The following is a 56,498-nucleotide window of genomic DNA, read 5'->3' on the forward strand; positions in this document are numbered from 1 at the left end:
GCGGAGCCGCGGTCGCTGTACCGGCGGCGGGTCATGGCACCTGCAATGCCTGTTCCACGATGCCCTCGATGAGCGAGCGCACGGCACCGGACCTCATCACGGCGACGAGGACGCCCGCGATCGCGACGGCGGCCATCGTCACGATCGCGTACTCGGCGGTCGATGCCCCCTCTTCATTGGTCCAGAGGTCTCTCATTCGGTCTTCCCTTCTTCTCAGTGGGTTCGTCGGGTCATCCGGCGAACGTGGGCAGCGGCGTCGCGGCGACGACGCTGAGCAGCATCGGCGCGACGCCGAGCAGCAGGAAGGCGGGCAAGCTGCACAGCCCCATCGGGAGCAGCAGCCGCGAGCCGAGCCGCGCGCCCGCTAGCCGCCCCGCCGTGCGCGCACGGTGTCGCGCATGGGCGGCCGCCGCGCGGAGCAGCTCCACGGCAGGCACGCCCGAGGCCCGGGACAGGGCGAGGACCCTGTCGACCTCCGCCGTGTCCGTGCCGATCGAATCGGACCATTCCTCGCAGGCCGTGAGCACCTCGTCTGCTCGCGCCGCCGAGACCCCACCGGACAGCGCGGAGGCAAGAAGGTCCTCGTGCATTCCCGGCGTGCCGTCGGGTGGCTGCGCGCGTCGCACGAGCCGTGACGTCCATACGCGAGCGGCGGCGACCAGCAGGATCCCGCCCACGAGGCAGATGATGCCGGCGGTCGTGCCGAAGAGCACGGAGAAGGTGTCGAGGCCGAGCCCGGCGCTCACGATGACGCCGAGCAGCGGCAGCCAGAGCATCAGCCGCGCCGACGCCGCAGGCTCCGCGAGCGCGACGCGGATGTCGTCTCGCACTTCGACGGCGTCCCGCAGCGCATCGGCGACCGACCGCAGGGTCTCTGCGAGCGGGGCCCCGACGGTGGCGGCCACCTCCCAGGCCGCGGCGACGTCGCCCCACGCCGCGTCGTCCGTGCGTTCGGCGGCGATTGCCGACACGATCGGCATCCCCTCATCGAAGCGCGCCACGATGCGCTCGGCGACGGCGTCGCCGCTGTCTGCCAGGTGCCGCCACGAGGAGGAGGGCCCTCCGCCCGCCGTGAGCAACACCGCGAGCGACCGAAGCGTCCCGGCGGCGTCCCCCGTCGTCCGCACGGTCACTCCCATGGCGTCACACCTTCGATCTCCAGACGATCCCCACTCAGGCGAAACGTGCCGGCGGCGTCCAGACGCCGCGCCCCCGAGGCATCACGCGCCAGGTGCAGCACGACATCGAACGCGCTTGATGCCTGGCGCGCCACCGCATGTGCGTCCCAGCCGCCGAGCGCGCCGAGGGCCTCGAGTCGTGCCGGGACGTCCGCGATCCCGTTGGCGTGGAGAGTGCCCGCTCCCCCGTCGTGCCCCGTATTGAGCGCGGTGAGCAGGTCTCGGATCTCGTCGCCGCGACACTCCCCGACGACGATCCGGTCCGGACGCATTCGGAGACTTTCGCGAACGAGCCGGGAAAGTCCGATCTGCCCGGCCCCCTCGCGGTTCGCCTGCCGGGCCTCGAGCGCGACGTGGTGCGGGTGCGGAAGTCTCAGCTCGGCGACATCCTCGATCGTGACGATGCGCTCGTGCGGGGGCGCGGCGCCGAGGAGCGCGGCAAGCAGCGTCGTCTTCCCGCACCCGGCGCCGCCGGTGATCAGTAGGTTCGCGCGGTCGGCGACGAGGCGCGCGAGCCAGTCGCGCGCCGCGCCGGAGAAGGTTCCCCCCGCGGCGAGACCCGCGAGGTCGATGCGGCCGAGACGCGGCACGCGGATCGAGATCGCCGTTCCGGACGTCGCGATCGGCGAGAGCGCGACGTGCACGCGCGCGCCGCCCGGCATGCGGACATCCACGAGGGGCGCCGAATCATCGACGTGGCGCCCACCGTATCCGACGAGGTCCGTGGCGAGGTCGTGCACTTCGCGCTCGGACGCCCGCCACGCCTCGACGCGCTCCGGTCCGGATCCCCTGTCGACGAAGAGCCCCGCGGCTCCGTTCACGAACACGTCCGTCACCCGCTCGTCCGCGACGAAGGGGGCGAGCGGACCGTATGCGTCGAGTTCCCGCGCGCTGAACGCCGCATCATCGCCGCGATGCACGGCCGCGTGACCCGCCGTCCGGCGCTCGGCGATGAAGGGATTCGACATGACGGCGAGGTTAGGACGGTGGCGTTCCGTCTGCGTTCGTCGCCCCGTGGTTCCTCAGATAACGCATGCTTCCGACCCGCTGTGGACGAGGCGATCGCGCTCGACGACACGCCCACCCCACTTTCGGTGGTAGTCGCGGATGCGTCGAAGGTCGTAGCGTCTTACTCAGGGATCCTCGCCGCGTGCGCGAGAACCCCGGATCAGCACGTCGCAAAGGAGCAGACCATGTCTCAGCAGATCGACCACCTTCTGAACGAGGACCGCCGATTCGCACCGTCGCCCGAGTTCGCGAAGAACGCGATCGTCGGTCCGGAGATCTACGACGACGCGAACTCCGACCGCGTGCGGTTCTGGGGCGAGCAGGCGCGAGATCTCCTCCACTGGCATAAGCCGTTCTCCGACGTGCTCGACTGGAGCAACCCGCCGTTCGCCAAATGGTTCGGCGACGGCGAGCTCAACGTCGCCTACAACTGCCTCGACCGTCACGTCGAGGCAGGCCGCGGTGACCGCGTCGCGTATCACTTCGAGGGCGAGCCCGGCGACACCCGCACGATCACCTACGCGCAGCTCACCGACGAGGTCAAGCGTCTGGCCAATGTGCTCACCGAGCTCGGCGTGGGTCAGGGCGACCGCGTCGCCGTGTACCTGCCGATGATCCCCGAAGCGATCGCTTCGCTCCTCGCCATCGCTCGGCTCGGCGCCGTGCACTCGGTGGTCTTCGGCGGATTCAGCGCCGACAGCCTTCGCGCGCGCATCGACGATGCGGGTGCGAAGGTCGTGATCACCGCCGACGGCGGGTATCGCAAGGGCCGTCCCTCGGCTCTGAAGGTGAACGTCGACGAGGCGCTGAGCGACCGCGGCGAGGGCGTGCAGGCGACGGTCGAGAAGGTGCTCGTCGTGCGCCGCACCGAGCAGGACGTCGAGTGGACCGACGGGCGCGACCTCTGGTGGCACGACGCCGTTCCGGCTGCGTCGGCGGACCACGAGGCGCAGCCGTTCCCGAGCGAGAACCCGCTGTTCATCCTCTACACGTCAGGAACGACGGGGCGCCCGAAGGGCATCCTCCACACATCGGGCGGGTATCTCACGCAGGCGGCGTTCACGCACAAGACCGTGTTCGATCTGCACGCCGAGACCGACGTGTTCTGGTGCACGGCCGACATCGGCTGGGTGACCGGGCACACCTACGCGACATACGCGCCACTCGCGAACGGCGCGACCCAGGTGCTGTACGAGGGCACGCCGGAGTTCCCGGAGCCCGGCCGCTGGTGGGATCTCATCGAAAAGTACGGCGTGACGATCTTCTACACGGCGCCCACTGCCGTGCGCAGCTTCATGAAGCAGGGACGCGAGATCCCGCAGAAGCGCGACCTGTCCTCGATCCGGCTGCTCGGATCCGTCGGCGAGCCGATCAACCCCGAGGCCTGGATGTGGTTCCGCGACGTCATCGGCGCGGGCGCCACGCCCGTCGTCGACACATGGTGGCAGACCGAGACCGGCGCGATCATGATCTCGGCGCTGCCCGGCGTCACCGAGACGAAGCCGGGATCCGCACAGGTCCCCGTGCCCGGTGTCGCGATCGACGTCGTGGATGAGAAGGGCGACCATGTCGGCAACGACGCGGGCGGACTGCTCGTCGCGACCGAGCCGTGGCCGGCAATGCTGCGCGGGATCTGGGGCGACCCCGACCGCTTCGTCGACACGTACTGGCGGATGTTCTCCGACAAGGGCTACTACTTCGCCGGCGATGGCGCGCGACGAGACGCCGACGGCGACGTCTGGCTGCTCGGCCGCGTCGACGACGTCATGAACGTCTCCGGTCACCGTCTCTCGACCGCAGAGATCGAGTCTGCCCTGGTGGCGCACGAGGCCACGGCCGAGGCGGCCGTGGTCGGCGGGAGCGACGAGACGACCGGGCAGGCGGTGGTGGCCTTCGTGATCCTTAAGGAGAGCTTCCTGAAGACGAACACCGCGGAGGGCCTGGCAGAAGAGCTGCGCGCCTGGGTGGGAACGCAGATCGGCGCGATCGCGCGGCCTCGCGACGTCTACATCGTCGACGAGCTGCCGAAGACCCGGTCGGGCAAGATCATGCGGCGTCTGCTGCGCGACGTCGCGGAGGGTCGCGAGGTCGGCGACACGCAGACCCTGGCCGATACGTCGGTGATGTCGGTCATCACGAAGCAGGTGCGCTGACCCGCACCGGCTCTATATGACGCGAATGCACCCAAGATCTGGATCTTGGGTGCATTCGCGTCATGTAAAGCGTCAGGCGGTGGTGAAGACGACCTCGACCTCGACGGGGGCGTCGAGCGGCAGGACCGCGACGCCGACGGCGGCACGGCTGTGCGCGCCAGCATCACCGAAGATCTCACCCAGGATCGCGCTGGCGCCGTTGATGACGCCCGGCTGCCCCGTGAACGCCGGATCCGACGCCACGAAGCCGGTCACCTTCAGGACGCCGGTGATCCGGTCGACGCCGCCCGCGACGTCCGCAGCTGCAGCGAGGGCGTTGAGGGCGCACGTGCGGGCGGCGTCCTGCGCGACGGCCGGATCCACGCCCACTCCGACCTTGCCCGTCTCCCGCAGCTGTCCATCGACGAACGGCAGCTGACCCGACGTCCAGACGAGGTCGCCATGTGCCTTCGCCGGAATGTAGCTCGCGACCGGCGCGGAGACCGCCGGCAGATCGATGCCGAGCTCCGCGAGGCGGGAGGCGACGCTCACTGCTCGCCCTCGAACTGCTTCGCCGCCTCCGCCGCGTGCGCGAGCCCGGCGTTGTGGTCCCCCGCGCCGGACGGACGCTTCAGATAGGCGACGAGCCCGCCCTCCGCGTTCGGGACGACCTGCACGAGCTCCCAGCCCTGCTTGCCCCAGTTGTTGAGAATCGCCGCCGTGTTGTGAATTATCAGCGGGGTTGTCAGGTACTCCCAGGTGGTCACGCCATCTCCTGTCCGTGCGGGCGAATGAACACTGCGATTCTCGGCGAAGACCGATGCGCGTGTGCGCGGCATCACAGCGTTCTCCTTTACGATCAAGCCTATGCCTCATGCGAAAAGGACGTTCGGCGGCGTGCTCGGCGGATTTCTCGGACTCGTCGGCCTGAGCGCCATCGCGGGGATCCTCGTGACAGCCACCGTGACCCCCGCGATCGCGATCTCGGGCTACGCGGCCTCCAGTGGAATTTCACTGTTCGACAGTCTCCCCGGCAACCTCGAAGTCGACCGGCCGATGGAACCGACGACGATCTACGCCCCCACCGGTGAGGGAGACGACTACTACGAGCTCGCGTCGTTCTACGACCAGAACCGCGAACCCATCGAGTACGACGAGGTCTCGCACTACGTCTACGACGCCCTCCTGTCCACCGAGGATCCGCGCTACTACGAGCACGGCGGCGTCGACCTCATCGGAACCGCCCGCGCGCTCCTCAACAACGCGCTCACCGAGACGACCCAGGGCGGATCCTCGATCAGCCAGCAGTACGTCAAGGGCGTGCAGGTGCAGACCTGCGAGCGCACCGCGGAGGACATGGAGACCCTCGCCGAGTGTGCAAACGAGGCCGTGACAGCCTCCGGCACGGAGGGGTACCAGCGCAAGCTGCAGGAGATGCGGTACGCGATCACGATCGAGCAGGAGTACTCCAAGGAGCAGATCCTGATCGGCTACCTGAACCTCGTGAACTTCGGTGGCGTCACCTACGGCATCGAAGCGGCCGCGCAGCAGTACTACTCGAAGTCGGCCAAGGATCTGAACCTCAACGAGTCCGCGACGCTCGCGGGCATCGTGAACTATCCAGCGACGCTGCGTCTGGATCAGCCGGAGAACGCGGAGAACGGCGAGGAGAACGGGTACGCCCGTACAAAGGACCGGCGCGACTCCGTCCTGTGGCGCATGCTGAAAGAGGGAACGATCACGCAGGAGCAGTACGACTCCACCGTCGAGCAGCCGGTCGAGCCGAACCTGTCGAACCGCCAGCGTGGGTGTGCGGCGGCACAGGGCACCGCGTACTTCTGCCAGTACGTGAAGAACACGATCCTCAACGATTCGCGCTACGACGAGGCGTTCGGCAGCGAAGCCGGATCCCCGGAACGTGCCGACATGCTGACCCGCGGCGGGCTCGAGGTCTACACGACGCTCGACAACAACCTCCAGTACACGGCCCAGGAGACGATGGCCGCGAGTACCCCCGCGAGCGTGGACTACATGAAGTTCGGTGCCACGAGTGTGCAGATCGAACCGAAGTCCGGCAACGTGCTGTCGATGGCGCAGAACACGCGCTTCGACGAGAGCCGCGACACGGACCCCGGGGACTCGGCCCAGATCTATGCGGTCGACGAGAAGTACGGCGCTGCGCCCGGCTTCTCGGTCGGATCGACGTACAAGTTGTTCACGCTGGTCGCATGGCTCGAGCAGGGCCGCAGCGTCAACGAACACGTCGATGGCAACGTGCGTCCGTATTCGGGCACGTGCGAAGGCCGGACGTTGAACGCCGAAGGCAGCGTCATCAACAACTTCCGGAATCAGGGGGGCAAGATCGGTACGCCTCGCGATTTCACGGCTCAGTCGCTGAACACCGGATTCCTTGCGATGGCGGCGCAGCTCGACGATGTGTGCAGCATCCACGAGGTCGCCGGACGGATGGGCGTCCACCTCGGAACGGGCGAGGAGATCGTTCCGTTCGAGACGTGGGATCCCGGCATGTTCGACGTGCTCGGTTCCATGAATATCTCCCCCCTCACGCTCGCCTCGGCGTACGCGACTGTCGCCAACAAGGGCGTCCACTGCGAACCCACCGTGCTCACGCGCGTCGTCGACGCGAACGGTCAGGAGTTGGAGCTTCCCGAGACGGAATGCGAGCAGGCGATCGACGAAGGTGTCGCTGCCACCGCGGCACACGCCCTCGCCGGAGTGATGAGCGCCACCGGCTCGAGCGCGAACCCGAACGATGGTGTGCCCGTGGTCGGCAAGACCGGAACGCATGAGAATTACCAGACGTGGATGGTCGAGACGTCGACGAACGTGACGACCGCGGCCTGGGTAGGGAACTACGACTCGATGAGAGACGAGCGCGACCCGGACAACCCCGATGACGACACGTTCTACGAGGTGGATCTCTACAGCAGCTTCACGCCAAACGGACGACAGATGTCCGAGCTCCGGTACGACATCGCGAGAGCGAATCAAGCGGCCGCGAACGCCAGATACGGCGGCGACGAGTTTCCAACGCCCGACCCCAACCTGACGAAGGTGGTCAAGGTCGATGTACCGAACGTGGCCGGAATGTCGGTCGACGAGGCGACGGACGTCCTCGAGGGTGAAGGATTCTCCGTGACGGTGGGTGACACCGTCTCGGGAGATCAGAAGGAAGGACGCGTCGAGAAGACGAATCCGGAGGGCAGTGCACCCCGAGGCAGCATCATCACCCTGCTGATCTCGGACGGAGAGGGCGGCACGAAGGTTCCGGACGTCACCGGCCTCAGCACGACGCAGGCCTACAAACGACTCTTCGACGAGGGGCTCCGCGCAAGTATCGGCGACTGCACCGTCAGCGCCTCGGCTCCTGCCAACGGGCGCGTCGTCCGCACGGATCCGTCAGCCGGCACGCAGGTGAAGGACCGCACCGAGGTGACGATCTACTCCGAGGCTCGCGTCTGCCGAGGGAACAACAACTGATGGTCGACCCGTCCGGCGGCCGCCGCGCGCTGGCGGCCGCCGCCGGCGTCGCCGCAGCGGCCGCCGTGTGGGGGGTCGGCATCGAGCGCCACTGGTTCGCCGTGCGCCACCGGACGGTGCGTGTGCTGCCCGCCGGCTCGACGCCGATCCGTGTCCTGCACCTCAGCGACATGCACCTCGCCCCGTGGCAGCGGCGCAAGCGCGACTGGGTCGCGCGCCTCGCGGCACTGCGACCCGACCTTGTCGTCGACACGGGCGACAACCTCGGCCATCCGCTCGCGCTGCCGGCCGTGCGTCGCGCGCTGTCTCCGTTCGCGGGCACACCCGGCGTGCACGTGCACGGATCCAACGACGTCTGGGCGCCGAAGCCGCGCAACCCCTTCCGATACTTCACGGGCCCGTCGCTGATCGCGCCCGACGTGTCGCGTCTCGACACCGACCGGCTCGATGCGCTGCTCGAGGGAGACCTCGGCTGGTTCGGGCTCAACAACGACTCGGTCGCCTTCGACGTCCGCGGGCACCGGATCCGGTTCATCGGCACGAACGACCCGCATCTCGAGTACGACGACTTCGACGAGCTCGACACGACGATGAGCGACCTGCCGGAACCCGACATCACGATCGGCGTGACGCACGCGCCGTATCGGCGGGTGCTCGACGGCTTCATGCAGCGCGGCGCCGACGTCATCTTCGCGGGTCACACGCACGGCGGTCAGGTGCGGGTCCCCGGCATCGGCGCGCTCGTGGCGAACTGCGACCTGCCGCTGCGGCAGACGCGCGGCCTCTCGACGTGGACGCACCGTGGGCGGCAGGCTGCGCTCAATGTGAGCGCCGGCCTCGGCCATTCGATCTACGCTCCGGTGCGCTTCGCGTGCCGCCCGGAGGTCTCGCTCATCACGCTCGCCCCGCGCCTGTCCTCGCCGCTTTCCTGACGCCGCTCACGCGTCGCAGGTACCTCAGCGGTCGCGCAGTTCTCGCCGGATGTCGTCCAGGTTCCGGTCGGCTTGTTCAAGCAGCGCCGCCGTCAGCGCGAAGCGGCGGTTGATCTCGGCGCTCGGCGGCTCAGTCTGCGGCTTGTAGCGGAAATCGTGCTCGACCTCGGCCCAGACGTGTTCGAGCATCGTGCGGATCTGCACCTCGATGGGTAGCCCGGCTTCGAACTGCTCGAACATGTCGTTTCCGCGGGTTCGGCCGACGAACTGCACGCTGCGGTACCCGAAGCTCTGGTCGCCGAGCAGCCCGCCCTTGTCGATGTAGGAGTCCTCGGCGACGTCGAACATTCGCCTCATCATCCTCTCGATCTGGACGAGGTCGCCGCGGAAGAACGCCATGATGCGCACGCCGACCATGTCGAGCACGGGCCGGTCCGGATCCCTCCGCACCTTCGCTTCAAAGGAGCCGCGCTTCTTCACGCGAGCCTCCACACGGAAGTAGGGCACGCCCCACTGCCGCAAGTGCAGGGGGATCTCCTGTTCGAGCGACTCCTTCAATGCGCGGTACTCGACCAGCGAGCGGTCGTAGGCACGCAGCGCGTCCTTGACCTCGGTCTCGATGTCCATGCGTCCAGCGTATGCGCGCGGCGCCGAGAACCGAGGATAGGCGGCACCGTCGGCCCGGTGTCCCACCGCGACCCACGCGGACGGCCATCCGCGGCGTCGTCAAGGCCTTGACAGGCTGCGTTCGATAAGTGAATGCTCGATAGCCCACGGAGAAGAGGAGGGACCATGAGCACGAAGCGAGACATTGAGAAGGGCATCGAAGAGGCGGCTGGTTGGAACCCGATGCGCACGTTGTCGGGGTTCGGCGTACGGAGTAATCACCTCTACATCGCCGGCCTCGCGGCGATCGGGTTCTCGGTCGTGACGTGGCTGTTCTCTCGCGGAAAGAACGACTCGAGGAGCCAATCGGACCGCTGGGGCCTGTTCGTCGGCGAGTGGGCACCGACGTTGTTCGCCGTCGGGGTCGGGCTCAAGCTCGAGGAAGACAAGAAGTAGCGCGAGCGCACACGTGTCCGTCCGCGCGAGCGGGCACGCTCGTACTCCGCGACGTCGGCGATCCGATTCCTGTCGTCGAGGCGCACGCTCCCACAGCCACGAAAGGAGAAGGCCCGGTGAGATTTACCGTCTCACCGGGCCTTCTCTTTCGTTATCACGTCGGGATGACAGGATTTGAACCTGCGACCTCCTCGTCCCGAACGAGGCGCGCTACCAAGCTGCGCCACATCCCGTGGCAACTACGAAAGTCTATCCGATGCGACCACAGCCGTCGAACCGGCGCGACCCGCGCGCGTCGCCACTGGGGCGTCAGCGGGCCGAGCCCACCGGCACGAGACGCGTGAGCTGCGTCACATGGCGTGGCTCCAGCTCCTCGATCGAACTGACACCCAGAAGCGCCATCGTGCGGCGGATCTCCGCGGAGAGGATCTCGATCATGCGGTCGACGCCCTCCCGGCCGCCCGCCATGAGGCCATACAGGTATGCGCGTCCGACCAGCGTGAACTTCGCTCCCAGCGCCATCGACGCGACGATGTCTTGGCCGTTCATGATGCCGGTGTCGACCATGATCGTGGCGTCCGCTCCGACCTCCTTGACCACCTGCGGCAGCAGGCGGAACGGGATCGGCGCCCGGTCGAGCTGGCGCCCACCGTGGTTCGACAGGATGATGCCGTCGACGCCGTGTTCGATGAGCTTCACCGCGTCGGGAACGTTCTGCACACCCTTGATGACGATCTTTCCGGGCCACAGTTCTCGGATCGTCTTGAGGTCGTCGTAGCTGATGGTCGGATCCATCGCCGAGTTGAGCAGGTCGCCCACCGTGCCGCCCGTTGACGACAGCGATGCGAACTCGAGCTTCGGGGTCGTGAGGAAGTCGATCCACCACCACGGCCGTGGCAGCGCGTTCGCGATCGTGCCGAGCGACAGCTGCGGCGGAATCGAGAACCCATTGCGGCCGTCACGCAGGCGGTTGCCGGCGATCGGTGTGTCAACCGTGAACTGCAGGGTGTCGAAGCCGGCCTTCGCCGCGCGCTCCACGAGGCCGTACGAGATCTCGCGGTCGCGCATGACGTACAGCTGGAACCAGTTGCGCCCGTGGGGGTTCGCCGCTTTGACGCCCTCGATCGAGGTCGTGCCGAGGGTCGACAGCGTGAACGGGATCCCGGCTGCGCCCGCGGCGCCCGCTCCGGCCGTCTCACCCTCGGTCTGCATCAGGCGTGTGAATCCCGTCGGCGCGATGCCGAACGGCATCGCCGACGGTCCGCCGAGGATCTGCGTCTCCGTGGAGACCTCGGGAGCGGGCGCCAGAACGTCCGGGTGGAACTCGATGTCCTCGAACGCCTGACGGGCGCGCGTCATCGACAGTTCCTGGTCAGCCGCACCGTCGGTGTAGTCGAACGCCGCGGCTGGCGTGCGGCGCTGCGCGATCTTCCGCAGGTCGGCAACCGTGTACGCCTTCCGCAACCGCGCTTCCTTGCCGAATTCCGGAAGCTTGATCTTCAGGAACTCCATCACCTCGGCGGGCTTGGGAAACTGTCGCTGAACCATTCTCGTCCTCACTGTCGTTGTTGCTCGTCACGGATGCGCGTCGCCGCGTAATACCCGCCGATGTGGTCGTGGATCCGCTGGCGTGCGTCGTCGGCGTCGCCCGCCCGCACTGCCTCCAGAACGCCACGATGCTCGTGCTGCAGGCGGTCTCGCGCAGCCGACCAGTCGCCGATGGCGTGGGCGCGCGATTGCACGTAGGTCTCGATCGCGGCGCGCAGGCCCGTCATCACGGTGGCGAAGACGGCGTTTCCCGTCGCCTCCGCGAGCAGCCCGTGGAATCGCGCGTCGAGAGACAGGAATTCGTCCGAGGTGAGGGCGTCGTCATCCATGGCGTCCAGCACCTCGCGCGCCGCGCTCAGCTCCGGGGTCGTCGCCGCGAGTGCCTCGACGACCGCGGCCTCGAGCACGAGGCGTGCGTCGACGACGTCGCCGAACTCGAACGCCTGCGCGGCCGCCTGCAGCCCCAGCACCTGTGCGACACCCGAACTGGCCGATGTCGTAATCACTGCCCCGGACCGTGGTCCGGATCCCGTCGCCGTGTGAAGGACTCCCATGACCTCGAGCACGCGCAGCGCCTCGCGGACACTGGATCGGCCGACCCCCAGCTGCGTCGCGAGCTCGCGCTCGCCCGGCAGCCGATCCCCCGGGCCCAGGGATCCGTCACGGAGGCGTTTCTCGACGTGATCGAGCACGACGCGCCACGCCTTGGTCTCGGCCATGGAACCTCCGTCGCGCCTGTGGTCTGACCACAGTACCGCGCCCGCTGCCCTGCGCCAAACAGCCGCTGGGCGACATGTGTCGTCGTGTTGCGCACGTTTTGCGAGCAGGCTCCCGTGCGACGCATTCTGATGAGCATGTCCGAGACCCTCCATGCCCGCACAACCGCGCCTGCCGGCGCCGTGCGCATCGACGGCGTGGAGCGCACCTTCCCGACCAAGACCGGACCGCGCACCGTGCTGCGTGATGTCGACGTCGCGCTCGCCCCCGGCGAGATCGCCGCCGTCGTCGGCCCGTCCGGCTGCGGCAAGTCCACCCTGCTGCGTCTCATCGGCGGACTCGACGAGCCGACCCGCGGATCCATCACCCTCGACGGCGGGACCGCCCGCGCGCACGATGAATCCACGGCGATCGCGTTCCAGGAACCGCGCCTACTGCCGTGGCGCACGATCGCTCAGAACATCGCCCTGGGACTCCCCCGAGGCACGAAGCCGAAGCGGGCGAAGGAGCGCGTCGCGGAGCTGCTCGACCTCGTCGGCCTCACCCACGCGGCCGGCCAGCGTCCCCGCGAGGTCTCCGGCGGCATGGCGCAACGCGCATCACTCGCCCGCGCCCTCGCCCGCAGCCCGCGCGTGCTGCTTCTCGACGAGCCGTTCGGCGCGCTCGATGCGCTGACGCGGCTCAAGATGCACGATCTCCTGCTCGACATCCACCGCGCTCAGCCCACGACCGTCCTGATGGTCACCCACGACGTCGAAGAGGCGCTGTACCTCGCCGATCGGGTGCTGTTGCTGCGCAACCTGCACGCGACGACCGCACAGCCCGAGCGACCCCGCGCGAAGGTCGTGGCACTGGGATCCACCTCGGGCATCGGCGCGCTCGGCGGATCCGGCTCGCACGGATCCGCCCCCCAGATCGCGGACGATGCCCCGGCGCGCGACGGATCGGTCGCGCGCGTCGTCACCGTCCCTGGGTCTCGCCCGCGCGACCGCGGGGCCCGCTCCCTCACCGACCTGCGCGCGAGTCTGCTCGACGGGCTCGGCGTCACTCACCACACCACAACACCGCTCACCGCCAAGGAGAACTCATGAGCATCATCACCCGCCGTATCATTCCCGCGACCGCCGTCGCCGGAGTGATGGCGCTCATGACGACGGGCTGCCTCGCGGGCGAGGGCGGCGGAGCGGAAGCCGCGACGGACGGCGGCGAATGGTCGAGTTCGACGCTCTCCGTCGACTGGGCGACGTACAACCCGCTCAGCCTCATCATCAAAGAGCAGGGCCTCATCGAGGAGACGCTCGGTGACGACGTCGAGGTCGAATGGCTGCAGTCCGCTGGCAGCAACAAGGCCAATGAGCTGCTGCGGTCCGGATCGGTCGACGTCGGTTCGACCGCCGGATCCGCAGCGCTGTTCGCGCGTGCGAACGGCTCACCGATCAAGGTGATCGACATCTACTCGCAGCCCGAGTGGTCGGCGATCGTCGTGCGTCCCGACAGCGACATCGCTGACCTCGCGGACCTCGAGGGACGCACGGTCGCCGCGACGAAGGGCACCGACCCGTACTTCTTCCTGCTGCAGGCGCTCGAGGAGGGTGGTCTCACGCTCGACGACGTCGAGGTGCTGAACGTCCAGCACGCCGACGGACGTTCGCTGCTCGACGGCGGCTCGGCCGACGCGTGGGCGGGCCTCGACCCGATCATGGCCGCTGCGGAAGTCGAGTCCGACGACCAGCTGATCTACCGCAACGTCGATTTCAACACCTACGGCTTCCTCAACGCGACCGAGGATTTCATCGAGAACCACGCCGATCTCGCGCAGGTCGTCGTCGACGCCTACGAGGAGGCGCGCGTCTGGGCGATCGAGAACCCGGACGAAACCGCGCAGCTGCTCGCCGATGCCGCCTCGATCGACCTCGACGTGGCGAAGACCGTGATCGCCGAGCGCTCGAACCTCGACGTGTCGGGCGTTCCGGGCGACGCACAGCTGGCGGTGCTCGAGGCGATCGCGCCGATCCTGGCCGAGTCGGGCGACGTGCAGGGCGGACAGGACTCCCTCGACGAGGCGCTCGGCACGATCGTGCACGACGACTTCGCCGTCGCGGCCACGGAATGACCGGCGACACCGCACAGGCGACCGGGACCCAGCGCCCGATCGTCGCGCTCTGGGCGCGTCCGTGGGTGAGAACGGCTGCAGGCTTCGTCGTTCCGATCGTCGTCCTCGCAGCGTGGCAGTACGTCACCGCGAGCGGCATCGTTCCCGTCTACCGTCTCCCGCAGCCCTGGGCCGTCGTCGAAGCGGGCGTAGAGCTGTACGAGCGCGGCGAGCTCTGGGGGGAGATCGGGATCTCGGTGCAGCGCGTCGTTCTCGGCTTCCTGTTCGGATCCCTCATCGCGCTCGCATTCGCCGCGATCGTCGGACTATCGAAGCCGGGCCGAGCGCTGTTCGCCCCGACGCTCGTCGCACTGCGCGCCGTTCCATCGCTGGCCTGGGTGCCGCTGCTGATCCTGTGGATGCAGGTCGGTGAGGAGTCGAAGGTCACGCTCGTCGCGATCGGCGCGTTCTTCCCCGTCTACACCACCGTCGCCGACGCGTTGGGCCACGTGAGCCCGCAACTCGTCGAGGCAGGGCGCTCCTTCGGTCTGCGCGGCTGGTCGCTGTTCCGAACCGTGCAGCTGCCAGCGGTGATCCCGTCCGTCATGTCAGGACTGCGTCTCGGCCTCGCGCAGGCGTGGCTGTTCCTCGTCGCCGCCGAACTCATCGGCGCGACGATGGGACTCGGGTTCATGCTCAGCGATTCGCAGACCTCGGGGCGCGTCGACCGGATCCTGCTCGCCATCGTGTTGCTCGCGCTGCTGGGCACGCTCTCGAACGCGATCCTGGTGGTCGCGGAGAAGGTCGTTCTGAAGAGGTGGATGTGACAGCCGAACTTCGCCTCGCAGAGACGCGGTCGTTTGCCGCGCCCCCCACGTTCGCCGCGCAGGCGAACGTCGGTGCGTCCGTCTATGAGACCGCGAACGCGGATCCGGTCGCGTTCTGGGAGCGCGCCGCGCACCGCCTCGAGTGGACCCGGCCCTGGCACACCGCGCACACCTGGGATCCGTCGGTGCCGGCCGCCCAGTGGTTTGCCGGCGGGCGCCTCAACGTCGCGACGAACTGCGTCGACCGGCACGTCGCCGCGGGCCGCGGCGAGAAGGTCGCGCTGTTCTTCGAGGGCGAGCCTGGCGACCGCGAGGCCGTCACCTACGCCGACCTGCAGCGACGGGTCGCGCAGGCCGCGCATGCGCTCGAACAGCTCGGCATCGGATCCGGAGACCGCGTCGTGGTCTACCTGCCCGTGCTCGTCGAGACGATCGTCATCGCCCTCGCCTGCGCGCGGATCGGCGCCGTGCATTCGCTCGTGTTCGGCGGATTCTCAGCCGACGCCGTCAGGTTCCGCCTCGAAGACACGGGCGCGAAACTGCTCGTGACCTCCGACGGACAGAATCGTCGCGGCACGCAGGTCGAGGTCAAGTCGGCCGCCGATGAGGCCGCACGCGATCTGCCCGCGCTCGAGCACGTGCTCGTCGTGCGCCGCACGGGACAGAACGTGCCGTGGACCGCAGGCCGCGACGTGTGGTGGCACGATGTCGTCGACCCGCAGCCGGAGACGCACGAGCCGCAGGCCTTCGACGCCGAGCATCCGCTGTTCATCATCTACACGTCGGGGACCACGGGCAAACCCAAAGGGCTCGTGCACACCTCGGGCGGATACCTGACGCACACAAATTGGGCGCACTGGGCGCACTTCGACGCCAAGCCCGAAGACGTGCACTGGTGCACCGCAGACCTCGCGTGGGTGACCGCGCACACCTACGAGATATACGGGCCGCTCTCGAACGGGCTGACCCAGGTGATCTACGAGGGCACGCCGGACGCTCCGTCTCGCACGCGGCATCTCGAGATCATCGAGCGCTACGGCGTGACGGTGTACTACACGGCCCCGACGCTCATCCGCACCTTCATGACGTGGTTCGGCGACGAACTGCCCACCGGCTACGACCTCTCGTCGATCCGCCTGCTCGGCACGGTCGGCGAAGCGATCAACCCCGAAGCCTGGGTGTGGTTCCGCCGCACGTTCGGGCGCGACGAGACCCCCGTCGTCGACACGTGGTGGCAGTCCGAGACCGGCGCGGCCATGGTCGCTCCGCTCCCCGGCGTCACAACGCTGAAACCCGGGTCCGCGACCGTCGCACTTCCGGGGATCGACATGGCCGTCGTCGACGAGAACGGGGATCCAGTCGCCCCGGGGCGCGCAGGCACGCTCGTCGCGCGGCGACCCTGGCCGGGGATGGCGCGCACCGTCTGGGGCGACCCTGAGCGCTACCGACGCTCGTACTGGGCGGAGTACGCCGACCGCGGCTACTACGTGGCCGGCGACGGCGCGACGATCGACGAAGACGGCTACATCTGGATCCTCGGGCGCCTCGACGACGTCGTGAACGTCTCGGGGCACCGGCTGTCAACGATCGAGATCGAGTCCTCGCTCGTCGCGCACCCCGCCGTCGGTGAGGCCGGCGTGACGGGAGTGACGGATCCGATCAGCGGACAGGCGGTCGCAGCCTTCGTCGTCGACGGATCCGGCGGGCCCGTCGAGCCGGACGCGCTACGGCAGCAGGTCGCCCGGGACATCGGCCCCATTGCGAAACCGCGGCACGTCATCCGCGTCCCCGAGCTGCCGAAGACCCGCTCGGGCAAGATCCTGCGCCGGCTACTCGCCCAGCTGTGGCAGGGCGATACGCTCGGCGACACCACGAGCCTGCAGAACCCCTGGGCCGTAGATGGCGTGCGCGAAGCCGTGCGCCGGGCCCGCGAGAAGGAGACCCGATGAGCGAACACCAGTTCGGATTCCGCACGCGCGCGCTGCACGCGGGCGGCACGCCTGATGCGGCGACCGGCGCGCGCGCCGTGCCGATCTACCAGACGACGTCGTTCGTCTTCGACGATGCGAAGGACGCGGCGAACCTCTTCGCGTTGCAGAAGTACGGCAACATCTACTCGCGCATCGGCAATCCGACGGTCGCGGCACTCGAGGAGCGGCTCGCGTCTCTCGAGGGCGGGATCGGCGCGGTCGCCACGGCAAGCGGGATGTCGGCCGAGTTCATCACGTTCGCGGCGCTCGTCGGCCAGGGTGACCACGTCGTCGCGTCGGCGCAGCTGTACGGCGGAACGGTGACGCAGCTCGACGTGACGCTCCGACGTTTCGGCGTCGAGACGACGTTCGTCGCGAGCGACGATCCGGAGGAGTTCCGGAAGGCGATCCGCCCGAACACGAAGGTCGTCTACACCGAGGTGATCGGCAACCCCGGCGGCGAGATCGCCGACCTCGAGGGACTCTCCGCCGTCGCCCACGACGCCGGCGTCCCGCTCGTGGTCGATGCCACCCTCGCGACGCCGTACCTTGTGCGTCCGATCGAGCACGGAGCGGACATCGTCATCCACTCCGTGACGAAGTTCCTCGGCGGGCACGGCACCACGCTCGGCGGTGTCGTCGTCGAAGCGGGCACGTTCGACTGGGGGAACGGAAAGTTCCCGACCATGACCGAGCCGGTCGAGTCCTACGGCGGCATCCGCTGGTGGGACAACTTCGGCGAGTACGGCTTCCTCACCAAGCTCCGCAGCGAGCAGCTGCGCGACATCGGCCCCGCGCTCAGCCCGACGGCGGCTTTCAATCTGTTGCAGGGCGTCGAAACGCTCCCCCAGCGCATCGACGCGCATATCGCGAACACGCGCGTCGTCGCCGAGTGGCTCGCATCGGATCCGCGCGTCTCGTTCGTCACGTGGGCGGGACTCGACGAGCACCCGCATTTCGCACGAGCACAGAAGTACTTCCCTCTCGGCCCGGGATCCGTGTTCGCGTTCGGCGTGCGACCGGCCGGATCGTTCGACTCCGAGTCAACCCGCCTCGATGCGGCGCGTCAGGCCGGCGAGAAGGTCATCGAGTCGCTGCAGCTCGCCAGCCACCTCGCCAACATCGGCGACGCGCGGACGCTCGTGATCCACCCCGGATCCACGACGCACCAGCAGCTCACGTCGGAGCAGCTCGAGGCGGCGGGCGTCCCCGCCGACCTCATCCGCATCTCCGTCGGCCTTGAGGATCCAGAGGACATCGTGTGGGACCTGGATCAGGCCCTCACCAGCGCGACGGGAGAGACGCGATGAGCGACGCATGTGAGTTCACCCCGCGCACCGAATCGCTTCCGGGCGCAACCGGAACCGACTCCGCTCACGCGGACCGTGCCTGGCAGGGGCCCGGGGCCGGCGAGCGACTCGGGATCCTGCGGCGCGCGCGGTCGATCGCGATCGTCGGCGCGTCGAGCAATCCCGCCCGTGCGAGCTACTTCGTCGCCACGTACCTGTTGTCGAGTTCTCCGTACGATGTGTACTTCGTCAACCCGCGCGCCGACGAGATCCTCGGCCGCAAGGCGTACGCCTCACTCGCGGATCTGCCCGTCGTGCCCGACATCGTGGACGTGTTCCGACGCCACGACGACCTGCCGGGCGTCGCCGAGGAGGCCATCGCCGCGGGCGCGAAGACGCTCTGGCTGCAGCTCGGCTCCTGGAACGAGGAGGCGGCCCGGATCGCCGAGGACGGCGGACTGTCGGTCGTGATGGACCGGTGCATCAAGATCGAGCACGCGCGCTTCCACGGCGGCCTGCACCTCGCTGGCTTCAACACGGGCGTCGTGTCGTCGAAGCGGCAGGTCGTGGCGCGGTAGGTCCCGTACGGGCTCCGCGCGCGCGGAAATTCGCCCGAATTGCGCACGAGAAGGCCCGTTCCGACCCCTCGGAACGGGCCTTCTCGTGCGTTGCGGCCACGCGCGGCGTCAGGTCATCTGGTGGTAGCCGTACAGGTCGCGCTGGGGCTCGTTGATCCACACCTCGTCGCCGCCCTCGCCCTCCTCGGGGCTCGGCAGGCGCACGGTGCGACCGAACGCCTCGTCGACGATCGTCGCGTCGTATCCGGCCGCCCGCAGTCGCTCGGCGATCGCATGGAGGTCATCCGCGACGAACGAGAGCCCGACGGTCGGCGAGTCGGCGAGATGCAGCCCCACGTTTCCCGCGTCGGACACCATCTCCGTCCATCCGCCGCCATCCGCGGAGATGAACGCGCGCAGCCCGAGCGCCTCGAGGATGCGGCGCGGTTCGTCGAGGTCGGTGGCGAACCAGATCGGCTGTACCAGCGGCGCACCCTCGCGCACGGCGACGGATCCCTCGCTGACGCCGACCGTGATGCCGCACGATACGAAGAGGATCTCGCCCACGCCTGCCATCGTCTCGCGCGAGACCTCGAAGTCGGCGAGCGCGCGCTCCGCGACATCGAGATCGTCGACCAGCACCTGAAGGTCGACTCGACCCGCGGGAAGCGCCTCGGATGCCGCGTGGACGGCGAACGATCCCCGCCCGTGGAACGCGGCCCATTCCGGCGTCGGCGGGTGCGGTGCGTCGAAGCCGAGCACCTGGACGAGGCCGTGCCACGCAGCGGTGTCGTCTGCGTACAGGATCTGCTGAACAGCGGTCATCGGTGGTCCCCCTCGATCTCGGAGCGCAGCACACGCTCCACGAGCGCCGACAAGCTGGTGCCCTCATCGATGGCACGGTGCTTCACGTCGCGCACGAGGTCTCTCGGCAGATACACGTTGAACTGAACTTTATCGCTTGCTGGCATGCTAGCATTTTAGCTCTCCAGGCACGCCTGCACAACATGCAGCCAGAAGCGCATTGTTGAACATCTTGACATTGATGACTCAAGTGATTTATACTTGCACCCCAGAGATCAAGGAGCAACACATGTTCGTCATCACCGCCGATCAGCACGACAGTCGAGCCAGCGCCGATCTCGTTCCCGCGGCACTCGACGTGATTGTCCGGTACGGCGGATCCGCACTCCCCCTTCCGCCCGAGCGCACGGCGGGCGACGAGGTGCAGGCTCTCGTCGCCACGGCCGACGCCGCGCTCGACATCATTCTCGCCCTCACGCGCACGCACCGGTGGAGCGTCGGGCTCGGAGCTGGCACCGTCGACGATCCGCTGCCGAACGACGTCCGAGCGGGGCGCGGATCCGCGTTCATCCACGCGCGCGACGCCGTCGATCGCGCGAAGAAGGCGGCGACGCGGGTCGCGGTCTCTGCCGACGACGCGGAGGACGCGGAGGCGCTGCTCCGGCTCCTCATCGAGTTGCGCGACCGCCGCACCGATGAGGGATGGGAGGTGTACGAGCTGCTCGCGGGCGGCATCACGCAGCGCGCCGCGGCCGAGCAGATCGGAATCAGCGAGAGCGCCGTGAGCCGTCGCGTCGCCGCGGCGTCGATCCGGGTCGAAGAAGCCGCTCGCCCGGCGCTCGCCCGGGTCCTCGCACGCCTCGGCGAACCGTAGGGAGCCAGCCGCGTGCCCCCCCTTCGTTTGACAGAGGTCCGTGACAGACTGAGCGCCATGTTCCTGCCCGGCTCGCTCACGGGTGTGATCCTCGGATCCGCACTCGTCGCCGCGTTCATCGCGACACTGATCATCATCCTCGTGACGCGCTCGCGACCGCGGACGGCTGCCTTGCTTGCCGCCGCGATCCTCATCGTGACGAGCCTCGTGGCCGCGGCGATGGTGCCAGCGGCGGCTCCCCTCGCGCTCACGATCCCGCTCGCGCTCCTCGGCGTGGCGGTCGCGCTTCTCGGGGGCGATCCCGCGGCCCGCCGCGTGCTCGCTCTCGCGTCGAACAGCATGGTGCGCGAGGGCCCGAACGGCGGGATCCTGCTGCGCACGCCCGCGGCGACGATCGAACCGGCTCCCGAGGTGATGCGCGGCGGCGTGACGATCGGATATCTCGAGCGCACGGCGGTGGTGCTCGCGATCATCGTCGGCTACCCCGAGGCGATCGCGGTCGTCGTCGCGATCAAGGGCATCGCCCGCTTCACCGAGCTCGGCACGCCCGAAGCACGCGAGCGCTTCATCATCGGCACGCTCGCCAGCCTCGGCTGGGCCTGCGTCGTGGCGGCGACCGTCCACCTCTCGATGGGCTGAGCAGCTCGCGAGCGTCTGCGCGGCTACGCTCGTGGCATGCAGTTCACCGGCGTCAGTGCCTTTCCCCTCACCCCGTTCGTCGACGATCGCATCGATGAGGGCGCATACGCAGGCCTGATCCAACACCTCGCGCGCAGCGATGTCTCGTCGATCACGTCCCTCGGATCCACGGGATCCTACGCCTACCTGTCGTCAGCAGAGCGGGCGGCCGCGGTGAGCATCGCGGTCACGAACGCCGGCACGACGCCCGTTCTCGCGGGTATCGGCGCCACCCGCACACGAGACGTCGTCGAGAATGCGGCGAGCGCCGCCGAGGCAGGCGCACGCGGACTGCTTCTCGCCGCCGTCTCCTACCAGCCACTCGGCGACGATGAGGTGTTCGGCCTGTTCCGCGACGTCGCCGCGAGCACGGACCTGCCGATCGTCGTGTACGACAACCCGCGCACGACCGGCTATACCTTCACTCCCGAGATGTACGCGCGCGTGTCGGAGCTCCCGGGCATCGCGTCGCTCAAGGTTCCCGGCCGCCCGCTCGACGAGGCACGTGACCTGTTGCAGCGGATCCGATCGCTCGTGCCCGAGCACGTCTCGGTGTGCTTCTCGGGCGACAGCTTCGCGACCGACTGCCGCGCCGCCGGCTACGACGGCTGGTATTCGGTTCTCGCTGGCACGCTCCCGGACCTCGCCCTCGCGACGTGGGATTCCGGATCCGACGACGCCCTCCAGCCGCTGTGGGACCTCTATACCGAGGCTGGCGGCGGCCTGCGCGTCATGGCTGCCATCGCGGAGCGAAAGCGGTGGGCGGCACCCGGGAGTTTGCCGCGCCCTCTCATCGGACTGTCGGGCGAGCAACGAGAGCGCCTCGTCCGCATTCTTGACGGCATCGACTCGTGAGCCGAGCGACGCCCGGTCCTTCGGGAGGAGAATTCGCCTTCGGAAGGCTCGGAAGGTGGCACGGAGCCCCTTCGCGGAGCTTTCTCCTTCCCAGCGCACGCGCTGATAGTCTCGGCCGGATGACGACGGGGGCGAATCGCCAGAGGCAGGCGTGGCGCGAGCTGCCGGAAGCGATCCGGCTCGCGGCGACGGAGTTGCTCGGAGCACCGGTCGTCACGGCGACGACCCAGAAACGCGAGCGACTTCAACCCGGATCTCGAAACGAGTGATCTCGTCACGCACCCCACCCTCTCGTCGTTGTCGCCGGCGACGATGACGCGCTTCTTCCTGAATCTCGCGGGGAACTTCCTCGCGAAATCACAGGTCCCAGAACCCCGTGGTATCCCAGGCCTGCGGGCCTTCCAGCGTGCCGAGGGCGAGATATGCATCCGCCTTGCGATGGGCTGAGGCGTGGGAAGCATTGACATCGGATGCATCAGTAATGCGAGATTTTAGCGTTGATCGGCGCTTTTTACGCCAATTCTGCGACGTTGTGGGTAGCTGGCTGTCGAATGACGGAAGTGTAGCAAGCATCCGGAAGCCACCCGCGAGTTACCTCGTTGACGAGTAGTGCGGCACGACGGGCGCACCGTTCCTGAAGGAGAAGCACGCGCACTTTCCGCGATGTTTGCGTGCGACGAGTCCCATATCGGTGGGGAGCGACTGCGATCTCATGAGAATCGAGCGAGAACGAGCGCGACGGCTGCGAGCAACACGGCGATCAGCGCCATCGCCGTGTAGGAGCCGGTGGCGGCGGCAAGCAGTGGGCCGAGGGCGGGACCAACCGCGCTAATGAGGGTGATGGGTGCGGCGAAGACGCCGTTGATGGAGCCGTAGTTGTGGGCGCCCCATCGATCGGCGACGGCTGAACCTTGGACGAGTGTCTGTGCGCCGCGCACTGCACCCGCGGCGATGCCGAGGACGATGAGCAGCCACGGCGGGCCGGGGACGAGTGCGAGGAACGCGAGGAAAACGACGCTGAGCCCGGCGGTAGCCGCGAGGGGGACCCATGGGGCCGCGGTGTGCGGGATCGCGATGTAAAGGAGCCGGCCGATGACCTGTCCGGCGCCGAGAAGCCCGAGCGCCCAGGCAGCGAGCTCGTAACTCATGCCTTTCTCTGTGAAGAGCGGGATCAAGGCGAGGGTGACGCTGAACAGCGCCGTTGCGAGCATCAGCATCGATAACTCGAGCATCCAGAAACGGCGTGTGCGGATGACGGTGCTGACCGTGTGCGCATGTTCGGCCTCCGGAGCCTCAGGGATCCGACCCCAGCGGCGTTCGAGGCTGAACCAGTGCAGGGGCACGGTGGTTACGAGCAAGAATCCGGCAAGGACGATGAAGGTGGTGCGCCAGTCGGAGACCGTGAGAAGTCCGGCGACGACCGGTGCGAACACGGTGGAGGCGAGCCCGCCAGCGAGGGTGAGGATCGTCATCGCCGCACGCCGCCGAGACCCGTGGCGGCGTGCGATGACGGTGAACGCGGCCTGGTAGAGCACGGCGGACTGCGCACCACCGGCAACCACCCACCCGGCGGTGAACACGGCGAGGTTCGGTGCGAGGGCGACCATGACGAGTCCGACCGGGCCGACGATGCTGCCCAAAGTCATGATCAGGCGCGGCCCGCGCTCGTCGAGCCAACGACCGACGAAGACCCCCGCCACGGCGGAAACGATGAGACCTGAAGAGAAGGACAGCGTGACGAGTGTGACCGGCCAGCCGGTCTCGGCGGCGACCGCCGGGGACGCGACGATGAGGGCGTAGTACAGGATCCCCCAGCTGATGACCTGGCCGACAGACAGCGCGGCCAGTCGCCCGCCCAGCCATGGCGGGGCGGACACCTCAGCGGTCATACGGAGCGAAGCGCGTCGGCAGCAGCATCCAATGCTCCGTCGTTGAGGGCGAAGTAGGCCCACTTGCCGCGTTGCTCGCGAGTGACGAGGCCAGCATCGGCGAGCAGCTTCATGTGATGCGACACCGTCCCCTGGGACAAGCCGACAGGTGCGGTGAGGTCGCAGATGCAGGCTTCGCCGCCAGAGCTCGATGCGATGAGGGACAACAGCATGACGCGAGTGGGGTCTCCGATCGCCTTGAAGACCCGCGCGACGCGCTCAGCATCCTCTGCGGTCAGGGTCGACGTGATCCGCGGCACGCAGCACGCGGACTGTTCGATGGTCGTTGGCAGGCTCACGCAGACAGTCTGACACGTATTGACATTCTTCGATAGATGCGTGAATGTTCTCGTATTGAAATTTCTCGATGCGAGGAGATGTGATGTCTGAGCTTCCTGTCGTCGTCATCGGTGCTGGCCCACAGGGTCTCGCCGCCGCGGCACACCTGACCGAGCGGGGCCTGGACGCCGTTGTTGTTGAACGCGGCACAACAGCTGGTGCGGCGGTCGGCGAATGGGGACACGTGCGACTGTTCTCCGCCTGGCCCGAACTCACAGACGCGGCCGCACGCCGGCTGCTGGAACCCACCGGATGGATTTCTCCCACAAGCGGATATCCCACCGGCGCCGAGTGGGTGGACAACTACCTTGCGCCGCTCGCCGCGACCTTGGGCGATCGGGTGCTGTACGGCACGACAGTGACAGGCATCGCCCGGCAGGGGCGCGACAAGGTCGTCGACAGCGAGCGCAAGAGCCAGCCGTTCGTGGTGCACACCGTCGACAAAGACGGCCGCGACGGTCGTGTTCTCGCTAAGTCAGTGATCGATGCATCCGGCACGTGGGCGCTGCCGAACCCGGCTGGCGCAGACGGATTCGCTGCGGTCGGCGAGGCTGCTGCAGCGGAGCGCATCTCCTACCGCATCCCGGACGACGTCTCCGAGCTCGCTGGTGCTCACGTGGTCGTCGTCGGCGCGGGCCACTCCGCGACGCACGCGGTGCTACGTCTGAGTGAGCTGGCTCGCCGCGAACCGGACACCCGGGTGACATGGCTGCTGCGCCGCGGCAACACAGCGAACGTGTTCGGCGGTGGCGCCGGGGACGAGCTTCCTGAGCGGGCCGCACTCGGCTCCCGTGCGCAGAAGGTCATCGAGGCCGGTATCGTCGACGTCGCCACCGGGTTCCGCGTGGCCGAGTTCCAGCAGGGTGACGATGCGCTCACGATCCACGCGGAGGACGGACGTGAGATCTCAGGCGTTGCGCACGTGATCACCCTCACTGGCTTCCGTCCGGACACCAGCTTCCTCCGTGAGGTGCGCATCGACCTCGACACGTCTCTGGATGCCGTCGCCGGGATCGCGTCGGAGATCGACCCGAACATCCACGCGTGCGGATCGGTCCGAGCAACGGGGGCACGTCAGCTCGCTCAACCCGAGCAGGGGCTGTTCATCGTCGGCGCGAAGTCCTACGGCCGCGCGCCGACATTCCTCGCACTCACCGGATACGAGCAGGTGCGCAGCGTCGTCGCCCACCTCGCTGGCGACCACGATGCCGCCGTGCGTAACGAACTCGTACTCCCCGACACCGGGGTCTGCGGCGGGGCCGGCGACTTCGACACGGAGCGCAGCACCTGCTGCGCGGCGCCGTCCATGCTGCAGCTCGACACCCTTCCAGTCTCCCTCAGCTGACCGAATCGAACTCGGGAGACACCATGACCGACACCACGACCAAACCCTCCGTCCTCTTCGTCTGCGTCCACAACGCCGGCCGCTCCCAGATGGCCGCCGGGTTCCTCCGGGACACGGCCGGCGACCGCGTCGAGGTCCGCTCCGCCGGCTCCGTACCAGCCGACCAGATCAACCCCACCGCCGTCGAGGCGATGAAAGAGGTCAATGTCGACATCACGGCTGAGCAGCCGAAGGTACTGACCACGGAGGCCGTGCAGGCATCCGACGTCGTCATCACGATGGGCTGCGGCGACGCCTGCCCGTTCTTCCCCGGCAAGCGCTACGAGGACTGGAAGCTCGACGACCCCGCCGGACAGGGCATCGACGCCATCCGACCGATCCGTGACGAGATCCGAGCACGTATCGAGAAACTGGTCGACGAACTCATCTGCGCCCGTGGCGGGGGCGAATAGTTCCCCGCGGAATACTTCTCTCCGCCGATAGCGCCTCGGAAGGAGATTTCGCCTTCAGAAGGATGAGATCTGCGGATCCGGGCCTCCCAGGAGCCGAATCTCCTCCCGAAGCGCGCACACTCACACCTGGCGCAGGCGCACCGTGTTGCCGGCCGGATCGCGGAAGGCGCAGTCGCGCACACCGTAAGGCTGGTCGGTCGGCTCCTGGATTACCTCGGCCGCGGCGTGCTCCTGGATCCGCGCGAAGTCCGCGTCGACGTCGACGCTCGCCAGCATGATCCAACCGAAGGTGCCCTTCGCCATCATTCCGGTCACCGTCTCGCGCTCGGCCTCGGAGATGCCAGGGTCGGCGAACGGGGGCGCGAGCAGGACGCACGTGTCCGGCTTGCCCACCGGGCCGACGGTAATCCAGCGCATGTCGCCCTGACCGACATCGCTGCGCACCTCGAAGCCAATCGCGTCGCGCCAGAACACCACCGAAGCGTCCGGGTCGACGAGGGGAAGCTGTGCCGTGTGAATCGTCATGGTTGTCATGACACTCACGTTATTGCGGCAGCAGCGGCGGCGCTTCTCCATTCCTGGCCGGTCTCGCCACCTGCTTGACGACGCACGACGGCAAATGCTGCGGATCCGTTCTCGCGCGTTCGCGAAACTCGGTCGGCGACAGGCCGACGAGCTCGCGAAACCGAGTGCTGAACGTGCCGAGGGACGAGGATCCGACGGCGAAGCACACCTCGGTCACCGTCACGTCGCCGCGGCGCAGCAACGCCATCGCCCGTTCGATCCGCCTCGTCATCAGGTACGAGTACGGCGATTCGCCATAGGCGCGCTTGAACGCGCGGCTCAGGTGTCCGGCCGACATGAACGCACCCCGCGCCAGCTCTTCGACGTCAAGGGGCTGCGCGTACTCGCGATCGATGCGGTCGCGCACGCGCCGCAGCGCGACGAGGTCCGGATCCAGTTCCACGGTGAAACCGTACACGCCGCGCAACGCGTCGCAGTCACCTCCAGCGGACAACGCGTCGCGCGGGCGGCTGTCGGCGCCGACTGCGTTGTGTTGAGGGCGCTCAGCCCTCGTAGCCGCCGGGGTTGTTCTGCTGCCAGTTCCACACGTCGCGCGTCATGTCGTCGATCGTGCGGGTCGCGGTCCACCCTAGCTCGCGCTCGGCCTTCGCGGGCGTGCAGTACGTCGCCGCGAGGTCGCCCGCGCGGCGCGGCTTGACCGACTTCGGCAGCTCGCGACCGACCGCCTTCTCAAAGGAGGTGATCAGCTCGCGCACGCTGACGGGATTCCCCGTGCCGAGGTTGTAGACGGCAAGGCCCGGCGCAGCCTTCTCCAGCGCCTTGACGTGGCCCTCGGCGAGGTCGACGACGTGGATGTAGTCGCGCTGGCCCGTGCCGTCAGGAGTGTCGTAGTCAGCGCCGAAGATGCCGATCTCGGGCAGCTTGCCGACCGCGACGCGGGCAACGAAGGGCATGAGGTTGTTCGGGATCCCCTTCGGGTCCTCTCCGACGAGCCCTGACTCGTGCGCGCCGACCGGATTGAAGTACCGCAGCAGCGTGACGTTCAGCTCGGGGTGCGCCTGCTGCACGTCGGTCAGCACGGTCTCATTCATGAGCTTCGACTTCGAGTACGGGTTGGACAGTTCGACGAGGTTGCGGGTCGCCTGCTCCGTGAACGGCAGGTCGGCCGGATCCGAGTAGACGGTGCCCGTCGACGAGAACACGAACGAACGGATCCCCCGCGCGATGCCGACGCGCAGCAGCGCGTAGGTCGTGTCGAGGTTGTTGGCGTAGTACTCGAGCGGCTTCTCGACCGACTCGCCGACGGCCTTATGCGCCGCGAACTGGATGATCGCGTCGAACGGCCCGTGCTCGTCGAAGGCGCTCCCGACGTGCTCATCGTCCGCGGCGTCGCCGATGACGAGAGGCACCTCGGTGCCGGTGATCTCGGCGATGCGGCTGGGCACGACACGGCTTGTGTTCGCCAGGTTGTCAAGCAGCACCGGCTCGTGGCCGGCCTCGATGAGGGCGATCGCCGTGTGGGTTCCGACGTATCCGGCACCGCCGGCAAGAAGAACGCGCATGGGCTCCAGCCTACTGCGGGGCGAGGACGCCGCCGGACTCTTCGAGGTAGCACGCGCCGCACAACGATTCGTAGGTGACGAAGCGCGCGCCGCGGACGGCGGCTGTCGCCGTGTCGATCGCCACCTGGTCGCCGTCGAAGACGAACTCGCCGCCGATCTTGCGAGCGTTGAACAATGCCTTGCGTCCGCACCGACAGATGGTCTTGAGCTCCTCGAGCGTGTGCGCGACCTCGAGCAGGCGCCGAGATCCCGGAAACGCCTCGGTCTGGAAGTCCGTGCGGATGCCGTATGCCATGACCGGGATCCCATCCTCGACCGCGATCTTGAGAAGGTCATCCACCTGCGGCGGCGAGAGGAACTGGGCTTCGTCGATCAGCAGGCACGCGACGTCAGCGTGTCCGTCGTCGTCGAAGAGCGCATCGTCCGCCGCACGACGGATCCGCGTGCGCTCGTGTGCCACGAGGTCGCGGACGTCGGCGTCGGCCGCGATGAGGAAGTCGACCGGGCGCGTGACGCCGAGTCGCGACTCGATGGATCCGGCACCCTTCGAATCGATCTCCGGCTTGGCGAGCAACACCGACTGCCCGCGCTCCTCGTAGTTGTATGCCGCCTGCAGGAGCGCCGTCGACTTGCCGGAGTTCATCGCGCCGTAGCGGAAGTACAGTTTGGCCACCGGATAACCTTACGTACGCCCGCGGCCGGGCAGTGTCAGGTGAGCAGGCCGAGTGTCTCGGCAGATGCCCGCTCGGTCGACTCGGCGAGTTCCGCGTTGTCGTTCAACAGGCCGCCGTACGTCGGGATGAGTTCGCGCAGCTTCGGCTCCCACTCGTCCTGGCGGTCGGGGAAGCAGGAGCGCAGCAGGTTCAACATGATCGACACGGTCGTCGAAGCCCCGGGCGATGCCCCGAGCAGCCCGGCGACGGATCCGTCGGAAGCCGAGACGACCTCGGTGCCGAACTGCAGCTTGCCGCCCTTCATCACCTGAGCGCGCTGCCCGGCCTGGATCAGCTCCCAGTCGTCGCCGTCGACGCCCGGCGCGAACTCGCGCAGGCTGTCGATCTTCCGGTCGCGGTTCTTCATGAGCTCGCCGACGAGATACCGCACGAGGTCGAGATTCGTCACCGCCACCTTGAGCATCGATCCGAGGTTCGACAGCCGCACCTGCTGGATGATGTCGGTCCAACGGCCGGCCTTCAGGAACTTCGGACTGAACGTCGCGAACGGACCGAACATGAGCGAGGCCTCGCCATCGACCACGCGCGTGTCGAGGTGAGGAACGGACATGGGCGGCGCGCCGACAGCGGCCTGCGAGTACACCTTGGCCTGGTGCTGGGCAACGATGTCGGGGTTGGAGGTCTTGAGGAACTGTCCGCCGATCGGGAAGACGCCGTATCCCTTGATCTCGGCGATCCCGGCGCTCTGCAGCAGCTTGATGGCCCATCCGCCCGCGCCGACGAAGACGAATCGCGCGTTGAGGGATCCGGGGGTGCTGCCGACGCGGTGGCGGTAGAGCACGTCCCAGGTGCCGTCGGAGCGGCGCTTGAGCTTCTTCACCTCGTGGTTGAGGCGGACGTCGGCCCCCGAAGAGGCGAGGTGGTCGAAGAGCTGCCGTGTGACGGCACCGAAGTCGACGTCGGTACCCGCGGGCACGCGCGTCGCCGCGAACGGCTCGTCGCTCTTGCGGCGCTTCTTCATCAGCAGCGGCGCCCACTGGTGGATGACGCGCGAGTCCTCGCTGTACTGGATGCCGCGGAACAGCGGCTGCTCCTTGAGCGTCTCGTACCGCGCCTTGAGATAGGCAACGCTCTTTGCACCGCGCACGAACGTCATGTGCGGCGTCGAGTTGATGAACGTCGACGCCTCCGACAGGATCCCCCGGTCGACGAAGGAGGACCACAGCTGCCGGCTCACCTGGAACTGCTCGTTGATGCCGATCGCCTTGGACGGGTCGTCGGGGTCGGGCATGTAGTTGAGCTCGCACAGCGCCGCGTGTCCGGTGCCCGCGTTGTTCCACGGGTTCGAGCTCTCCTGCGCCACGTCACCGAGGCGTTCGAGCGTGACGATCTTCCAGTCGGGCTGGAGTTCTTTCAGGAGGGTGCCCAGGGTGGCCGACATCACGCCGCCGCCGATGAGCACGACATCTACGGGTTCACTCACGATTCATCAGCCTACTCTCGGTACCCGAGTGCTTTTCGACGAGGCGCCCGGCAACATCCGCGGTTTTTATGCGCGTGTCATCACGCGCGCTGCAGGCGCCGAGCCGCGATGAGCTCGGCGATCTGGACCGTATTCAGCGCTGCGCCCTTGCGCAGGTTGTCGCTGGCGATGAACATCGCGAGCCCGTGACCGTCGGGCGCACCCTGGTCGGGGCGGATGCGCCCGACGAGGGTGGGGTCCGCACCGGCGGCCTCGAGGGGCGTCGGCACGTCGACCAGCTGCACGCCGGGCGCCTGCGAGAGCAGCTCCGTCGCGCGCTCGGGCGAGATCGGATCCCGGAACTCCGCGTTGATGGAGAGCGCGTGGCCCGTGAAGACGGGGACGCGCACGCACGTCCCCGAGACGAGCAGGTCCGGCAGGTCGAGGATCTTGCGGCTCTCGTTGCGGAGCTTCTTCTCCTCGTCGGTCTCGCCGAGACCGTCGTCGACGATGTTGCCGGCGAGCGCGATGACGTCGAACGCGATCGGCGCGACGTACTTGTCGGGCTCGGGGAAGTCGACCGCGGATCCGTCGTGCGTGAGGCGATCCATGTCGCCCTGCGACACGGCGGCTTCGACCTGACCGCGCAGTTCCTCGACGCCACCGAGGCCGGATCCGGAGACCGCCTGGTAGGTCGAGACCACGAGTCGTTCGAGGCCCGCTTCGGCGTCGAGCGCCGAAAGCGTCGGCATCGCGGCCATCGTCGTGCAGTTCGGGTTCGCGATGATGCCCTTCGTGGCCGCGTCGATCGCTTCCGGGTTCACCTCGCTGACGACGAGCGGGACATCAGGATCCATGCGCCATGCGCTCGAGTTGTCGACGACGAGTGCACCCGCCTCGGCGAAGCGCGGCGAGTGCTGCTTCGACGCGGAGCCGCCCGCGGAGAACAGGGCGATGTCGATACCGGCCAGCTCGGTGCTGTTGACGTCCTCGACGGTCACGTCCGTGCCGCGGTACGAGATCGTCTTGCCGGCGGATCGCGGCGAGGCGAACAGACGCAGCTCGCGAACCGGGAAGTCGCGCTCTGCCAGGATCTCCAGCATCTTTCCGCCGACCTGGCCGGTGGCGCCGACGAGGGCGAGCGATACTCCGGATTCTGCAATGCGTGCCATGGGTTCCTCGTAGTTCGGGGGCGGAGGTTCTTGCGAGTCTACCGGCGGCGAGTCAGCCGCCGGGCCGGTCAGCGGCCGGTACCGGCGTAGACCGTGGCCTCGACGTCGCCGTCGAGCCCGTATGCCGTGTGGACGGCGCGAGCGGCCGCGTCGAGGTAGGCGTCACGGAGCACGACCGAGATGCGGATCTCACTCGTGGAGATCATCTCGACGTTGATGCCGTTGCTGCTGAGCGCCTCGAACAGCGTCAGCGAGACGCCCGAGTGCGACCGCATGCCCGCGCCGACGACCGAGAGCTTTCCGATCTCGTCGTCGAAGTAGATGTTGTCGAATCCGAGCTCGTCGTGGTCGGCCTTGAGCTGTTTCGCGACGGCCTCGGCCTCGTCCTTCGGCAGCGTGAACGAGATGTCGGTGTGGCCCGGGCTCGCCGACTGCACGTTCTGCACGATCATGTCGATGTTCGCACCGAGCGCTGCCACGCGCGAGAAGATCGCTGCGGCGGATCCGGGAACGTCGGGCACACCGACGACCGTGATCTTCGCCTGACTGCGGTCGATCGCGACGCCCGCGACGACGGGCTCTTCCTTACCGATGACATCGGACATGGCTTCTCCCTTGGCCAGGCGGGGATCTGGCATCCCGTCGCCGAGTACATAGGTGCCCTCGTTCGGCGTGAACGTGGAGCGTGCGTGGATGAGGACGTTGTGGCGGCGGGCGTACTCCACCGCGCGGATGTAGAGGACCTTGGCGCCGTTCGCCGCCAGCTCGAGCATCTCCTCGGCACCGATGACGTTGAGTTTCTTCGCCATCGGGACGACGCGCGGGTCGCACGTGAAGATGCCGTCGACGTCGCTGTAGATCTCGCAGACGTCGGCCCCGAGTGCCGCGGCAAGCGCGACGGCAGTCGTGTCGGATCCGCCCCGCCCGAGGGTCGTGATGTCGCGGGTGTCGCGGTTGAATCCCTGGAACCCGGCGACGATGACGACGGCGCCATCGTCGAGCGCCTCGCGGAGGCGCACCGGGGTGACGTCGAGGATCCGCGCGGAGCCGTGGTCGGCCGTCGTGATCATGCCGGCCTGGCTTCCCGTGAAGGAGCGCGCCTCGTAGCCCATCGCGTGAATCGCCATGGCGAGGAGCGCCATCGAGATGCGCTCGCCGCTCGAGAGCAGCATGTCGAGTTCGCGCGGCGCCGGTTCCGGCGCGACGTCGGCGGCGAGCTCGAGCAGGTCATCTGTCGTATCGCCCATCGCGCTCACCGCGACGACGACGTCATTGCCCGCCTGCCGCGCTTCGACGATCCGTTTCGCGACGCGCTTGATGCTGGCGGCGTCTGAGACGGAGGATCCGCCGAATTTCTGCACGATCAATGCCACTGTGTAGCTCCCGGGTGGTGCGGTGACTGGTGGGCCCAGCGACCCAGTTTAGGTCGGAACGCCTCGGAGACAGAATCGAGCTAGGCGGAACGGCGGCCCTCGAAGGCGCGGCCGAGCGTGATCTCATCGGCGTATTCGAGGTCGCCGCCGACGGGAAGACCCGAAGCGAGGCGCGTGATCGTGATGTCCATGGAGGTCAGCAGGCGACTGAGGTACGCGGCGGTCGCCTCGCCTTCGAGATTCGGGTTCGTGGCGAGGATCACCTCTTGCACGGTGTCGTCGGCGAGACGGGTCATCAGCTGCTGGACGCGCAGGTCGTCCGGCCCCACGCCGGAGATGGGGCTGATCGCACCGCCGAGCACGTGATAGAGCCCGCGGAACTCGCGCGTGCGCTCGATGGCTGAGACGTCCTTCGCGTCCTCGACGACGCAGATCAGGGCCTGGTCCCGTCGCGTGTCCCGGCAGATCGAGCAGAGCTCGGCCTCGGAGACGTTGCCGCAGCGGTCGCAGAACTTCACCCGTTCGCGCACTTCGCTGAGCAGGTGCGACAGGCGCGAGACGTCGAACGAGGGTGTCTGGAGGATGTGGAAGGCGATGCGCTGCGCCGACTTCGGTCCGACGCCGGGCAGCCGACCGAGTTCGTCGATCAGTTCCTGGACGATTCCGTCGTACATTCGTGGTCTTCCTTACTGGAACCGTGTGGGCGGCGTGAATTCCTCTTCGTGGAGGAAAGTCGCGCCGAGCTTCTGTCGTACGACGGCCTCGCCGTAGCGCTGCACGCCGTCGTCGAGGCGCACCTGTCGCGACTGCACCGTCGGCCCGGAGTCGGCGACCTGCGCAGCGGACGGGGGCGCCTCGCCGCTGGGCGCGGCGCCGCTGGGCGCGGCGCCGCTGTCGTCAGCCGGATCCTCGGTTGCGGCCGGTGCCGCGGCCTCGGGCTCGGCCGCGAAGGGCGGCGGCGCGGCCGCGAGCGCGGGTTCGGCCGTCTCGGCGCCGGGGATCGGCGCGACGGCCCATCCCGGCGCGGCGGCGTACGACGTCGTCGTGGGACCGGTCGCGTCGTCGGGCGGACCGTCTTCGGCGGGTGGCGCGTCTTCGACGGGCGGGGGCGCGTCGTCAGCCGGTGCCGGGGCGCCCGGGACGTGCCGGGCAAGGAACTTCACGCGCACGCCGGTCACGTCCCCGATCGCGACGCGGAGATCCTCGCTCACGCCGGATCCGTCCGGAGCGCGGGTCTTGAAGTGGCCGAGATCGGTCTGGTTCGTGAAGGCCAGGCCGACGACATCGTCTGCGACGTGCGCGGGCGTCGCAGACTGGAGGACGAGCCAGGACTCACGACTCGCGTCCTCGATAGCCGAGAGGATCCGCGGCCACGCATCGGTCAGTGCCGCGAGGGTGAGCGCGGCGGGCGCTGCAGGCGTCGGCTCGGCCGCTGCAGGCGCGGCGGGTGCCGGCCCGGCCGCAGCGGATGCCGGCTCGGCCGTGCCGGGTGTCGCGGTCGCCCACGCGGCGGCCGGCACGTCATCGGATTCCGGCGGGCCACTCGGCGCCACCGTCGTCGACCCGGCGGGGGCTGCCCCGGGAGCCGCCGTCGGCTCTGCCGCGGCGGGCGGAGCTGCGGGCTCGGACTCCGTGTCAGCCGTCGGAGTGGCGGGCGCCGCGACGGAATCTGACGTCGCGGCCGGTGCGGCGGGTGTCTCGGACGCGTCACCTGCCGACGCGGAAGGTGCGGCGGACGCATCCGATGCCGTGCCCGCGGGGTGCGTGGACGTCGTCGTCACCTGCTCGGTCGACGGTGCACCGGGTGGTGCGGTCGGCGGAGCGGCGGGCGGAGCGACCGCCGCGGCCGGAGTCGTCTCCGACGGCGCTGCGGCAGGCGGGGCTGCGACAGACGGCTCTGCAGGTGCTGCGGCGGCGGGCGGCGCCGCAGTCGTTTCGGCGGCAGCCGGCGATGCGGCGGCGGGCGGCGCGGGCTCCGGTATCGGAGTGGCCTCCCTCGACGGCGACGCGCCGGTGCGCGCTTCCGGCCCCGCACCGGATGGCGACGTCGCGGTGGCGGGCGCGCTGCTGCGGTCGGGGGCGCCGCCGCGGGAAGCGCCCGCGGCTGATCCGGGCTCTTCTCCGACGGCGCCGTCGGCCGTGAGCACGCGTGCGACGAGGAGCTCGAGCTGCAGTCGCGGAGACGTGGCTCCCGTCATCTGGTCGAGCGCGGCGCTGACCAGATCGGCGGCGCGCGACAGGCGGGCGGTGCCGTACGCGGCTGCCTGCATCTGCATCCGCGCGAGTTCATCGGCGGGACGGCCGCGCAGGACCGACGCGGCGTCGTCCCCCGTCGCGGCGATCACGATGAGGTCGCGCATGCGCTCGAGCAGGTCGTCCACGAAGCGTCGCGGATCCTGCCCCGTCTGCACCACGCGATCGACGGCGGCGAACGCGCCGGACGGCTGCGCGGAGGCAAATGCATCCACGACCTCGTCCAGCAGTTCGCCGTGGGTGTACCCGAGCAGCGCGACGGCGCGCTCGTACGAGACCGACGCCCCCTCGGAGCCCGCGATCAGCTGGTCGAGGATCGACAGCGTGTCTCGCGGTGAGCCCGCGCCGGCGCGCACGACGAGCGGGAGCACGCCGGGATCGGGCGCGATGCTCTCCTGCCCGCACAGCTGTTCGACGTAGTCGAGCATCGCCGCAGGCGGGACGAGCCGGAAAGGATAGTGGTGCGTGCGCGAACGGATCGTGCCGATGACCTTCTCGGGTTCGGTCGTCGCGAAGATGAACTTGATGTGCTCCGGCGGCTCCTCGACGAGCTTCAGCAGAGCGTTGAATCCCTGGGGCGACACCATGTGCGCCTCGTCGAGGATGAAGATCTTGTAGCGGTCGCGTGCCGGGGCGAAGACGGCGCGTTCACGCAGATCGCGTGCGTCATCGACGCCGTTGTGGCTCGCCGCGTCGATCTCGACGACGTCGAGGGATCCGCCGCCATCTCGCGACAGCTCGACGCAGCTCTCGCACGTGCCGCACGGGGTGTCGGTCGGCCCCGCGGCGCAGTTCAGGCAGCGCGCGAGGATGCGGGCGGAGGTCGTCTTACCGCAGCCGCGCGGACCGGAGAACAGGTATGCGTGCCCGATGCGATCGGTGCGCAATGCCGTCATGAGCGGTTCGGTCACCTGGGACTGACCGATCATCTCGGCGAACGCCTCGGGGCGGTATCGGCGGTACAGGGCTGTGCTCACGGTTCCACCCTAGGGCTGAGGTCAGACATGAATCATCGATCCGGGCGATCGATCACTCGGGCACCTCGTAGTAGTCGATCGACGGCGGCACGCTCGCGTGCGGATAGACGCCGTCCTCCGCGCGCCGGCGCAGCCGCGGGCGCCCCGGGCGGACCGGCCCCTGGTCGGCGAGCGGAACCACGATGCGTGCTCCCGGCGCCACGGTGAAGTTCTCTCCGCGCACCGCAAATGCCACGGGCTTCCCCTCCCCCGCACGGGCGCCGATCTCCAGCTCAGCGGGGCGCACCGTGACGTCGATGCGCGTCCCACGCCACGTCAGCGGGAACGACAGCTCGGGCCAGGCGGCAGGAAGTCGGGGGTCGAAGCTGAGTTCGCCGCCGTGATCCCGCATGCCGCCGAATCCGCTTACCAGGGCCGTCCACGCGCCGCCGGCAGCCGCGATGTGCACGCCGTCTGCCGTGTTCCGATGCAGGTCCGCGAGATCAACGAAGAGCGAGTGCTCGAAGTATTCGAGCGCGAGCTCCTGGTAGCCGACCTCGGCGGCCATCACCGCCTGCGCGACGCCCGACAGCGTGGAATCTCCTGTCGTGAGCGGGTCGTAGTACTCGAAGTCGGCGAGCTTCTCGGCCTCCGTGAAGGCATTCCCCTGCAGGAACTCCGCCAGCACGACGTCCGCCTGCTTGAGCACCTGGAACCGGTAGATCACGAGCGGGTGGAAGTGCAGCAGCAGCGGACGGTGTTCGTCCGACGTGTTCTCGAGATCCCACAGCTCGCGCTCCAGGAACAGCGCGTCTTGCGGGTGGATGCCCGCCTCAGCGCTGTACGGGATGTGGATCGCGTCGCCGAGCCGCTCCCAGTCGTCGGCCTCCTCGGGACGTAACGCGAGGCGATCCGCCATCGCCCGGTACCGCTCGGGGGCGCGATCAGCCATCTCTCGCACGACGCGAGCGGCCGCGCGCACGTTGAACCGAGCCATCACGTTCGTGAAGAGGTTGTCGTTCACGACCGTCGTGTACTCGTCCGGACCGGTCACGCCGTGGATGTGGAACGAGTCCTCGCGCCAGAAGCCGAGCGTCGACCAGAGGCGCGCGGTCTCGACGAGCAGATCGACGCCGTCGCTCGCCATGAACGCCTCGTCGCCGGTAGCGCGCACGTACTTCACGAGCGCATACGCGACGTCGGCGTTGATGTGGTACTGCGCCGTGCCGGCGGCGTAGTAGGCGGATGCCTCCTCGCCGTTGATCGTGCGCCACGGGATGAGTGCCCCATCCTCGCTCAGCTGCGAGGCCCGACGCCGTGCCGCGGGGAGCGTCGAGGCGCGCCACCGCAGCGCATTGCGCGCCCAGGTGGGCGAGGTGTAGTCGAGGAACGGCAGCACGTAGATGTCCGTGTCCCAGAAGTAGTGCCCGCTGTAGCCGGATCCCGTCATCCCCTTCGCGGGGACGCCCCACCCATCAGCGCGTGCCGACGCCATCGCGACCTGCAGCAGGCCCCACCGGATCGCCTGTTGGAGCTCATCGTGGCCCGGCACCCGCACGTCGGAGCGGTCCCAGAACGCATCGAGGAACGCCCGCTGCCGCGCGAAGTGCACCTCGGGGCCCGCGGCGGTCGCGCGATCGAGCGTGCGGCGGCCGCGGTCGATCAGCTCCGCCACGGGGACACCGCGCGAGGTGTGATAGCTGACGTACTTCGTGACCGTCACGGGGACGCCCGCCTTCGCGTTCACGCGGAAGACGTTGCGAGAGATGTCCGCTTCGATGAGCCCGCGCGATTCGAACTCGTTCTCGGTCTCGACCACGTGGTCGGCGACGACCGCGAGCGTCATGCCGCTGGACGCCGCGCGATACGACAGCGTCGATCGCGTGCCCACCTGCCAGTGCTCCTGCGGGTCGAGCACTCGCTCCGTGATCTGCTCGGCCTTGCGCGGATCCGCGCGGTGCGCCGCGGCGGGGCGGCCGCCGTAGACGTCTTCGCCGTCCTGGCGGTTGATGATCTGACAGTTGACCACGACCGGCGCGTCGGCGTTCAGCACCGTGACGCTCATCTGGAGGACCGCGAGGTGGCGGTCCTCGAACGAGATCATCCGGGTCGACTCGAGCAGCACTTCCTTGCCCGTCGGCGTCACCCATCGGACCCGTCGGCGCTGCGTCGCGTCGCGGAAGTCGAGGCACCGTTCGTACTCGGTGATCTCCGCCATGTCGATCGACATGGGCTCGTCGTCGACGTACACGCGCATGATCTTCGCGTCGGGCACGTTCACGATCGTCTGCCCGACCTCGGCGAAGCCGTAGGCGTTCTCCGCATGCCGGATCGGCCACGTCTCGTGGAACCCGTTGATGAACGTGCCGTGCTCGTGCGCCTGGAGCCCCTCGGGGTGGTCAGCGCGCATGCCGAGGAAGCCATTGCCGATAGCGAACGTCGTCTCCGTGACGCCGAGGTCGGCCTCGTCGAAGCGCGTCTCGACGAGACGCCACGGGTCGGTCGGGTAGCGTTCGCGGTCGATCATCGGGTCTCCAGCAGGTCGGCGAGGTCGGTCACGATGTGGTGGGCGCCGGCGGCGCGCAGGCTGTCGGCCCCGACGCCGCGGTCGACGCCGATGACGAGGCCGAAGCCCCCGGCGATGCCGGACTCCACGCCGGCGAGCGCATCTTCGACGACGACGGTCCGGGCGGGATCCACGCCGAGCGCGCGGGCGCCTTCGATGAAGACGTCGGGGGCAGGCTTCGAGGGGAGGTTCCGTTCCTCCGCGACGACGCCGTCCACGACGACGTCGAACCGTTCGCGCAGGCCCGCGGCGCGCAGGACGATGTCGGCGTTCTTCGAACTCGAGACGACTGCCACCGGCGTCCCGGCACGCTCGAGCTCGTCGAGCAGGGCGACGGATCCCACGTACGGCGCAATGCCGTCACGTCCGAGGACGCGGGTGAACGCCGTGTTCTTGCGGTTGCCGACGCCGCAGACTGTCGGTGTCTCAGGCGGATCCGTCGGGTCGCCCCACGGCACCTCGACGTCGCGACTGCGCAGCAGCGCGGCGACGCCGTCGTAGCGCTTCTTGCCGTCGACGTAGGCGAAGTAGTCCTCGTCCGTGTACGGCGGCGTGATGTCCCAGGCGGCGAACAGCTCGTCGAACATCGTCTGCCACGCGTGCATGTGCACCTCGGCAGTCGGGGTGAGCACGCCGTCGAGATCGAAGAGGACGGCCTCATAGTCCTGCAGGCGGGGGGTGGCGCGGTCGGTCACTCGGCTCTCCGGAAGGTTGCGGCGTGGAGGGTCTGACGGGCGATTTCGACCTCTTCGTCAGTTGGTACGACGAGCACGACGATATCGGAGTCGTCTGAGGAGATCTGTGCGATCTCACCACGCGGCACCGATCGATTCCGGTCATGATCGATCCGTACCCCGAGAAAGCCGAGCCGATCGAGCGCACGTTCGCGGATCAGGGCGGCGTTCTCGCCGACGCCCGCGGTGAAACTGATCACGTCGGCACCGCCGAGCTGTGCGAGATAGGCGCCGGCATAGGCGCGGATCCGGTGGACGTACACGTCGATTGCGAGCTGCGCCGCCTGGTCGTCTGCCTCCGCCCGAGCGACGAGATCGCGCATGTCGTTCGCGCCAGCGAGCCCCACGAGGCCGCTGCGGCGGTTCAGGAGGTCGTCGAGGTCGTCCGTGTCATACCCAGCGGTGCGCTGCAGGTGGAGCAGGATCGCCGGATCGACGTCCCCCGTGCGGGTGCCCATCACGAGGCCCTCGAGTGGGGTGAATCCCATCGACGTCTCGACCGAGCGCCCGCCATCGATGGCGGTCACCGAGGCCCCGTTGCCGAGGTGGAACACGATCTGACGGACGGTCTCGAGCGGCCGACCGAGGTGCGCGGCAGCCTGCTCGCTCACGTACTTGTGGCTCGTGCCATGGAAGCCATATCGACGGATCCGGTGTCGGCGGGCCACCTCACGATCGAGCGCGTAGGTATATGCCTCCGGCGGCATGGTCTGATGGAACGCCGTGTCGAAGACGGCGACATGGTCGACGTCCGCGAACGCCGCTCGGGCGGCCCGGATCCCCTCGAGCGCCCCGGGATTGTGCAGCGGCGCGAGCAGGGAGAGGTCGTCGATCGACTCTTCGACGGCGTCATCGACGATCGTGGCCCGGAAGAAGCGCGCTCCGCCATGCACGACCCGGTGTCCGACCGCGTCGGGGCGATGCTCGTCGAACGACGGCCCGTGCGCAGCGAACGCCTCGAGCATCACGGCGAAGCCGGTCGTGTGATCGGGAATCGCCCGGGTCAGCTGCTGCGTGACGTCGGCCACCGTGGGCGCCGGCTCCCCCGCCTCGGCGTGCGCGACGACGGTGTGCGTCGCGACGCCCACCTTCTCGCCGATCCTCTCGACGAGGCCGTGGGCGAGCACCCGTTCGGCGAACATATCGATCAGGCGATACTTGAACGAGGACGACCCGCTGTTGACGACGAGGACGACGCTCATCCGGCCTGTCCGGTCTGCGCCTGGATGGCGGTGATCGCGACGGTGTTGACGATGTCCTCGACGAGCGCACCGCGCGAGAGGTCGTTGATCGGCTTCGCGAGCCCCTGCAGCACGGGCCCGATGGCGACCGCACCGGCCGACCGCTGCACGGCCTTGTAGGTGTTGTTCCCCGTGTTGAGGTCGGGGAAGACGAACACCGTCGCACGTCCCGCGACGTCCGAGTCGGGCAGCTTGGTGCGGGCCACGGCCGCGTCCGCCGCGGCGTCGTACTGAATCGGCCCCTCGATCGGCAGCTCGGGAGCGCGTTCCCGCGCGAGCGCCGTCGCCTCGCGCACCTTCTCGACATCCGCCCCGGATCCCGACGCGCCCGTCGAATAGGACAGCATCGCCACGCGCGGATCGATCCCGAACAGCGACGCGGTCTCGGACGACGAGATCGCGATGTCCGCGAGCTGAGTGCTCGTCGGATCCGGGATCACGGCGCAGTCGCCGTAGACGAGTACGCGATCGGCGAGCGCCATGAGGAACACGCTCGAGACGACGGAGACGCCGGGCGCGGTCTTGATGATCTCGAAAGAGGGGCGGATCGTGTGCGCCGTCGTGTGCGCGGCACCGGAGACCATGCCGTCGGCGTCACCCAGATGCACCATCATCGTGCCGAAGTACGACACGTCGCTGACGAGGTCCGCCGCCTGGTCGTAGGTCATGCCCTTGTGCGCGCGCAGCCGCTGATACTCGGTGGCGAAGCGGTCGACATATGCCGGCTCGAACGGACTGAGCACGTCGGCGGCGCGAATGTCCAGGCCCAGCTCGACGGCGCGAGAACGGACTCGCTCCGGATCCCCGAGGATGGTCAGCTGCGCGACCGAGCGCTCGAGAAGGATCGCGGCGGCCTTCAGGATGCGGTCGTCGTCGCCCTCCGGGAGCACGATGTGCCGGGGCGCGGATCGGGCGCGCTCGAGAAGCTGATACTCGAACATCAGCGGCGTCACGACGGTCGCGCGGGCGATGCCGAGCACGCGGGTCAGTTCGTCGATGTCGACGTTCTGGTCGAACAGGCCGAGCGCCCGGCTGTAGCGCTGCGGGCTCGAGGCGGCGAGCCGACCGCGCGCGGTCATCACGCGCATGGCGGTCGGATACGTGTCACCGGGCGTGGTGATGATCGGCAAGCGCGGGCCGAGGCCGTCGATCAGCCGCTGCAGGATGTCAGGAATCGCGGCGTCGCCGTTGAGCACGATGCCTGCGAGCGACGGGAAGGTTCCCGACCGGTGGGCCGTCAGCGTCGCGAGCAGGGCATCGCTGCGATCGGCCGGCACGATCACGACATCACCCTCGTCGAGGCGGGCGAGCACGTTCACCATCGACATCGCCGCGACCGTGACCCCGAGCGCCTCACGCGCGAGCAGCTGCTCATCTCCGGCGATCAGCGTGCCGTCGACGGCGCGCAGGACGTCACCCATCGTCGGCGCGACGAGAAGCGGATCCTCCGGCAGCGCCCACACCGGACCGTCCTCGACGCGCGCCGCGACCGCCGACACGATCTCGGCGGCGAGCGCCGCGTCCGCCCTGTTGACGATCGTCGCGGCGAGTTCGGCATTCTGTCGGCGCAGCTCGAGTACGGAGAGCGCAGCGATCTGCCCCATCTGCTCCGGCGAGCGCGGCGGCGCGGATCCGAGGGACTCCGCCGAGCCGTGCGGCTGGCGGCCGCCGAGAACGAGCAGCACGGGCGCGCCGAGGTTCGCCGCGATGCGCGCGTTGTAGGCGAGCTCGGCTGGGCTCCCCACATCGGTGTAGTCGCTGCCGAGCACGACGACCGCGTCGCACTGCGCCTCGACCCGCTTGTAGCGCGCGACGATCGTCGAGAGGGCCCCCTCGGGATCCGCGCGGACGTCGTCGTAGGTGACCCCCACGCCGTCGTCGTACGCGAGGTCGACGTCGGTGTGGTCGAGGAGCATCTCGAGCACGTAGTCACGTTCGGACGTCGAACGCGCGATCGGGCGGAACACGCCGACGCGCGGCGCCACACGGCTCAGCGAATCGAGCACGCCGAGGGCGACGGTCGACTTGCCCGACTGCCCCTCCGCGGAAGTGATGTAGATGCTCCGTGCCACGCGATTCAACCTACCCGCGTCGCGTGGGCGGCTGGAAGCCCTGGGCGGATCCGCCGAGACGAAAAAGACTCTCCGCGTACCCGGCAGAGCCCGGTTACCCTTGCTACGTTTCCGTCCTGGGGGAGTTGGCCTGGATGCCGTCACGCGGAGAGCTGATCCCAGCTTATCAGCCTGAGCGGACCGGTCGCCTGGCTAGGCTGACGAATGATGCCGGAGACAACGATGACCCCAGACGCATTCCAGTCGACCACCGATCGGATCGAGAACACGATCCGCGGCGTGATCGACGGGAAGGACGAGGCCGTGCGCGCCTCGCTCATCGTGCTCCTCGCCGAGGGCCATCTCCTCGTCGAGGACGTGCCGGGCGTGGGGAAGACGATGCTCGCCCGCGCGCTGGCCGCGTCGATCGACGCCGACGTCCGCCGGATCCAGTTCACACCCGATCTGCTGCCGGGCGACGTCACGGGCGTGTCGGTCTACAACCCGGCGACGCGCGAGTTCGCGTTCTCCCGCGGCGCAGTGTTCGCGAACGTCGTGATCGCGGACGAGATCAACCGCTCCTCCCCCAAGACCCAGTCAGCGCTGCTCGAGGCGATGGAAGAACGCCAGGTGTCGGTTGACGGCACGACGCATCTGCTGCCGTCCCCCTTCCTCGTCGTGGCGACGCAGAACCCGCTCGAGATGGACGGCACGTACGCGCTGCCCGAGGCACAGCTCGATCGCTTCATGATGCGGATCTCGATGGGGTACCCGGACATGGACTCCGAGGCCCTCATGCTCCGCCAGCGCGACACGCACAATCCTCTGACGGATGTCCGCCCCGTCGTGACGCTCGACGAGGTCGCGGGCCTCGTGGCGTACGCACACCGCGTCCACGTCTCGCCCCTCGTCGAACGCTACGCGGTGACTCTTGCCCACGCGACCCGGTCGCATCCCGACCTGCGGCTGGGTGCGAGCCCTCGGGCGACGCTGCAGCTCGTCCGCGCCGCCAAAGCGACGGCGGCACTCGCCGGCCGGGACTTCGTGATCCCGGATGACGTGTCCTCGCTCGCGAACGCCGTCTTCGGACACCGGCTGATCCCGGCGCGGCACGCGGCGACGGGCCGCACGTCGACCGACGCCGCCGCACGCATCGTCGAGCAGATCATCGGCCAGGTGCACGTTCCCGTGGCGGATCGGTGACACGGCGGCGATCGAAGAGACCGGCACGCGGCCGGGTGGTTCCCACGGGTCGCGGGCTCGCCATGCTCGCGCTCGCGGCTGCGCTTGTCGCGGCCGGGATAGGCATCGATCGAATCGAGCTGACCTACCTCGGACTCGTGTTCGCGGGCGTCGTCGCGCTCGGGGCCATCGTCGTGCGTCTCGCGGCCGTTCCCCGCGCCGTCTCCCGCACCCTCAGCGCGGAGATCGTCGCGGTCGGCGAGACACTGCGCATCGAGGCGGCGATCGTCGGCGGCGCGATCGAGTTCATCGACCACGCGGTCGACGGCGCCTCGGACGGACTCGACATCCGCGAGATTCCGGCATCGACCGACGCCGCCTATCGCAGCGAGGTCACGGCCTCGCGTCGCGGCCCACAGACGGTCGGACCGCTGCGCGTCGAACTGCTGGCGCCGCTCCGCGTCGCTCGACGCCGAGTCGCCGTCGGCGGGGTGGACGAGGTGATCGCGGTGCCCCCTGTCGTGGCGCTCGCGTCAGTGCACGCACGCGGACGTGAGGACGGCGAGGAGCCGACCCGGCACGAACGCATCGGCCAGGGAACCGACAACCTCGTCCCCCGCCCCTACCTCCCCGGCGATTCGATGCGCCGCGTGCACTGGCGCGCGTCGGCCCACCACGGCGACCTCATGGTCAGAGAAGAAGAACGAGAGACCACCCCGACCGCGGCCGTGATCCTCGATCTCGCCGACGACGCCTGGCCCGCCGACAGCGACTTCGAGCGCGCTCTGAGCGCGTGCGTCTCCGTCGTCGCGCGCCTGCGCACCGACGGTTTCGCTGTCGACGTGATGGCCGCGGACGGCTCGATGCTCGGCTCCGTCGACTCATCAGAGGCCTTCGACGATCTCCTCGTGACGTGCGCGCGGCTCGATCCGCGCGGGCAGGGCGAGCCGACGATGAAACGGGCCGACGGCGCCGGGCTCGTCGTCGCGATCGGACGCGCACCCCGACCGGCGGCGACGCCCGCAACGCACGTCCTCTTGGCCGCGGATCCGACCCCCCTCGGCGCGGAGACCACGGGCTGGCGCGCCACCGCGCTCGATGATGTGGCCCCCAGCTGGGCCCGGGCCCTGGACGGCGGCGACCGATGACCGTCCCTCGCCGGCCGCCCTCGCTCATCGCGGCGATGGCCGTGTTTGCCGCCGTCGTCACGGCGCTCACACCGATGACGACGTTGCTCCTGCCCGAATGGTTCCTCCCCGGGGCCGCCGTCGTCGCGGTGGTCGTCGCGGTCGGATACGGCGCGCGCTGGATCCACCGCGGCCTCGCACTGCCAGCCGGGATCGTGGCGTGGCTGGCGATCCTCGCGTGGGCGTACCCGGGGTCGATCCTGGACGGCGTCATCACCTGGGGCATCCGCCACGTGGTTGCGGCGGCGGCCGACCAGGTCGTCACCGGCATCGCGCCGGTCGACGTCGACCCGCCCCTCATGTTCCTGCTGCTCGCTGCGATCGGCTTCCTCGCCGTGCTCGTCGACCAGCTCGCCGTCACGATTCGGCTGCCGATCCTCGCGGCGATCCCCCTCATCTGCGTCTTCGTCATGCCGCAGCTCGCGGTGCCGCGCGGCGATCACCTCGCGTTCGCCGTCCCGTTCGCGCTCGCACTCATCGCGATGATCGCATTCTCCTCCCGTCGCCTCTCGCGCACGCGGACCCGCCGGATCCGCGGAGCGGGCGGCATCGCGATCGCGGTCGTCGCCGCGATCGCCGCACTCGTCATCGCACCGCGCGTCCCCGTGCTGCCCGCGGCCGATTCGGGCACGTTCGCGCGCCCCACCAGCATCGACGTGTCGATCGATCTCGGCGATGATCTGCGCGCCCGGTCCACGGAGGAGGTGCTCCGCGTGCGGACCGACGGCATCGTCGCGCCCTATCTGCGGCTCGCCACCCACACCCGTTTCGGAGAGACCGGCTGGCAGATCGACGGCGGCGCCTCCCAGCCCCTCGAGGATGGGTTCGATCCGACCGCCGGATCCGGCGTCGTCGGCGAGATCGAGTCGAACGACGTGCGCACGTGGGTGAGCGACGTAGAGCTGGACACCGAGTATCTGCCGCTCCCCGGCGACGCGGTGTCGGTCACCGGAGCGGGAGACGGGTGGAACGCGATGCTCTCGAGCCGCACGGCGCGCTCCTCATCGACCACGTCTCAGGGCGAGCGCTACCGCGCGGAGTCGCACCCGCTGGCACCGACGCGCGCACAGTTCGACGCCTCCCCCTGGGCCGACGAAGCCGGGCTCGGCGGAACGTACACGAACTCCGTCACCGGGGAGGCGATCCGCGAGGCGCTCCCGGATGGCGCGACCGACGTTCCCGACGCCGTCACCGAGGGCGCCATCGGCGAGGCCGCCCGCGAGGTCACGGCCGACGACCGCACTCCTTACGAGACCGCGCTGGGGCTGCAGGAGTGGCTGCGCTCCCCCCGCTTCACATACTCGCTCGAGACGCCCGTCGAGGATGGCTTCGACGGCAGCGACATCGCCGCTATCGAGCAGTTCCTGGACGCGCGCGCCGGGTACTGCGTGCACTTCGCTTCGGCGTTCGCGCTCATGGCCCGCTCGCTCGACCTGCCCACCCGCATCACGGTCGGCTATCTGCCCGGCGACCTGACGGGACGCAGCATCGACGACATGTCGGTCTACTCGGTCGCCGCGAACCGCCTGCACGCCTGGCCTGAGGTGTACTTCGTCGGCATCGGGTGGACACCCTTCGACCCGACACCCGGCGTCGCTCAGGCACGCAACGTCGTAGTCGAAACGGGCGGATCCGGCATCGACGACCCGGGCCCGACGGCGGCACCGGATGATCCGGACGAGGAGGAGACATCACCGAGCGCCGAGCCGGCTGAGACCGACGACGCGACGGATGACCCCGCCGCGGTGCCCCTTCCCGGCGCGGCTTCGACGGCGACCGCGGCGCTCTTCGCGCTCCTCGGCGTCCTGCTCCTCGGCGCGATCCCCGCGCTCGTGCGTCTCGGGATCCGCACGTGGAGGAGGAACGCAGCGCGCGCCGGCGATGCGGGGGTCGCGTGGCGCGAGCTGCGCGCGACCGCGACGGATGTCGGCCTGGGGCCGTCGCGAGCGGAGTCCCCGCGCGCGTTCGGCGCCCGTCTCGTGCGATCCGGGGCCGCGGCCGAGCACGTGGATCCTCTCGTGCGGGCGATCGAGCAACGTTCGTTCGCGCCGCGAGAGGCGGCCGGGGTCGATCTCGCGCTCCCGCTGCGCCGCGTGGCCCGCGCGCTGGCGCCCCGCCGACTCGCCGCGCGCATCGGTCGCGCCCTGCTGCCCCGTTCGCTGTGGGAGCGACCGCGCGACACCGACCCGCCATCCGCGTGACGCGTCAGTCGCGCGCGGCGGCCCGCCGGACGAGCTCGCGGATGCGCTGCTCGACGGCGTCGGTCATCTCGATCACCGCGTAGGACACCGCCCACATCGGCCCGTCGTCGAGAGCGGCCGTGTCGTCGAAGGACACCGTGCCGTAGCGAGTGTCGAACTTCTCGGCCGGCTGGTAGAAGACCAGCACCTTGCCGTCGCGCGCATACGCGGGGAATCCATAGAAGGTCTTCGGGTCGAGCTCCGGCGCCTCCTCGGTGACGATCGTGTGCAGCCGCGTGGCAACACTGCTGTCGGTCCCCGTGAGCGAGTCGATCGCCGTGATGCAGGCTTCGAACTCGCGAGCGCGCTTCGCCGCTCCCTTCAGCCCCTTCGTCGACCGCAGCTCCTCGGCCCGCTGCTTCATCGCGGCGCGCTCCTCGGCGCTGAAGCCGCTCTTCTGCTCCGTCATGGTGTGCCCTTTCGTCGTCGTGATGCTCACGTTACGACGATGCGGATAGCGGCGCTTCTCGATTCGTGATCGATGCGGTCCAAGACGAACGTGGGGCCCCGGCGCTGACGCCGGGACCCCACGTATCTGGCGGTGCCTAGGGGATTTGAACCCCTGATGCGAGTTGCCCCGCATACACGGATTCCAGCCGTGCTCCTTCGGCCGCTCGGACAAGGCACCGTGGGAGATTCTACGGCATCGATCGCGGTGCTCTCGACTCGGGCCGCGCCCGGGCGCGCCGATGGGCGATCCGATCAGCTCGCGGCGTAACGCCAGAGATGCACGACACGATCGGGGGTGACCGTCACGATCGACGATCCGCGAACGTCGACGAATTCCCCCGTGATCGCGTCCGATCGCGTCATCCCCGTACGATCCGCCGCGACGATCTCCGGGTCGTCGCCTCCCGATGCGATCCAGAGGTAGTCATCGCCACTGATCGCGACGAGCGCATCGCCCGAGACCGTGCTCTCGCTGACTCGCGCGCGCTCGGCGCCGTCCGCGTAGGTGTACACGGACCCGTCACGCGCGTCGATCCACGTCGCGTACGCCCCGTCGTCGGCACCGCCTGCGACGGGATCCACGGGGAAGCGTCCCATCCGCACGCGCTCGCCGGTGCCGAGATCGACGACCGCAGCGTCGGGCGCATCCACCACAGCGAGACTCCCGGTCGCGCCGCGCGGCGCCCAGGATCCGCTCTCGCCGGTCTGCCAGAGCTCGTCGCCGGTCGCCGCGTCGAGGCCGACGAGCGAACCGCTCGGCTCGCGCGGGTCGTCGGGGCGCACCGCGGTGACAACCCCGCCCACGACAGCGGAGGCGATGGCTCCCTCGCTGACCCAGCGCACCTCGCCGGTGGCGGTGTCGAGGGCGGCGACAACCACGGCGCCCTCTCCGGTCGGCTGGTCGATGTTCACGAGCGTCGTCTCGGCCGATGCGTCCACGATCTCGGGGTGCAGGCCGATGCCGTCGACGTCGTCGCCGAGGTGCGGCGTCAGGTCCGTCACCCACCGCACAGATCCGTCGGCGCCGTCGAGCGCAACGACCCCGGCTCGGTAGCCGCCGCCGTAGTCGTCGATGTCCGCGTGCGCGGAGCAGGCCTCATCGGCGCAGATGTTGCCGAAGACAGGGGCGAACACGCTGTCGCCACCCGTCCGCTGCGCTCGTGCGTCGGAGAGCTCGAGACGGCCGGCACCCTGGCCGGCATCGAGTCCCCCGTCGGTCGCGATCTGCCGCGATTCCCATAGCGTGACGTCCCACGCGATCTGCCCGGTCTCGACGTCGTGCGCCTCGAGCATGATGACGTTCTCGACGTCGGGCCGCGTGGTCAGCAGCCGCGTTTCCGTGAGCCCGATGGCGTCGGTGCGAGAATCGGGATCCGCAGTCGGCGCCGCCTCGAGCGTCGTCTCGCTGAGCGTGAGATCCGCGAGCGAGTCGCCGTCGAACGTCTCGAGCGGCTCTTCGGACGGATGAGCAGACGGAGTGGGAGTCTGCTGCTCATCCGACGCCGAGCAGCCCGCGATCGCCGTCACCGTCAGCGCCGCGATCGCCGCGACGCCCCACCGATTTCTCACACGCTCTCCCTCGCCAGGTTCACCGGCTTCACAGTACCGAACGCTCCGTCGCGCGCGATCGGTAGGCTGTGCGAGGAACACCGCCGAAAGAGGAGATGCAGTGGAGCAACGGATCCTGGGGCGCTCGGAACGCGAGGTGTCGGTCGTCGGACTCGGCACATGGCAGTTGGGCGCGGACTGGGGCGACGTCGACGAACTCGCCGCCCTCGACGTCCTCGACGCGGCGGCTGAGCGCGGCGTCACCTTCTTCGACACCGCCGACGTGTACGGCGACGGTCGCAGCGAACAGCGGATCGCGTCGTGGCGCCGTGCGAACCCGTCGTGGAACGGCACCGTCGCGACGAAGATGATCCGACGCGCTCCCGCGCCGAGCCTGCGCTACGCCTCGATCGAGAACTTCCGCGACTGGACCGACCGCTCGCGCCGCAACCTCGACGTCGACACCCTCGACCTCGTGCAGCTGCACTGCCCGAGCGACGACGTCTTCGCGTCGGACAGCGTGTTCGACGACCTCGACATCCTCGTCGACGAGGGCGCCGTGGCCGCATACGGCGTGAGCGTCGAGACCGAGGCGCAGGCGCTGTCGGCCATCGCCCGCCCGCACGTCGCGAGCGTGCAGATCATCGTCAACGCGTTCCGCCAGAAGCCACTCGAGCGCGTCCTCCCCGCCGCGAAGAAGGCGGGCGTGGGCATCATCGCGCGTGTTCCCCTCGCCAGTGGACTGCTCTCGGGCCGATTCACGGCCGACACGACGTTTGCGCCGAACGACCACCGGTCGTTCAATCGCGACGGGTCCGCGTTCGACGTCGGCGAGACGTTCGCGGGCGTCGACTATGCGACGGGCGTCGAGGCAGCGGCCGAGTTCTCGGCTCTCGCGCGCGACATCGGTATCGAGCCCGCGCAGGCGGCGCTCGCCTGGGTGATCCAGCAGCCGGGCGTCACGACCGTCATCCCTGGCGCGCGGAACGAACAACAGGCCCATTCGAACGCGATGGCGGCGAAGGTCGGACAGCTCCCGGAGTCGTTCGTGACCGCAGTGCGTGGCCTCTACGACGACAAGATCCGCCCCGGCGTGCACCACCGCTGGTAACGCACCGCCGCGCACACGCAGACCCCGGTAGCGAAGCGCGTGACCCCATCACGCCGCTGGAGACGCCCCTCCGCGCGCCGGCACCGGCAGCGAAGCGCGTGACCCGGTCGCGCCGTTGGCACACACCGTCCGTACGCCGCCCGCGGGGAGCCGAAACGAGCGACTCAGTCGCGCCGCTGGCACACACCTTCCGTACGCCGCCGCCGCCGAGGAGCGAAGCGCGTGACTCGGCCGCGCCGCTGGCATCGGGCCTGGCGGGAGGACCCGCGTAGCGGGTCCGGGGGACTGCGGCGCGACCGAGTCACGCGCGCAGCGCAACGTCACCTTCTCGCGAGTGCCGAAACGCCCTTTCCCGCGACGAACGGGACGCGAAGGCACTCGCGAACGACGAACGGGGCGCGAAGGCACTCGCGAACGACGAACGGGGCGCGAAGGCACTCGCGAACGACGAACGGGCGCGAAGGCACTCGCGAACGACGAACGGGCGCGAAGGCACTCGCGAACGGCGAGTGACGCGCGTTCAGTCCTCAGGCGACGGCGACGGACGCGACGCGGGGCGCGACTCCGGCCGTGCCTCGCGCGAGCCATTCGCGATGCCCTGACCGACGGCCTGTCCCTGGAGCATGGCCGACAGGTCGATGCCCGTCGTCTCGCGGACCGTGTCGAACATCGCGCGCATGCCCATCGCGGCCTCGCCCGCCATGTGCGTCGAGGCACCCGAATCGCCGGATCCTGACAGCACCGTGACGTTGCCGACATTGGAGTAGCCCTTGGCGAACTCGGTCATCATCGGCACGAGCACGTCGAGCGAACGCTGGGCGAGCACGGCTTCCTGGTTCTTCTTGAGCGCCTCGGCCTCGGCCTCGATCGCGGCGGCTCGCGCCTCACCGGCGAGACGGACCGCGTCGGCCTCCGCCTGCGCCTTCGTACGTGCGGCATCGGCTTCGGCCTCCGCCTGCACGCGGATCGCCTGTGCTTCGCGCTCGGCCTTCTCCGCGTCGGCCTCCGCCGCCTTGATCTGCGCGTACGCGTCGGCGTCCGCCTTCTTCTGACGGTGGTACTCGTTGATGTCGGCCTCGCGACGCTGCACGTCGGCTGCCGCCTCGGCGTCCTTAACCCGAGAGTAGGCACGGGCGTCCGCCTGCTTCTGCTCCTCGTACTGCGACGCATCCGCGACGCGCTTGACGTCCGCGTCCAGCTGTGCCTGGCGGTTCTCCGCCTGCTGCATGAGGACGCCCTGCTCGGCGCGTGCCCGAGCGAGCGCCTCCGCCTGCTCGGCCTCTGCTCGCGCTTCACCGACGTCGGCCGCGGCGGCCGCTTCGTTCTTGTCGTACGCGGTCTGCTCGACGAGGGTCTCCTCGCTGGTCGCGATCTCGCGCGCCTTGATCTGTCGTTCCGCGTCGATCCGCGCGATCTCAGCCTGACGCTTCACCTTCGAGACCTCTTCCGCGCCGAGGGCATGGACGTAGCCGTTCTCGTCGGTGATCCCCTGGATCTGGAAGCTGTCGAGGACGAGGCCCTGTTCTCCGAGGTCGCTCTTGATCAGGGTCGCGATCTGGTCGCTGAGCTCCTGGCGGTCACGCATGAGCTGCTCGACCGACAGCGTGGCCACGACACCGCGCAGCGCACCCTCGAGCTGCTCGGTCGTGAACACCTCGATCGCCTTGTCCTGCGAAACGAAGCGCTCCGCCGCGCGGGCGATCGACTCGCTGTCGGAGCCGACCTTCACGAGCGCCACGCCCGTGACGTCGACCGTGACGCCCTGGATCGACTGCGCGGTCGGCTGCACCATGATCTGCCGCGCGCGCAGCGACAGCGTCTCGGCGCGCTGCGTGATCGGATTCACGATCGCGCCACCGCCGCGAATCACGGTCATCGCGGAGGTCGCTGCAGCGCCCTTCTTTCGTCGCCGTCCGACGACGACGAGCGCCTCGTCAGCACGCGCGACCTTGTACCAGGCCCGCAGCACGAGCATGATGATCAGCCCGATGATCGCCGCGACGACCAGCAGGATGATGATCGCGATGACGATGCCGACTCCGCCGATTGCCGCGAAGAATCCGCCCACAGTGTTCCCCTTCTCGTCACATCGTCTGGCATCCCCAGTGGCGCCGACGATGAATCCGTCCCAGCCTATTGCCCGGCGGCCGTCACCGCACGACCGGTTCTGACGGATCCTGCAGGAGTCGCGCCATACACTGGCGGCATGAGTTCCGAGACCTCCCGTGCGGGCGTCGGCCCGCGCGTGACCGTGCTCGATGTGCTGCGCCTCGTGAGCGAATTGCTCGCGTTCGGCGCGCTGGCCGTGTGGGGGTTTCTCGCGTGGCCGGTGCCGTGGAACATCGTCGCGGGCATCGGCGCACCGGTCGCCGCGATCCTCGTGTGGGCGCTCTTCCTCTCCCCGAAGGCGGTGATCCGCCTGCCGCGCTTCGTGAGGCTGGTGGTGGAGCTCCTGGTCTTCGTCAGCGCGACCCTCGCGCTCTGGGCACTCGATCTCGCGTGGGCTGGCATCGCGGTGGGTCTCTTCTGCATCGTCGTCGGCGTGTTCGTGCTGCGACGCGACACCGCGCGGTAGCCATACTGGAGGGATGGTTCCCGTCCTCGATCAGCTCCGCTCCGCGCTCGGCCCCCGGGTGACGACAGACCCGAGTGTCCTCGACCGTGCCCGCTGCGATCGTTCCGGACACGCGGCATCCGCACCGCCGATCGCCGTCGTCCGCGCTCAGAGCGTCGAGGACGTGCGCGCCACGATGCGCATCGCGCACGCGACGGGGACGCCGGTGGTGACCCAGGCGGCGATGTCGGGCGTCGCGGGAGCGAGCAACGCCGGCGCGGGCGAGATCGCGCTCTCGGTCGCCGAGATGACGCGGATCCTCGAAATCTCTCCCGACGATGAGCTCGCCGTCGTCGAACCCGGCATCGTCAACGCGGAGCTCAACGCGCAGCTCGCGGAGCACGGCCTCTGGTGGGCCCCTGATCCCGCGAGCCGTGAGATCGCGACGGTCGGCGGCAACATCGCGACCGGCGCGGGAGGGCTCCTGTGCGCGAAGTACGGCGTCACGCGAGACGCGGTGCTCGGCCTCGACGTGGTGCTGGCCGATGGCCGCCTCATCTCCACGGGACACCGCAGCGTCAAGGGCGTCACCGGTCTCGACATCACGAGCCTCATGATCGGATCCGAGGGGACGCTCGGCGTCATCGTCGGGGCGACCCTCAAACTCCGCCGCCTCGTTGCCGGCGACGTCTGCACGCTCACCGCCACCTTTTCGACCGTCCGCGATGCGGCGGCGGCCTCCGCAGCCGTCACGGCGTCGGGGATCCGCCCCGCGATCATGGAGCTCATGGATGCTCTGTCACTGCGGGCCGCGCACGACCTGCTCGGACTCGAGCTTCCCGCCGACGGCGCCGCTCTGTTGGCGATCCAGACGGACGGCCCGGACGCCGCGGCAGAGGCCGACGGCATCGCGCGGATCCTCGCGGGGCACGCGCAGGACGTCTCACTCACGCGCGATCGCGAGGAGGGTGAGCACCTGCTGCGGATCCGTCGCGCGATGCATCACGCGTTGTCGGCGCTCGGGTCGACGCTCGTCGAGGACGTCTCCGTTCCACGCTCGCGCATGGCGGAGATGTTCGACGAGATCGCACGGGTCGAACGCGAGCACGGCGTGCGGATCCCGACGGTCGCGCACGCGGGCGACGGCAACCTGCATCCGAACTTCATCTTCGACGGCGACGAGGTACCGGATGTCATCTGGGCGGCCGCGGACGATCTCTTCCGCGCGGCGGTCGCGCTCGGCGGCACCCTCACGGGCGAGCACGGCATCGGCGTGCTGAAGGCCCGCTGGCTCGCCGACGAACTCGGCGACGATCAGTGGCAGCTGCAACGCGACATCATGCGCGTGTTCGACCCGACGGGGATTCTGAACCCCGGCAAGGTGTTCGTCGACGCCGAGTGAGTCAGAGCGTCTGCCATTCCGGCTTGTGCGCGAAGGTGTCGCGGTAATAGTCCGCGAGCTGGAGACGCGAGGCCGCGGCCTCGTCCACGACAACGGTCACGTGCGGGTGCAGCTGGATTGCGGATCCGGGCAGCAGCGCGGAAACCGGCCCCTCGACCGCGCCGGCGACGGCGGCGGCCTTCCCCTCGCCGAAAGCGAGGAGCACGAGGTGCCGCGCGTCGAGGATCGTGCCGAGCCCCTGCGTCAGGCAGTGTCGCGGCACCTCATCGATCGAGTCGAAGAAGCGCGCGTTGTCCTCGCGGGTCTGCCGCGTGAGGGTCTTGACCCGAGTGCGCGAGGCGAAGGAGGATCCCGGCTCGTTGAACCCGATGTGGCCGTCTGTGCCGATGCCCAGCAGCTGGACGTCGACGCCGCCCGCGGCGCGAATTGCGGCGTCGTATCGCTCGCCCGCTCCCGCGAGATCGGCGTCGTGAGCCGGCGGGGTGAGGATCCGATCGGGGTCGAGGCCGAGCGGTTCGACGACCTCGCGCGCGATGACCGAGGAATACGACTCGGGGTGCGCCAGATCGATGCCCACGTACTCGTCGAGCGCGAAACCGCGCACGCGTGACACGTCGGCGTCCGCCAGTCGCTCGCGCATCGCCGCGTACACGGGCAACGGCGTGGATCCTGTCGCGAGCCCCAGCACGGCGTCCGGCCGACGGCGGATGACGGCGGCGATGTGATCGGCGACAAGGGCACCGGCCGTGGTGCGGTCCGGGACGATGACGACTTCAGCCACGGGGTCCTCCGGGGTCGATGGAGCGGGTTCACATCGATCTTGTCACCTTCGCCCAGGGGATCGTGAACTGTTCGTAACCGGTTTTCTGCTCACGCGTCGAATCCGCCACCTAACATGGCGGTGGAAGACCGCGTGTCAACGCGCGATCAGGGGAGAGAAACGATGACCGAGCTGGCGACGCGTCCCGCCGAACCGGGGGACGCACCACGTGTCGAGTGGGTGGAGCCGGAGCAGAAGAAGCGCTCTCCGCGCAAGCTCTGGCTCGGCATCGGGATCCCGGTGGTCTCCGTCGTCGCCGCGGGCGCGCTCGTGCTGGTCGGCACGACCCTCACCGCTCCGGGCGTGACGGTGCTCGGCACCGACGTCGGCATGCAGACCACCGGCGGCGCCGCCGAAGCGCTGTCGACGGGCGTTCAGAATGCCTCCATCACGGTCGAGGTCGAGGGGCAGTCGGCATCGTTCACCGGTGAGGACCTCGGTCTCGCCGTCGACGCCGAGCAGACTGCGGAGGCCGTCAAGGATGCCTACCCGCTGTGGAAGATCGGCAAGTGGAATCCCGGCGCCGTCGAGGGCGAGCTGACGGTCGACGAGGCGGTCACGAGCGACGCGCTCGAGAAGGCGTTCCCCGACCTCCACACCGCCCCCGTCAACGCGCAGGTCGAGTTCCAAGACGGCTCCTACGTCGCCGTGCCGGATGAGAAGGGCCACGGCATCGACACCGAGGCGTTCGTCCAGGCGGTGTCCGAGCAGCTCGCGAGCGCGCAGTCCGTGCAGGCACTCGCGTCGGGCGAGACGATCCTCGCCGCGGGGTCCACGCCGTCGATCTCCGTCGACGCGTCCACCACCGAGACGACCGCGCCCTTCGTCGAAAAGGATGCCGCCGCCACCGCCGAGAAGCTGAACAACGCGGTCAGCGGAGTCAGTTTCACGCTCGACGGCGACACCGTCGACGAGGTGGGCACCAAGAAGGTCGCCAGCTGGCTCGACGTCGCCGTGACCGACGACGGCACGGTCGACGTGCAGGCGAAGACCGACCTCATCCAGGAGTACGTCGACGCGCTGCCGAAGAAGGTCGATCAGGAGCCCGTCGATGCCGACGTCGTCGTCGACGCGTCCGGCAACGTGAGCAAGGTCATCGTCGAAGGACAGGACGGCTACGCGGTCGCGGCGACCGACGGCGTCGGCCAGGAGATCGAGGCGCAGCTGACGTCGCTCGAGCCCGCCGAGGTCGCGCTCGCGGGCGAGAAGGTGGCGCACGAGCGTACCGAGCGCTTCCGTCGCGCAGTCGTCGACAAGAGCGACGGCCACTCGCACTTCTACGAGACCGTCAACGACGGCGAAGAGAAGCTCATGAAGAGCTTCCCGATGGCGCTCGGCAAGCCTGGC

At 69.0% G+C, this 56,498-nt stretch carries 53 protein-coding genes, 2 tRNA genes and 1 other RNA gene (2 of these 56 only partly in view); 23 read left to right on the forward strand and 33 right to left on the reverse strand.

Translation table 11 applies throughout. The annotated features are described in order from the left end of the window. The 4 genes in view from IEW87_RS13480 to IEW87_RS13495 are tightly spaced (at most 34 nt apart) and all read right to left on the reverse strand, a layout consistent with a single transcriptional unit that may run on beyond the window. Positions 1-35: the beginning of a TadE family type IV pilus minor pilin gene (locus tag IEW87_RS13480; protein ID WP_188712917.1), read on the reverse strand. It extends 304 nt beyond the left edge of the window; the window shows 35 of its 339 coding nt (coding positions 1-35); the start codon lies at positions 33-35; its stop codon lies off the left edge, out of view. Beyond that, on the reverse strand, positions 32-196 hold the full coding sequence (locus IEW87_RS13485; RefSeq protein ID WP_188712918.1) for a DUF4244 domain-containing protein: 165 nt from the start codon (positions 194-196) through the stop codon (positions 32-34). The genes IEW87_RS13480 and IEW87_RS13485 overlap by 4 nt, the downstream gene beginning before the upstream one ends. 34 nt (positions 197-230) lie before the next feature. After that, a complete protein-coding gene (locus IEW87_RS13490) occupies positions 231-1,139 on the reverse strand; it encodes a type II secretion system F family protein (RefSeq protein WP_188712919.1) in 909 nt (302 codons plus the stop codon). Further along, positions 1,130-2,146 carry a TadA family conjugal transfer-associated ATPase gene (locus IEW87_RS13495; protein ID WP_188712920.1) on the reverse strand — a complete coding sequence of 339 codons (1,017 nt, stop codon included), beginning with the start codon at positions 2,144-2,146 and terminating at the stop codon, positions 1,130-1,132. Before IEW87_RS13495 ends, IEW87_RS13490 begins: the two co-directional genes overlap by 10 nt. Before the next feature lie 225 nt (positions 2,147-2,371). Between IEW87_RS13495 and acs (IEW87_RS13500) the strand changes: the two genes are divergently transcribed. Then, positions 2,372-4,339: an acetate--CoA ligase gene (acs, locus tag IEW87_RS13500; RefSeq protein ID WP_188712921.1), complete on the forward strand. Its 1,968-nt coding sequence runs from the start codon at positions 2,372-2,374 to the stop codon at positions 4,337-4,339. A gap of 72 nt (positions 4,340-4,411) precedes the next feature. On the opposite strand, the gene IEW87_RS13505 is transcribed toward acs (IEW87_RS13500), so the two are convergent. Both IEW87_RS13505 and sp36 read right to left on the reverse strand, forming a co-directional pair. After that, a complete protein-coding gene (locus IEW87_RS13505) occupies positions 4,412-4,870 on the reverse strand; it encodes a RidA family protein (protein WP_188712922.1) in 459 nt (152 codons plus the stop codon). Continuing rightward, a complete protein-coding gene (gene sp36, locus IEW87_RS13510; RefSeq protein ID WP_188712923.1) occupies positions 4,867-5,085 on the reverse strand; it encodes a Sp36 family protein in 219 nt (72 codons plus the stop codon). The genes IEW87_RS13505 and sp36 overlap by 4 nt, the downstream gene beginning before the upstream one ends. Before the next feature lie 100 nt (positions 5,086-5,185). Between sp36 and IEW87_RS13515 the strand changes: the two genes are divergently transcribed. Next, the gene (locus IEW87_RS13515) at positions 5,186-7,819 is read left to right on the forward strand and encodes a transglycosylase domain-containing protein (protein WP_188712924.1); all 2,634 of its coding nucleotides are present in this window, start codon (positions 5,186-5,188) and stop codon (positions 7,817-7,819) included. Beyond that, a complete protein-coding gene (locus tag IEW87_RS13520; protein WP_188712925.1) occupies positions 7,819-8,751 on the forward strand; it encodes a metallophosphoesterase in 933 nt (310 codons plus the stop codon). The genes IEW87_RS13515 and IEW87_RS13520 overlap by 1 nt, the downstream gene beginning before the upstream one ends. Positions 8,752-8,775: 24 nt before the next feature. On the opposite strand, the gene IEW87_RS13525 is transcribed toward IEW87_RS13520, so the two are convergent. Then, positions 8,776-9,378, reverse strand: coding sequence for a GTP pyrophosphokinase (locus IEW87_RS13525; protein WP_188712926.1), 603 nt, complete (start codon positions 9,376-9,378; stop codon positions 8,776-8,778). Between the two features lie 165 nt (positions 9,379-9,543). On the opposite strand from IEW87_RS13525, the gene IEW87_RS13530 reads away from it, so the two are divergent. Beyond that, positions 9,544-9,813: a hypothetical protein gene (locus IEW87_RS13530; protein WP_229731210.1), complete on the forward strand. Its 270-nt coding sequence runs from the start codon at positions 9,544-9,546 to the stop codon at positions 9,811-9,813. A 159-nt stretch (positions 9,814-9,972) separates the two neighbouring features. Here IEW87_RS13530 and IEW87_RS13535 read toward each other — a convergent pair. The 3 genes from IEW87_RS13535 to IEW87_RS13545 form a co-directional block, all read right to left on the reverse strand. Further along, a tRNA-Pro gene (locus IEW87_RS13535) sits at positions 9,973-10,046 on the reverse strand. A gap of 76 nt (positions 10,047-10,122) precedes the next feature. After that, positions 10,123-11,361 (reverse strand): alpha-hydroxy acid oxidase, encoded by a 1,239-nt coding sequence (locus IEW87_RS13540; RefSeq protein WP_188712927.1) that lies wholly within the window; start codon positions 11,359-11,361, stop codon positions 10,123-10,125. Between the two features lie 8 nt (positions 11,362-11,369). Then, on the reverse strand, positions 11,370-12,080 hold the full coding sequence (locus IEW87_RS13545; protein ID WP_188712928.1) for a FadR/GntR family transcriptional regulator: 711 nt from the start codon (positions 12,078-12,080) through the stop codon (positions 11,370-11,372). A 135-nt stretch (positions 12,081-12,215) separates the two neighbouring features. Between IEW87_RS13545 and IEW87_RS13550 the strand changes: the two genes are divergently transcribed. The 6 genes from IEW87_RS13550 to IEW87_RS13575 are packed head-to-tail and all read left to right on the forward strand — an operon-like array spanning position 12,216 to position 18,834. Further along, the gene (locus IEW87_RS13550) at positions 12,216-13,169 is read left to right on the forward strand and encodes an ABC transporter ATP-binding protein (protein ID WP_188712929.1); all 954 of its coding nucleotides are present in this window, start codon (positions 12,216-12,218) and stop codon (positions 13,167-13,169) included. Then, entirely contained in the window at positions 13,166-14,191 is a 1,026-nt protein-coding gene (locus tag IEW87_RS13555) for an aliphatic sulfonate ABC transporter substrate-binding protein (protein WP_188712930.1), read from the forward strand. The genes IEW87_RS13550 and IEW87_RS13555 overlap by 4 nt, the downstream gene beginning before the upstream one ends. Then, positions 14,188-14,997 (forward strand): ABC transporter permease, encoded by an 810-nt coding sequence (locus IEW87_RS13560; RefSeq protein WP_188712931.1) that lies wholly within the window; start codon positions 14,188-14,190, stop codon positions 14,995-14,997. The genes IEW87_RS13555 and IEW87_RS13560 overlap by 4 nt, the downstream gene beginning before the upstream one ends. After that, entirely contained in the window at positions 14,988-16,946 is a 1,959-nt protein-coding gene (acs, locus tag IEW87_RS13565) for an acetate--CoA ligase (RefSeq protein ID WP_188712932.1), read from the forward strand. Before IEW87_RS13560 ends, acs (IEW87_RS13565) begins: the two co-directional genes overlap by 10 nt. After that, positions 16,943-18,277, forward strand: coding sequence for an O-acetylhomoserine aminocarboxypropyltransferase/cysteine synthase family protein (locus IEW87_RS13570; protein ID WP_188712933.1), 1,335 nt, complete (start codon positions 16,943-16,945; stop codon positions 18,275-18,277). The genes acs (IEW87_RS13565) and IEW87_RS13570 overlap by 4 nt, the downstream gene beginning before the upstream one ends. Beyond that, positions 18,274-18,834: a CoA-binding protein gene (locus tag IEW87_RS13575; protein WP_188712934.1), complete on the forward strand. Its 561-nt coding sequence runs from the start codon at positions 18,274-18,276 to the stop codon at positions 18,832-18,834. Before IEW87_RS13570 ends, IEW87_RS13575 begins: the two co-directional genes overlap by 4 nt. Positions 18,835-18,942: 108 nt before the next feature. On the opposite strand, the gene IEW87_RS13580 is transcribed toward IEW87_RS13575, so the two are convergent. After that, complete coding sequence (locus IEW87_RS13580) at positions 18,943-19,638, reverse strand: hypothetical protein (protein WP_188712935.1); 696 nt, start codon at positions 19,636-19,638, stop codon at positions 18,943-18,945. Next, positions 19,635-19,784, reverse strand: coding sequence for a ribbon-helix-helix protein, CopG family (locus tag IEW87_RS13585; RefSeq protein ID WP_188712936.1), 150 nt, complete (start codon positions 19,782-19,784; stop codon positions 19,635-19,637). The genes IEW87_RS13580 and IEW87_RS13585 overlap by 4 nt, the downstream gene beginning before the upstream one ends. Positions 19,785-19,906: 122 nt before the next feature. Here IEW87_RS13585 and IEW87_RS13590 point away from each other — a divergent pair, with 122 nt between their 5' ends. The 4 genes from IEW87_RS13590 to IEW87_RS13605 all read left to right on the forward strand — a co-directional run bounded on the left by IEW87_RS13590 (position 19,907) and on the right by IEW87_RS13605 (position 22,293). Continuing rightward, on the forward strand, positions 19,907-20,491 hold the full coding sequence (locus IEW87_RS13590; protein WP_188712937.1) for a DNA-binding protein: 585 nt from the start codon (positions 19,907-19,909) through the stop codon (positions 20,489-20,491). Between the two features lie 57 nt (positions 20,492-20,548). Then, a complete protein-coding gene (locus IEW87_RS13595; RefSeq protein WP_188712938.1) occupies positions 20,549-21,130 on the forward strand; it encodes a hypothetical protein in 582 nt (193 codons plus the stop codon). Positions 21,131-21,166: 36 nt separating this feature from the next. Continuing rightward, positions 21,167-22,024 (forward strand): dihydrodipicolinate synthase family protein, encoded by an 858-nt coding sequence (locus tag IEW87_RS13600; protein WP_188712939.1) that lies wholly within the window; start codon positions 21,167-21,169, stop codon positions 22,022-22,024. A gap of 119 nt (positions 22,025-22,143) precedes the next feature. Next, positions 22,144-22,293, forward strand: a complete 150-nt coding sequence (locus IEW87_RS13605) for a hypothetical protein (protein WP_188712940.1) — start codon at positions 22,144-22,146, stop codon at positions 22,291-22,293. Between the two features lie 441 nt (positions 22,294-22,734). On the opposite strand, the gene IEW87_RS13610 is transcribed toward IEW87_RS13605, so the two are convergent. Beyond that, positions 22,735-23,913, reverse strand: coding sequence for an MFS transporter (locus IEW87_RS13610; protein WP_188712941.1), 1,179 nt, complete (start codon positions 23,911-23,913; stop codon positions 22,735-22,737). Then, complete coding sequence (locus tag IEW87_RS13615; RefSeq protein WP_188712942.1) at positions 23,910-24,251, reverse strand: ArsR/SmtB family transcription factor; 342 nt, start codon at positions 24,249-24,251, stop codon at positions 23,910-23,912. The genes IEW87_RS13610 and IEW87_RS13615 overlap by 4 nt, the downstream gene beginning before the upstream one ends. Positions 24,252-24,334: 83 nt before the next feature. On the opposite strand from IEW87_RS13615, the gene IEW87_RS13620 reads away from it, so the two are divergent. Further along, positions 24,335-25,636, forward strand: coding sequence for an NAD(P)-binding domain-containing protein (locus IEW87_RS13620; protein ID WP_188712943.1), 1,302 nt, complete (start codon positions 24,335-24,337; stop codon positions 25,634-25,636). A gap of 23 nt (positions 25,637-25,659) precedes the next feature. After that, the gene (locus IEW87_RS13625; protein ID WP_188712944.1) at positions 25,660-26,088 is read left to right on the forward strand and encodes an arsenate reductase ArsC; all 429 of its coding nucleotides are present in this window, start codon (positions 25,660-25,662) and stop codon (positions 26,086-26,088) included. Between the two features lie 120 nt (positions 26,089-26,208). Here IEW87_RS13625 and IEW87_RS13630 read toward each other — a convergent pair whose 3' ends face one another. From IEW87_RS13630 to ffs, 14 genes are all read right to left on the reverse strand, one after another. Next, positions 26,209-26,622: a VOC family protein gene (locus tag IEW87_RS13630; RefSeq protein WP_188712945.1), complete on the reverse strand. Its 414-nt coding sequence runs from the start codon at positions 26,620-26,622 to the stop codon at positions 26,209-26,211. A gap of 10 nt (positions 26,623-26,632) precedes the next feature. Then, positions 26,633-27,055 (reverse strand): helix-turn-helix transcriptional regulator, encoded by a 423-nt coding sequence (locus IEW87_RS13635; RefSeq protein WP_229731212.1) that lies wholly within the window; start codon positions 27,053-27,055, stop codon positions 26,633-26,635. A gap of 100 nt (positions 27,056-27,155) precedes the next feature. Beyond that, complete coding sequence (galE, locus tag IEW87_RS13640) at positions 27,156-28,175, reverse strand: UDP-glucose 4-epimerase GalE (RefSeq protein ID WP_188712947.1); 1,020 nt, start codon at positions 28,173-28,175, stop codon at positions 27,156-27,158. Positions 28,176-28,185: 10 nt separating this feature from the next. Beyond that, on the reverse strand, positions 28,186-28,848 hold the full coding sequence (locus IEW87_RS13645) for a thymidine kinase (protein ID WP_188712948.1): 663 nt from the start codon (positions 28,846-28,848) through the stop codon (positions 28,186-28,188). Positions 28,849-28,883: 35 nt separating this feature from the next. Then, on the reverse strand, positions 28,884-30,332 hold the full coding sequence (mqo, locus tag IEW87_RS13650) for a malate dehydrogenase (quinone) (RefSeq protein ID WP_188712949.1): 1,449 nt from the start codon (positions 30,330-30,332) through the stop codon (positions 28,884-28,886). An 80-nt stretch (positions 30,333-30,412) separates the two neighbouring features. After that, positions 30,413-31,483 (reverse strand): aspartate-semialdehyde dehydrogenase, encoded by a 1,071-nt coding sequence (locus IEW87_RS13655; RefSeq protein ID WP_188712950.1) that lies wholly within the window; start codon positions 31,481-31,483, stop codon positions 30,413-30,415. 68 nt (positions 31,484-31,551) lie between these two features. Next, complete coding sequence (locus IEW87_RS13660) at positions 31,552-32,856, reverse strand: aspartate kinase (RefSeq protein ID WP_188712951.1); 1,305 nt, start codon at positions 32,854-32,856, stop codon at positions 31,552-31,554. An 80-nt stretch (positions 32,857-32,936) separates the two neighbouring features. After that, on the reverse strand, positions 32,937-33,530 hold the full coding sequence (recR, locus tag IEW87_RS13665; protein ID WP_188712952.1) for a recombination mediator RecR: 594 nt from the start codon (positions 33,528-33,530) through the stop codon (positions 32,937-32,939). A gap of 12 nt (positions 33,531-33,542) precedes the next feature. Next, positions 33,543-36,086 (reverse strand): DNA polymerase III subunit gamma and tau, encoded by a 2,544-nt coding sequence (locus tag IEW87_RS13670; protein ID WP_188712953.1) that lies wholly within the window; start codon positions 36,084-36,086, stop codon positions 33,543-33,545. A 52-nt stretch (positions 36,087-36,138) separates the two neighbouring features. Continuing rightward, positions 36,139-38,592, reverse strand: a complete 2,454-nt coding sequence (locus IEW87_RS13675) for a glycoside hydrolase family 65 protein (protein ID WP_188712954.1) — start codon at positions 38,590-38,592, stop codon at positions 36,139-36,141. Continuing rightward, the gene (locus tag IEW87_RS13680) at positions 38,589-39,326 is read right to left on the reverse strand and encodes an HAD family hydrolase (protein ID WP_188712955.1); all 738 of its coding nucleotides are present in this window, start codon (positions 39,324-39,326) and stop codon (positions 38,589-38,591) included. The genes IEW87_RS13675 and IEW87_RS13680 overlap by 4 nt, the downstream gene beginning before the upstream one ends. Continuing rightward, the gene (locus IEW87_RS13685; protein WP_188712956.1) at positions 39,323-40,567 is read right to left on the reverse strand and encodes an acetate/propionate family kinase; all 1,245 of its coding nucleotides are present in this window, start codon (positions 40,565-40,567) and stop codon (positions 39,323-39,325) included. The genes IEW87_RS13680 and IEW87_RS13685 overlap by 4 nt, the downstream gene beginning before the upstream one ends. Beyond that, positions 40,564-42,678, reverse strand: a complete 2,115-nt coding sequence (gene pta, locus IEW87_RS13690; RefSeq protein ID WP_188712957.1) for a phosphate acetyltransferase — start codon at positions 42,676-42,678, stop codon at positions 40,564-40,566. The genes IEW87_RS13685 and pta overlap by 4 nt, the downstream gene beginning before the upstream one ends. A gap of 60 nt (positions 42,679-42,738) precedes the next feature. After that, positions 42,739-42,835, reverse strand: an RNA gene (gene ffs / locus IEW87_RS13695) — signal recognition particle sRNA small type. A gap of 50 nt (positions 42,836-42,885) precedes the next feature. On the opposite strand from ffs, the gene IEW87_RS13700 reads away from it, so the two are divergent. From IEW87_RS13700 to IEW87_RS13710, 3 genes are read left to right on the forward strand one after another with little or no spacing between them, the layout of a single operon-like run. Continuing rightward, positions 42,886-43,860: an AAA family ATPase gene (locus IEW87_RS13700; protein WP_188712958.1), complete on the forward strand. Its 975-nt coding sequence runs from the start codon at positions 42,886-42,888 to the stop codon at positions 43,858-43,860. A gap of 35 nt (positions 43,861-43,895) precedes the next feature. Next, on the forward strand, positions 43,896-44,987 hold the full coding sequence (locus IEW87_RS13705; RefSeq protein WP_188712959.1) for a DUF58 domain-containing protein: 1,092 nt from the start codon (positions 43,896-43,898) through the stop codon (positions 44,985-44,987). Then, a complete protein-coding gene (locus IEW87_RS13710; protein WP_188712960.1) occupies positions 44,984-47,227 on the forward strand; it encodes a transglutaminase TgpA family protein in 2,244 nt (747 codons plus the stop codon). The genes IEW87_RS13705 and IEW87_RS13710 overlap by 4 nt, the downstream gene beginning before the upstream one ends. A gap of 4 nt (positions 47,228-47,231) precedes the next feature. Here the strand turns inward: IEW87_RS13710 and IEW87_RS13715 are convergent, their stop codons facing one another. The 3 genes from IEW87_RS13715 to IEW87_RS13725 form a co-directional block, all read right to left on the reverse strand. Continuing rightward, the gene (locus tag IEW87_RS13715; RefSeq protein WP_188713121.1) at positions 47,232-47,675 is read right to left on the reverse strand and encodes a hypothetical protein; all 444 of its coding nucleotides are present in this window, start codon (positions 47,673-47,675) and stop codon (positions 47,232-47,234) included. Between the two features lie 127 nt (positions 47,676-47,802). Next, positions 47,803-47,894, reverse strand: a tRNA-Ser gene (locus tag IEW87_RS13720). Between the two features lie 74 nt (positions 47,895-47,968). Further along, entirely contained in the window at positions 47,969-49,285 is a 1,317-nt protein-coding gene (locus IEW87_RS13725; protein ID WP_188712961.1) for an outer membrane protein assembly factor BamB family protein, read from the reverse strand. A 100-nt stretch (positions 49,286-49,385) separates the two neighbouring features. Here IEW87_RS13725 and IEW87_RS13730 point away from each other — a divergent pair, with 100 nt between their 5' ends. Further along, a complete protein-coding gene (locus IEW87_RS13730; RefSeq protein ID WP_188712962.1) occupies positions 49,386-50,375 on the forward strand; it encodes an aldo/keto reductase in 990 nt (329 codons plus the stop codon). Positions 50,376-50,895: 520 nt separating this feature from the next. Here IEW87_RS13730 and IEW87_RS13735 read toward each other — a convergent pair. Next, a complete protein-coding gene (locus tag IEW87_RS13735; RefSeq protein WP_188713122.1) occupies positions 50,896-52,350 on the reverse strand; it encodes an SPFH domain-containing protein in 1,455 nt (484 codons plus the stop codon). Between the two features lie 231 nt (positions 52,351-52,581). Between IEW87_RS13735 and IEW87_RS13740 the strand changes: the two genes are divergently transcribed. Both IEW87_RS13740 and IEW87_RS13745 read left to right on the forward strand, forming a co-directional pair. After that, the gene (locus IEW87_RS13740; RefSeq protein WP_188712963.1) at positions 52,582-52,950 is read left to right on the forward strand and encodes a YrdB family protein; all 369 of its coding nucleotides are present in this window, start codon (positions 52,582-52,584) and stop codon (positions 52,948-52,950) included. Positions 52,951-52,963: 13 nt separating this feature from the next. Next, positions 52,964-54,331 carry an FAD-binding oxidoreductase gene (locus IEW87_RS13745; RefSeq protein ID WP_188712964.1) on the forward strand — a complete coding sequence of 456 codons (1,368 nt, stop codon included), beginning with the start codon at positions 52,964-52,966 and terminating at the stop codon, positions 54,329-54,331. A gap of 1 nt (position 54,332) precedes the next feature. Here IEW87_RS13745 and IEW87_RS13750 read toward each other — a convergent pair whose 3' ends face one another. Then, positions 54,333-55,112 (reverse strand): glucosamine-6-phosphate deaminase, encoded by a 780-nt coding sequence (locus IEW87_RS13750; RefSeq protein WP_188712965.1) that lies wholly within the window; start codon positions 55,110-55,112, stop codon positions 54,333-54,335. Positions 55,113-55,274: 162 nt separating this feature from the next. Here IEW87_RS13750 and IEW87_RS13755 point away from each other — a divergent pair, with 162 nt between their 5' ends. Continuing rightward, positions 55,275-56,498 carry the 5' portion of a L,D-transpeptidase family protein gene (locus IEW87_RS13755; protein WP_188712966.1) on the forward strand. The gene runs 294 nt beyond the window's last position, so 1,224 of the gene's 1,518 nt are visible here — the first part of the coding sequence; it begins with the start codon at positions 55,275-55,277; its stop codon lies beyond the right edge, outside the window.

The sequence above is a fragment of the Microbacterium faecale genome (genome assembly GCF_014640975.1).
Taxonomy (GTDB): domain Bacteria; phylum Actinomycetota; class Actinomycetes; order Actinomycetales; family Microbacteriaceae; genus Microbacterium; species Microbacterium faecale.

Bases quoted from the DNA above. Each gene is read 5' to 3' on its own strand.
- IEW87_RS13485 (WP_188712918.1), bottom strand. From the start codon at position 196: ATGAGAGACCTCTGGACCAATGAAGAGGGGGCATCGACCGCCGAGTAC.
- IEW87_RS13490 (WP_188712919.1), bottom strand. From the start codon at position 1,139: ATGGGAGTGACCGTGCGGACGACGGGGGACGCCGCCGGGACGCTTCGG.
- IEW87_RS13495 (WP_188712920.1), bottom strand. From the start codon at position 2,146: ATGTCGAATCCCTTCATCGCCGAGCGCCGGACGGCGGGTCACGCGGCC.
- acs (WP_188712921.1), top strand. From the start codon at position 2,372: ATGTCTCAGCAGATCGACCACCTTCTGAACGAGGACCGCCGATTCGCA.
- IEW87_RS13515 (WP_188712924.1), top strand. From the start codon at position 5,186: ATGCCTCATGCGAAAAGGACGTTCGGCGGCGTGCTCGGCGGATTTCTC.
- IEW87_RS13520 (WP_188712925.1), top strand. From the start codon at position 7,819: ATGGTCGACCCGTCCGGCGGCCGCCGCGCGCTGGCGGCCGCCGCCGGC.
- IEW87_RS13525 (WP_188712926.1), bottom strand. From the start codon at position 9,378: ATGGACATCGAGACCGAGGTCAAGGACGCGCTGCGTGCCTACGACCGC.
- IEW87_RS13530 (WP_229731210.1), top strand. From the start codon at position 9,544: ATGAGCACGAAGCGAGACATTGAGAAGGGCATCGAAGAGGCGGCTGGT.
- IEW87_RS13540 (WP_188712927.1), bottom strand. From the start codon at position 11,361: ATGGTTCAGCGACAGTTTCCCAAGCCCGCCGAGGTGATGGAGTTCCTG.
- IEW87_RS13545 (WP_188712928.1), bottom strand. From the start codon at position 12,080: ATGGCCGAGACCAAGGCGTGGCGCGTCGTGCTCGATCACGTCGAGAAA.
- IEW87_RS13550 (WP_188712929.1), top strand. From the start codon at position 12,216: ATGTCCGAGACCCTCCATGCCCGCACAACCGCGCCTGCCGGCGCCGTG.
- IEW87_RS13555 (WP_188712930.1), top strand. From the start codon at position 13,166: ATGAGCATCATCACCCGCCGTATCATTCCCGCGACCGCCGTCGCCGGA.
- IEW87_RS13560 (WP_188712931.1), top strand. From the start codon at position 14,188: ATGACCGGCGACACCGCACAGGCGACCGGGACCCAGCGCCCGATCGTC.
- IEW87_RS13570 (WP_188712933.1), top strand. From the start codon at position 16,943: ATGAGCGAACACCAGTTCGGATTCCGCACGCGCGCGCTGCACGCGGGC.
- IEW87_RS13575 (WP_188712934.1), top strand. From the start codon at position 18,274: ATGAGCGACGCATGTGAGTTCACCCCGCGCACCGAATCGCTTCCGGGC.
- IEW87_RS13580 (WP_188712935.1), bottom strand. From the start codon at position 19,638: ATGACCGCTGTTCAGCAGATCCTGTACGCAGACGACACCGCTGCGTGG.
- IEW87_RS13585 (WP_188712936.1), bottom strand. From the start codon at position 19,784: ATGCCAGCAAGCGATAAAGTTCAGTTCAACGTGTATCTGCCGAGAGAC.
- IEW87_RS13590 (WP_188712937.1), top strand. From the start codon at position 19,907: ATGTTCGTCATCACCGCCGATCAGCACGACAGTCGAGCCAGCGCCGAT.
- IEW87_RS13595 (WP_188712938.1), top strand. From the start codon at position 20,549: ATGTTCCTGCCCGGCTCGCTCACGGGTGTGATCCTCGGATCCGCACTC.
- IEW87_RS13600 (WP_188712939.1), top strand. From the start codon at position 21,167: ATGCAGTTCACCGGCGTCAGTGCCTTTCCCCTCACCCCGTTCGTCGAC.
- IEW87_RS13605 (WP_188712940.1), top strand. From the start codon at position 22,144: ATGACGACGGGGGCGAATCGCCAGAGGCAGGCGTGGCGCGAGCTGCCG.
- IEW87_RS13610 (WP_188712941.1), bottom strand. From the start codon at position 23,913: ATGACCGCTGAGGTGTCCGCCCCGCCATGGCTGGGCGGGCGACTGGCC.
- IEW87_RS13620 (WP_188712943.1), top strand. From the start codon at position 24,335: ATGTCTGAGCTTCCTGTCGTCGTCATCGGTGCTGGCCCACAGGGTCTC.
- IEW87_RS13625 (WP_188712944.1), top strand. From the start codon at position 25,660: ATGACCGACACCACGACCAAACCCTCCGTCCTCTTCGTCTGCGTCCAC.
- IEW87_RS13630 (WP_188712945.1), bottom strand. From the start codon at position 26,622: ATGACAACCATGACGATTCACACGGCACAGCTTCCCCTCGTCGACCCG.
- galE (WP_188712947.1), bottom strand. From the start codon at position 28,175: ATGCGCGTTCTTCTTGCCGGCGGTGCCGGATACGTCGGAACCCACACG.
- IEW87_RS13655 (WP_188712950.1), bottom strand. From the start codon at position 31,483: ATGGCACGCATTGCAGAATCCGGAGTATCGCTCGCCCTCGTCGGCGCC.
- recR (WP_188712952.1), bottom strand. From the start codon at position 33,530: ATGTACGACGGAATCGTCCAGGAACTGATCGACGAACTCGGTCGGCTG.
- IEW87_RS13675 (WP_188712954.1), bottom strand. From the start codon at position 38,592: ATGATCGACCGCGAACGCTACCCGACCGACCCGTGGCGTCTCGTCGAG.
- IEW87_RS13685 (WP_188712956.1), bottom strand. From the start codon at position 40,567: ATGAGCGTCGTCCTCGTCGTCAACAGCGGGTCGTCCTCGTTCAAGTAT.
- IEW87_RS13700 (WP_188712958.1), top strand. From the start codon at position 42,886: ATGCCGGAGACAACGATGACCCCAGACGCATTCCAGTCGACCACCGAT.
- IEW87_RS13710 (WP_188712960.1), top strand. From the start codon at position 44,984: ATGACCGTCCCTCGCCGGCCGCCCTCGCTCATCGCGGCGATGGCCGTG.
- IEW87_RS13715 (WP_188713121.1), bottom strand. From the start codon at position 47,675: ATGACGGAGCAGAAGAGCGGCTTCAGCGCCGAGGAGCGCGCCGCGATG.
- IEW87_RS13735 (WP_188713122.1), bottom strand. From the start codon at position 52,350: ATGCTCGTGCTGCGGGCCTGGTACAAGGTCGCGCGTGCTGACGAGGCG.
- IEW87_RS13740 (WP_188712963.1), top strand. From the start codon at position 52,582: ATGAGTTCCGAGACCTCCCGTGCGGGCGTCGGCCCGCGCGTGACCGTG.
- IEW87_RS13745 (WP_188712964.1), top strand. From the start codon at position 52,964: ATGGTTCCCGTCCTCGATCAGCTCCGCTCCGCGCTCGGCCCCCGGGTG.